Origin of the sequence: Desulfuromonas acetexigens, from assembly GCF_900111775.1 — a bacterium.
Classification (GTDB): domain Bacteria; phylum Desulfobacterota; class Desulfuromonadia; order Desulfuromonadales; family Trichloromonadaceae; genus Trichloromonas; species Trichloromonas acetexigens.
Genome location: NZ_FOJJ01000001.1, coordinates 56231 through 113509, shown reverse-complemented (window position 1 = coordinate 113509; position 57279 = coordinate 56231). Strand labels below are relative to the sequence as shown.

General features: G+C 59.8%; 54 protein-coding genes and 1 other annotated feature (2 of these 55 only partly in view). Of the genes, 20 read left to right on the top strand and 34 right to left on the bottom strand.

Going from position 1 to position 57279, the window contains the following annotated elements:
• The 7 genes in view from cas1c to BQ4888_RS00495 are tightly spaced (at most 13 nt apart) and all read right to left on the bottom strand, a layout consistent with a single transcriptional unit that may run on beyond the window.
• Window positions 1-933 carry the 5' portion of a type I-C CRISPR-associated endonuclease Cas1c gene (gene cas1c / locus BQ4888_RS00525; protein WP_092052311.1) on the bottom strand. The gene continues 99 nt to the left of window position 1, outside the view, so 933 of the gene's 1032 nt are visible here — the first part of the coding sequence; it begins with the start codon at window positions 931-933; its stop codon lies beyond the left edge, outside the window.
• The gene (locus tag BQ4888_RS00520) at window positions 930-1763 is read right to left on the bottom strand and encodes a BRO-N domain-containing protein (RefSeq protein WP_092052309.1); all 834 of its coding nucleotides are present in this window, start codon (window positions 1761-1763) and stop codon (window positions 930-932) included. Before BQ4888_RS00520 ends, cas1c begins: the two co-directional genes overlap by 4 nt.
• A complete protein-coding gene (gene cas4 / locus BQ4888_RS00515) occupies window positions 1763-2407 on the bottom strand; it encodes a CRISPR-associated protein Cas4 (RefSeq protein WP_176374236.1) in 645 nt (214 codons plus the stop codon). The genes BQ4888_RS00520 and cas4 overlap by 1 nt, the downstream gene beginning before the upstream one ends.
• The gene (gene cas7c, locus BQ4888_RS00510) at window positions 2404-3354 is read right to left on the bottom strand and encodes a type I-C CRISPR-associated protein Cas7/Csd2 (protein WP_092052307.1); all 951 of its coding nucleotides are present in this window, start codon (window positions 3352-3354) and stop codon (window positions 2404-2406) included. The genes cas4 and cas7c overlap by 4 nt, the downstream gene beginning before the upstream one ends.
• Window positions 3351-5123 carry a type I-C CRISPR-associated protein Cas8c/Csd1 gene (cas8c, locus tag BQ4888_RS00505; protein ID WP_092052304.1) on the bottom strand — a complete coding sequence of 591 codons (1773 nt, stop codon included), beginning with the start codon at window positions 5121-5123 and terminating at the stop codon, window positions 3351-3353. Before cas8c ends, cas7c begins: the two co-directional genes overlap by 4 nt.
• Window positions 5123-5890, bottom strand: coding sequence for a type I-C CRISPR-associated protein Cas5c (cas5c, locus tag BQ4888_RS00500; protein ID WP_092052302.1), 768 nt, complete (start codon window positions 5888-5890; stop codon window positions 5123-5125). Before cas5c ends, cas8c begins: the two co-directional genes overlap by 1 nt.
• Before the next feature lie 13 nt (window positions 5891-5903).
• On the bottom strand, window positions 5904-8207 hold the full coding sequence (locus BQ4888_RS00495) for a CRISPR-associated helicase/endonuclease Cas3 (RefSeq protein ID WP_092052300.1): 2304 nt from the start codon (window positions 8205-8207) through the stop codon (window positions 5904-5906).
• Window positions 8208-8607: 400 nt separating this feature from the next.
• Between BQ4888_RS00495 and purB the strand changes: the two genes are divergently transcribed.
• Window positions 8608-9963, top strand: a complete 1356-nt coding sequence (gene purB / locus BQ4888_RS00490; RefSeq protein ID WP_092052298.1) for an adenylosuccinate lyase — start codon at window positions 8608-8610, stop codon at window positions 9961-9963.
• 208 nt (window positions 9964-10171) lie between these two features.
• On the opposite strand, the gene BQ4888_RS00485 is transcribed toward purB, so the two are convergent.
• The 14 genes from BQ4888_RS00485 to ilvA all read right to left on the bottom strand — a co-directional run bounded on the left by BQ4888_RS00485 (window position 10172) and on the right by ilvA (window position 24192).
• A complete protein-coding gene (locus tag BQ4888_RS00485) occupies window positions 10172-10768 on the bottom strand; it encodes a hypothetical protein (protein WP_092052296.1) in 597 nt (198 codons plus the stop codon).
• Window positions 10765-11079, bottom strand: a complete 315-nt coding sequence (locus BQ4888_RS00480) for a peroxiredoxin family protein (RefSeq protein WP_092052294.1) — start codon at window positions 11077-11079, stop codon at window positions 10765-10767. Before BQ4888_RS00480 ends, BQ4888_RS00485 begins: the two co-directional genes overlap by 4 nt.
• Before the next feature lie 9 nt (window positions 11080-11088).
• Complete coding sequence (locus BQ4888_RS00475) at window positions 11089-11313, bottom strand: thioredoxin domain-containing protein (RefSeq protein WP_092052292.1); 225 nt, start codon at window positions 11311-11313, stop codon at window positions 11089-11091.
• A 76-nt stretch (window positions 11314-11389) separates the two neighbouring features.
• On the bottom strand, window positions 11390-11707 hold the full coding sequence (locus BQ4888_RS00470) for a hypothetical protein (protein WP_240746282.1): 318 nt from the start codon (window positions 11705-11707) through the stop codon (window positions 11390-11392).
• Window positions 11708-11740: 33 nt separating this feature from the next.
• On the bottom strand, window positions 11741-13183 hold the full coding sequence (locus BQ4888_RS00465; RefSeq protein ID WP_092052288.1) for a DUF294 nucleotidyltransferase-like domain-containing protein: 1443 nt from the start codon (window positions 13181-13183) through the stop codon (window positions 11741-11743).
• 171 nt (window positions 13184-13354) lie between these two features.
• Window positions 13355-13885, bottom strand: a complete 531-nt coding sequence (locus BQ4888_RS00460) for a 3-isopropylmalate dehydratase small subunit (RefSeq protein WP_092052286.1) — start codon at window positions 13883-13885, stop codon at window positions 13355-13357.
• A gap of 91 nt (window positions 13886-13976) precedes the next feature.
• Window positions 13977-15257 (bottom strand): 3-isopropylmalate dehydratase large subunit, encoded by a 1281-nt coding sequence (locus BQ4888_RS00455; protein WP_092052284.1) that lies wholly within the window; start codon window positions 15255-15257, stop codon window positions 13977-13979.
• Between the two features lie 152 nt (window positions 15258-15409).
• On the bottom strand, window positions 15410-16948 hold the full coding sequence (locus BQ4888_RS00450) for a 2-isopropylmalate synthase (RefSeq protein ID WP_092052282.1): 1539 nt from the start codon (window positions 16946-16948) through the stop codon (window positions 15410-15412).
• Between the two features lie 173 nt (window positions 16949-17121).
• Window positions 17122-17354: a binding site (T-box leader), on the bottom strand.
• A gap of 152 nt (window positions 17355-17506) precedes the next feature.
• Window positions 17507-17878 (bottom strand): Fe-S cluster assembly scaffold protein NifU, encoded by a 372-nt coding sequence (gene nifU / locus BQ4888_RS00445; RefSeq protein ID WP_092052280.1) that lies wholly within the window; start codon window positions 17876-17878, stop codon window positions 17507-17509.
• A gap of 60 nt (window positions 17879-17938) precedes the next feature.
• A complete protein-coding gene (nifS, locus tag BQ4888_RS00440; protein ID WP_092052277.1) occupies window positions 17939-19153 on the bottom strand; it encodes a cysteine desulfurase NifS in 1215 nt (404 codons plus the stop codon).
• Between the two features lie 59 nt (window positions 19154-19212).
• A complete protein-coding gene (locus tag BQ4888_RS00435) occupies window positions 19213-19656 on the bottom strand; it encodes an RrF2 family transcriptional regulator (RefSeq protein ID WP_092052276.1) in 444 nt (147 codons plus the stop codon).
• Entirely contained in the window at window positions 19653-20339 is a 687-nt protein-coding gene (gene cysE, locus BQ4888_RS00430) for a serine O-acetyltransferase (RefSeq protein WP_092052273.1), read from the bottom strand. Before cysE ends, BQ4888_RS00435 begins: the two co-directional genes overlap by 4 nt.
• A 133-nt stretch (window positions 20340-20472) precedes the next feature.
• Window positions 20473-22533 carry an ATP-binding protein gene (locus BQ4888_RS00425; protein ID WP_092052272.1) on the bottom strand — a complete coding sequence of 687 codons (2061 nt, stop codon included), beginning with the start codon at window positions 22531-22533 and terminating at the stop codon, window positions 20473-20475.
• A 150-nt stretch (window positions 22534-22683) separates the two neighbouring features.
• Window positions 22684-24192, bottom strand: coding sequence for a threonine ammonia-lyase, biosynthetic (gene ilvA, locus BQ4888_RS00420; RefSeq protein WP_092052270.1), 1509 nt, complete (start codon window positions 24190-24192; stop codon window positions 22684-22686).
• A gap of 232 nt (window positions 24193-24424) precedes the next feature.
• Here ilvA and BQ4888_RS00415 point away from each other — a divergent pair, with 232 nt between their 5' ends.
• Window positions 24425-26044 carry a fumarate hydratase gene (locus tag BQ4888_RS00415; RefSeq protein WP_092052267.1) on the top strand — a complete coding sequence of 540 codons (1620 nt, stop codon included), beginning with the start codon at window positions 24425-24427 and terminating at the stop codon, window positions 26042-26044.
• Window positions 26045-26150: 106 nt separating this feature from the next.
• On the opposite strand, the gene BQ4888_RS00410 is transcribed toward BQ4888_RS00415, so the two are convergent.
• The 4 genes from BQ4888_RS00410 to BQ4888_RS00395 form a co-directional block, all read right to left on the bottom strand.
• Entirely contained in the window at window positions 26151-28058 is a 1908-nt protein-coding gene (locus BQ4888_RS00410) for a S8 family serine peptidase (protein ID WP_092052266.1), read from the bottom strand.
• 31 nt (window positions 28059-28089) lie between these two features.
• Window positions 28090-28752 (bottom strand): cytochrome c biogenesis CcdA family protein, encoded by a 663-nt coding sequence (locus BQ4888_RS00405; RefSeq protein ID WP_092052264.1) that lies wholly within the window; start codon window positions 28750-28752, stop codon window positions 28090-28092.
• Window positions 28753-28763: 11 nt separating this feature from the next.
• Entirely contained in the window at window positions 28764-29141 is a 378-nt protein-coding gene (locus BQ4888_RS00400; RefSeq protein ID WP_092052263.1) for a thioredoxin family protein, read from the bottom strand.
• 88 nt (window positions 29142-29229) lie between these two features.
• Window positions 29230-30291 carry a carboxysome shell carbonic anhydrase domain-containg protein gene (locus BQ4888_RS00395; RefSeq protein WP_092052261.1) on the bottom strand — a complete coding sequence of 354 codons (1062 nt, stop codon included), beginning with the start codon at window positions 30289-30291 and terminating at the stop codon, window positions 29230-29232.
• Between the two features lie 248 nt (window positions 30292-30539).
• Between BQ4888_RS00395 and BQ4888_RS00390 the strand changes: the two genes are divergently transcribed.
• The gene (locus tag BQ4888_RS00390) at window positions 30540-32513 is read left to right on the top strand and encodes a monovalent cation:proton antiporter family protein (protein ID WP_092052260.1); all 1974 of its coding nucleotides are present in this window, start codon (window positions 30540-30542) and stop codon (window positions 32511-32513) included.
• Window positions 32514-32530: 17 nt separating this feature from the next.
• Window positions 32531-33952, top strand: a complete 1422-nt coding sequence (locus BQ4888_RS00385) for a hypothetical protein (protein ID WP_092052258.1) — start codon at window positions 32531-32533, stop codon at window positions 33950-33952.
• Window positions 33953-33978: 26 nt separating this feature from the next.
• On the opposite strand, the gene BQ4888_RS00380 is transcribed toward BQ4888_RS00385, so the two are convergent.
• On the bottom strand, window positions 33979-34686 hold the full coding sequence (locus BQ4888_RS00380) for an arginyltransferase (RefSeq protein ID WP_092052257.1): 708 nt from the start codon (window positions 34684-34686) through the stop codon (window positions 33979-33981).
• A 154-nt stretch (window positions 34687-34840) separates the two neighbouring features.
• Between BQ4888_RS00380 and BQ4888_RS00375 the strand changes: the two genes are divergently transcribed.
• From BQ4888_RS00375 to BQ4888_RS00320, 12 genes are all read left to right on the top strand, one after another.
• Window positions 34841-35284 (top strand): NfeD family protein, encoded by a 444-nt coding sequence (locus BQ4888_RS00375; protein ID WP_092052255.1) that lies wholly within the window; start codon window positions 34841-34843, stop codon window positions 35282-35284.
• Between the two features lie 214 nt (window positions 35285-35498).
• Window positions 35499-36353, top strand: coding sequence for an SPFH domain-containing protein (locus BQ4888_RS00370; protein ID WP_092052252.1), 855 nt, complete (start codon window positions 35499-35501; stop codon window positions 36351-36353).
• Window positions 36350-36646: a YkgJ family cysteine cluster protein gene (locus BQ4888_RS00365; protein ID WP_092052251.1), complete on the top strand. Its 297-nt coding sequence runs from the start codon at window positions 36350-36352 to the stop codon at window positions 36644-36646. Before BQ4888_RS00370 ends, BQ4888_RS00365 begins: the two co-directional genes overlap by 4 nt.
• A gap of 72 nt (window positions 36647-36718) precedes the next feature.
• Window positions 36719-37444, top strand: a complete 726-nt coding sequence (locus tag BQ4888_RS00360) for a DsbC family protein (RefSeq protein ID WP_170232754.1) — start codon at window positions 36719-36721, stop codon at window positions 37442-37444.
• Entirely contained in the window at window positions 37381-38742 is a 1362-nt protein-coding gene (locus BQ4888_RS00355) for an MFS transporter (RefSeq protein WP_092052247.1), read from the top strand. The genes BQ4888_RS00360 and BQ4888_RS00355 overlap by 64 nt, the downstream gene beginning before the upstream one ends.
• Window positions 38743-38781: 39 nt before the next feature.
• Window positions 38782-40722 (top strand): response regulator, encoded by a 1941-nt coding sequence (locus BQ4888_RS00350; RefSeq protein WP_092052244.1) that lies wholly within the window; start codon window positions 38782-38784, stop codon window positions 40720-40722.
• Window positions 40723-40975: 253 nt separating this feature from the next.
• Window positions 40976-41503, top strand: a complete 528-nt coding sequence (locus BQ4888_RS00345) for a hypothetical protein (protein ID WP_092052241.1) — start codon at window positions 40976-40978, stop codon at window positions 41501-41503.
• A gap of 191 nt (window positions 41504-41694) precedes the next feature.
• Window positions 41695-42324, top strand: a complete 630-nt coding sequence (locus BQ4888_RS00340; RefSeq protein WP_092052239.1) for a DUF2760 domain-containing protein — start codon at window positions 41695-41697, stop codon at window positions 42322-42324.
• Between the two features lie 18 nt (window positions 42325-42342).
• Window positions 42343-44190, top strand: a complete 1848-nt coding sequence (locus BQ4888_RS00335) for an Hsp70 family protein (RefSeq protein ID WP_092052237.1) — start codon at window positions 42343-42345, stop codon at window positions 44188-44190.
• The gene (locus tag BQ4888_RS00330; protein WP_170232752.1) at window positions 44174-46969 is read left to right on the top strand and encodes a hsp70 family protein; all 2796 of its coding nucleotides are present in this window, start codon (window positions 44174-44176) and stop codon (window positions 46967-46969) included. Before BQ4888_RS00335 ends, BQ4888_RS00330 begins: the two co-directional genes overlap by 17 nt.
• 210 nt (window positions 46970-47179) lie before the next feature.
• A complete protein-coding gene (locus BQ4888_RS00325; RefSeq protein WP_092052233.1) occupies window positions 47180-47428 on the top strand; it encodes a type II toxin-antitoxin system Phd/YefM family antitoxin in 249 nt (82 codons plus the stop codon).
• Complete coding sequence (locus BQ4888_RS00320; RefSeq protein WP_092052230.1) at window positions 47425-47811, top strand: type II toxin-antitoxin system VapC family toxin; 387 nt, start codon at window positions 47425-47427, stop codon at window positions 47809-47811. Before BQ4888_RS00325 ends, BQ4888_RS00320 begins: the two co-directional genes overlap by 4 nt.
• A 196-nt stretch (window positions 47812-48007) precedes the next feature.
• Here BQ4888_RS00320 and BQ4888_RS00315 read toward each other — a convergent pair whose 3' ends face one another.
• The 8 genes from BQ4888_RS00315 to BQ4888_RS00280 all read right to left on the bottom strand — a co-directional run bounded on the left by BQ4888_RS00315 (window position 48008) and on the right by BQ4888_RS00280 (window position 54356).
• The gene (locus BQ4888_RS00315) at window positions 48008-48424 is read right to left on the bottom strand and encodes a PIN domain-containing protein (protein ID WP_092052227.1); all 417 of its coding nucleotides are present in this window, start codon (window positions 48422-48424) and stop codon (window positions 48008-48010) included.
• Window positions 48424-48657, bottom strand: coding sequence for a hypothetical protein (locus tag BQ4888_RS00310; RefSeq protein ID WP_140396573.1), 234 nt, complete (start codon window positions 48655-48657; stop codon window positions 48424-48426). The genes BQ4888_RS00315 and BQ4888_RS00310 overlap by 1 nt, the downstream gene beginning before the upstream one ends.
• A gap of 331 nt (window positions 48658-48988) precedes the next feature.
• Entirely contained in the window at window positions 48989-49591 is a 603-nt protein-coding gene (locus BQ4888_RS17835) for a type IV pilin protein (protein ID WP_092052223.1), read from the bottom strand.
• Window positions 49592-49756: 165 nt separating this feature from the next.
• Window positions 49757-50569: a hypothetical protein gene (locus BQ4888_RS00300; RefSeq protein ID WP_092052221.1), complete on the bottom strand. Its 813-nt coding sequence runs from the start codon at window positions 50567-50569 to the stop codon at window positions 49757-49759.
• A complete protein-coding gene (locus tag BQ4888_RS00295; RefSeq protein ID WP_092052219.1) occupies window positions 50566-51375 on the bottom strand; it encodes a hypothetical protein in 810 nt (269 codons plus the stop codon). Before BQ4888_RS00295 ends, BQ4888_RS00300 begins: the two co-directional genes overlap by 4 nt.
• Window positions 51372-52118 carry an ABC transporter ATP-binding protein gene (locus BQ4888_RS00290; protein WP_092052217.1) on the bottom strand — a complete coding sequence of 249 codons (747 nt, stop codon included), beginning with the start codon at window positions 52116-52118 and terminating at the stop codon, window positions 51372-51374. Before BQ4888_RS00290 ends, BQ4888_RS00295 begins: the two co-directional genes overlap by 4 nt.
• Before the next feature lie 99 nt (window positions 52119-52217).
• On the bottom strand, window positions 52218-52838 hold the full coding sequence (locus tag BQ4888_RS17930; RefSeq protein WP_092052214.1) for a type IV pilin protein: 621 nt from the start codon (window positions 52836-52838) through the stop codon (window positions 52218-52220).
• A gap of 348 nt (window positions 52839-53186) precedes the next feature.
• The gene (locus BQ4888_RS00280; protein ID WP_092052212.1) at window positions 53187-54356 is read right to left on the bottom strand and encodes a Fic family protein; all 1170 of its coding nucleotides are present in this window, start codon (window positions 54354-54356) and stop codon (window positions 53187-53189) included.
• A gap of 498 nt (window positions 54357-54854) precedes the next feature.
• Between BQ4888_RS00280 and BQ4888_RS00275 the strand changes: the two genes are divergently transcribed.
• The 4 genes from BQ4888_RS00275 to BQ4888_RS00260 all read left to right on the top strand — a co-directional run.
• The gene (locus BQ4888_RS00275) at window positions 54855-55454 is read left to right on the top strand and encodes a paraquat-inducible protein A (RefSeq protein WP_205747970.1); all 600 of its coding nucleotides are present in this window, start codon (window positions 54855-54857) and stop codon (window positions 55452-55454) included.
• The gene (locus tag BQ4888_RS00270; RefSeq protein WP_092052208.1) at window positions 55454-56080 is read left to right on the top strand and encodes a paraquat-inducible protein A; all 627 of its coding nucleotides are present in this window, start codon (window positions 55454-55456) and stop codon (window positions 56078-56080) included. Before BQ4888_RS00275 ends, BQ4888_RS00270 begins: the two co-directional genes overlap by 1 nt.
• 533 nt (window positions 56081-56613) lie before the next feature.
• On the top strand, window positions 56614-56850 hold the full coding sequence (locus BQ4888_RS00265; RefSeq protein ID WP_170232751.1) for a DUF2281 domain-containing protein: 237 nt from the start codon (window positions 56614-56616) through the stop codon (window positions 56848-56850).
• A gap of 313 nt (window positions 56851-57163) precedes the next feature.
• Window positions 57164-57279: the beginning of a PqiB family protein gene (locus BQ4888_RS00260; RefSeq protein ID WP_092052203.1), read on the top strand. The gene runs 1531 nt beyond the window's last position; the window shows 116 of its 1647 coding nt (coding positions 1-116); it begins with the start codon at window positions 57164-57166; its stop codon lies beyond the right edge, outside the window.

The window sequence follows — 57279 nt, the reverse complement described above, 5'->3', positions numbered from 1 at the left end:
CTGGTCGAGGACCGGGTGACGGAGTTCATCCTGTTTGCGTTTCTGATAGGCGGTCACCACCGCCTTGCGCCCTTTTTCGTTGAGATAGACCGCGCCGCCCGGCCGCTCGTCGAAGTCGTCGGGATTGATCTGCCGCAGGTTGATGAGGGTCAGTGCCAGGCGATCGGCGAGAATCGGCCGCAACTCTTCCATCAGATCCAGGCCGAGGGAGGGCCGCCCCGGCCGCATGACGTGGAGAAAGCCCATCTGCGGATCGAGACCGACCCCTTCAACGGCGGAAACGCAGTCGTTGAGCAGCAGCACATAAAGGAAGGAGAGCAGCGCGTTGATGCGATCCCGAGGCGGGCGGCGGTTGCGGCCGTTCATGCGGAAATGCTCGCGGTTCTGGGTCAGCATCCGGTCGAGACAGTCGAAGTAAACCCGCGCCGATTCCCCTTCGAGGCCGCGCATGAAATCGATTTCGGTCGCCGGGGCAAGGCGTTCGACGGCGCGGCCGTGCAGATCGGCGGCACTCTGTAAGGCGGCGGCGGAGTCTTCGTCCTTCGCTTCCCGCTGGCCGCGCAACAGCACCTGCCGGGCATTCTGGATTTTGCCGGCGACCAGGTTGCGGACAATGGCCGCCTGCCGGGGCGCATCCTCGATGGCGAGATGCTGCTGATGGCGCAGCAACACGTTACCGCCGACCTTGCCGATCATCCGGCAGCGATAACGGCCGTTGCGGTCGAGCAACACCACGCCCCGTCCATCCTCGGCGCATTTGTGCAGCAGAAAAGGGGTGGTCATGACGTTGCCGAAGAGGACGATCCCGCCAAGATGATGGAGCGGCACCTGTAAGCGGTTTTCGCCATCGACCTTGACTTTGACCGTTTCGCCCTCGAGGTGCAGATAGCTGCCTTCGGTCATGACGAACAGAGTGTTGAGGAGATGTTTCATGGCTTTCTCCCTTTAAGCCGCTTGCGGCTTTCGGGTTCGTCCAGATAATTTTCCGCCGTGGATACTTTTTCGCCGGTTTCCACTTCCAGTTTTTCCCGCGCCTCGCCGGCGATCCGACCGCCTTTATGGGCCGCCACCCGGTTTTCCGGAAAGCCCTGGGCATCCTGCTTGCGGGCGATTTCCGTCGTCGCCGCCTCGCCCAGCATGGAGAAGATCAGCTCCAGATCGGTCATGTGATCCCGCAGGTTTTCCCGTTTCAACCCCTTGAACTGTTTGTATTCGCTCGGCGTCATGCCGAAGGCGGCCTTGGCGATTTCGGCGGTCAGGATCGCGTACTCCGGTTCTCCATTCACGCCCCGGTTCTTCCATTCTTCGGTCAGCTCCGCCCGCACCGCGATGCCGCGCATCCGCTTTTCGATCCACGCCTCCGAGTAGCCCTTGGCCCGGTACAGTTCGCGAGTGCGCTTCGTCGCCAGCTCGGGATCTTCGATTTCCTGCACCCGCTCGTAGCCGACCTTGGCCAGCCAGCGTTTGAACGGTTCGGCCTTGGGGGAGGGAATGGACTGGATGATGCGGAACAGGCCTTCGGTGTTGGCGCAGTCGGTCGCCCGCAGCTTCCCGTCAGGAGCGACCAGTTTCAACCCGTGACAAAATGTCACGACTTCACTCCCTTCTTGCCCAAGTCGCTGTTTCAGCTTGCGCCAGTATGCCCCGGCATCGGCACTCTCCGTCAACGCACCGCAGACATCCACAACCGAAAACCACCACTCGCCCTGGTGCAGCGTCCGCCGAATTTCCTTGCTCTGGAATACCGCCAGCTTCGTTTCCATCACATCCCTCCTTCGACAATGAACAACTCCCGCGCCGCCTTGCGTCCCCGCTCCTTCTCGGCGATCACGGCGGGCAGGCAAATATTCCTCAATGAACACTCCGGACAACGCTGATTATTGATCGGCGGCGGCAGGTTCCCGGATGCCAGCAGCTCATGAATTGCGTTCGCCATCGCCTCCACCTGTCGGCGCAATTCGGGAGTAAATTCGACCTCTCGGCGGCGCATTGAGCTTTTGTGAAAAACTGCTCCCCGCTCGATCCTTACACTCAGCATCTCCTCGAGGCAAAGGGCCTGCGCGGCCAGTTGCAGGTCGTCATTGAGCCATTTCCTCATTTTGCCGTGTTTGTATTCCACCGGGTAGACAGTACCGTCGGCGTGGAACTCCACCACGTCACACCGCCCCGAAAGCCCCAGGCGTTGGGACCAGATTGGCAGGGCGTACTCCAGACGAACGCCTTTGGCGTCACAGACATGAAAAGTCTGATCGGCCCGTTCGTGTTCGGCTGTGCCCCGCTGGGTATGGATGTTGTCTTCGAACTCGGCATCCATAAAGATCAATGCGCAGCGGCGGGGGCAATAGGCATACTGATTGAGCGCGGAAACGGCAATTGTCTCCGCGCCCTCTGTCAGTAGTTTGCTCATGGAGTCAACAATTCCACGCCGGCCGGTAGCCGGTCGCGGTGGACAGTGACCTCGTAATCCAAGAAACTGCGAGGTGAATTGGCCGATTTCCTGACGATCTCCACAATGGCCCCCTTGTCCAGCAGCTTGTGGGCCGGGGCGCAGCCGAGCATGGCCTGCTTGACCCGCTGGTTCTGGTCAGTGTCGGTGCCGACGTGCTTGAACACATAGAGCCCCCGGCAGGACATCATCCCCTTGCTGGCGGAGCGGTCATGGTCATACATGTTGAGAAGCGCCTCCCAAAAGTTGTTCAGGTCGGCATCGGAAAAGCCGGTCCCCTTGGCGAGATTGGCGCTGATGAAACCTTTGGCCACGTAGAGGCCGTAAGGGATGAGGGACTTGCGACCCATGGTGCGGAGTTTGTCCTCTTCCTGTGCGTTTTCCCATTTTTCGTAATCAGCCGCCGCCTTGGCCCCGCTCACTTTTTCTGCCACCGCCATGCGGGTAATGGAGGCATCCATCGGCAATATCGGGTCAACCGAACGGGCAAAGGAGAGCTGAACCGGCCCTCGTACCTGCCCGGCATTGGCGCCGGTACTCATCACCGCGCCGAAGGTACGGACATCGAAGAAGGTTTTGCACATCCAGTCGCAGGCGCTGCCAACCTGGTTACGGTTACCACCGCCTTCAGGTTTGCCGCCTGTTTCTTCATGGGCCTTGGTGATGTACTTGTTTAGATTGGTGGCATGTTGGACATAGACAGCATTCGGTGCTGCGGCAGCGATATCCGAGCCAAATTTTTCTAGGATGAAGTTCCGCACCCGTCTCTTGAGCGCCACATCCGAGACAAGACCGTGCATGTCCTCGGGGTCGATGCGAGGGCTGTTTCCGGCATCCGGATCACCGTTGGGGTTGCCATTTTCGCAGTCGAAAAGAAAGAGGAATTCGTAGCGGTTCTGGATACTCATAATTTATCTCCCTTGGTAATCTCGTTAGTGTCGGTATTTTTACCCGCCCTATTGGCGGCCATCTGTTGGTAATAGCCCAAGGCAAAAAGGCTTTGTTGATCCAGATTCAAGGTTGAAGGGATGCGATCTTGAATGCGACTCATAATCTCGGAAATCTGGTCTTCGTACCAATAGGCAAGGCCACCATCGAGTTTGTTCAGATGATTTTTGGCATTGTTGAACAGGCGACCAAGGGTAAGACCGGGCGTTTGGCTGGCCGCCACATAGTAACGCTGGACAACCCCCGCGCCGACGTCCCCCAAAGCCGATCGTTGCAACCCAGCCAGTGTTGCCAGCAAACGCCCACACTGATAGGCCGCCTCTGGGTGCTCCTTGTTGAGATAGGCACTCATTTGGTGATCTCCTCCCTTGCGAATGAAATACGCTTTAATTAGGCCCATGCGGGCATGATTGAACGATTTGTCGTCGATGAGGTCGGCGCGAAAACGGGCCAGGGCTTGAGCGATTAGAGGCTGAGGAATCGGCAAACCGGCTAGGGCGACTCGCCAGAGGGTTGTTGCCGTAGGGGCAGGAAGGTCTTTCAAGTCTCGCATTATAGAGCCGCACACCGCGAGAAACTTGGGGTCAGGCGCTATCTTGCCACCATCCCTGGCAACGATCTCCAGGTCAGAAAACCACTGATCGATCCTGGCAACTAAATCCTCGAAACTTCTATCCATCCAATCGCGCACCATGACCCGCCCCGCTGCGCCGGATAACGTCATAGCATAGTAACGATTGTTTCCAAGAACAGCCCGTTGACCGGTACGTAAGGAAGCAAGGAGTTGTCTAACCGAATTCTGGGCTGCCGCCTCGGTCAGTTCCGGTGGCTCAAACAAAAAAGCCAGCGGGTCGTCTTCCGGCCTCACAGCTTCCTTGAACCAATGGACAACGAGCGTGTTAGCCATCTTGCGCGAATGGTTTTTGATGAGATGGTTGAGCGCATCTACACATTCGCGAACCGGTTTCTCACCCATGGCAGCGTTACTTGCTTGCTCCAGACCGAATGAGCAAAACGCCGCCTTGTCAAAACCGGCCATGACGTCGCCGGTGCCAAGGCCACCGACACCGGACAGACCGGTAATTTTCGGCTGAGTGGCAACCGGCTCCAGTGCTTCGCCAGTCAAAAAACAGACCATCCCGGCCGGCGGCGAATCAAACAGAGGTTGCGCTGCCGCCTTGCCCCGTTTCGGTTTTTCATTTGTCTTTCCTTTTATCTGATCTGCCTCACGCCAGCTTCTCCACCAGTTGAGCACCTCGGTCTGCTGCAATGGATCAATACCGGCAACGCGCCAGCGTAGCCAGTCTGTTGGTTTAGCCTTTTCTGCAGCAAGGCGACCGCGCAATATCTCAACCTGCTCCGCATTCTCCAGGAAACTGGCCATTGGCTGAATAGCAGGCGCAACCACCGATGCCTGTCGAACCATCTCCGAGAAAAACGCCTGTTTCTCGCGAGAGCCGGCAACCTTTTTGGGATCTTCATTCGGTTTGCTGAGCAGGGCAACTGTCTGTAGTGTCTCCACCAGAAAATGGGCTCGCCCACCGGCATTCATGTTGTGCATCTCCGGGCATTTTGGAGTCTGCTCTCCTTTGTCGTCCCCCAACGGCAGGACATTGACGAGACAACCATCCGGGGTGAGCTCCACCAACCATCGTACCGTTCGAGTGGTGAAGCCGGGCTCTGAACCAGCGAGATTGGTTTGGGCGTAACGTACAAGTTCATTCAGCATCAGATACGCCCCCTTTCTGGTTTACGGACTTTTTCGCTGTCATAAGGTGGAACTTCCAGCACGCCTCCCTTTACTGTTGCATCAAAAAGGGAGATGAATGGCGTATCGTCTCGTACGACATCCCGCCGCAAATCAAAGACGTCGTACAGCATCCAGCCGAGATGCTGGTCGAATGGCGCAGCACAACTCCGTGCTTCGCCTGCTTGCAGATACTCGAAAAATGCCGGGAATTCGCTACAACCGAAGAACGGCTGCTGAAAACATTTCCCCTGTTTGGCCCGGCGCTCGAACATGCTGTCGAACTTGTTGATCTGATCTGGCGCCGTAAATTCCGGTTTTGGGATGATTCTAGCCGTCAACCGGTAACGGACGTTTTTTAGCGCCATGGTCTGACGCTGGGTGCGGCCTTTTTGGTCGGTGCCCAGGTCATCTTTGCCACCATCGGCCCAGAGCGGCTCAGGCTGTTCACGTCCTTCCATCCATGCCTTGATGGTTCTATCCGCGGGGGCTTTGTCCTTCACCTCGTTGCGCCGCAAGGCGATGTAACGGGGCATCTCCAGCACCTCGATCCGCTCCACCTGCCAATGAAAATAGGGACGCATCCCTTTGGCATCCCGAATCCCCTCCCAGTAGATGGCATCGAAGATTCCCCGCGCGGCGGACGGAGTAATGACCGGATAACTGAACCGCTCCACCTTCATTTCCGGGCGGGTGAAGCACGCCAGATCGCCCCAGACCTCAAGGGTGTGGGTTTTTTTGCTCACCATATTCCTCCTTTCCTCAACCAATCAAAATCTGCTGTGACTGCGGCAATCGCAGCCCGAACACATCATCGTACATATCTCCATGGCGATCCTCGAGAATGAACCATTCATCCGAAACCCCTTGGCCATAGCGCAGTTTCGCGGGGATCAGCACTCCCCAGGCTGGATGGTCATGCCTCGGACGAAAAACACTAACGGTCAATCCCTGAGCTCTCCTGATCCACTGAGCGTTTATCCCTTCCTCCTCCTGCTGACGACGTAGTTCATTGAACCTGTCCATACCAGCATCGTAAGGAACCAGTAACTGGATGGCCGATTGGTCAATAAGGCGATATTCCTTGGCAACGCGAACGAAATCAACGGCAGTCAGGGCCACCGTAAGCTCCCGGTTCTGGGTTTCCGGTTTCGTCAGGTCATAGAGGCGATGGTAATAATCGCGAAAAACTGCCGGTTCGTTTAGATCAAGGCCCGCCTTGCCCGCAATCGTGAGCATGCTGCGCGTAACTTCGGCAGCCTGGAAATATGGCCGCGTCGGGTAGCGTTTCCGGTAATCCCCTGCAACGTCGGGCTCAAAAACTCGCACCTCGCCCATTTTACGATTGCCGTCATCATCGGCGAGTCGTCCCTCCCGGTTGCAGCGCCCGGCAGCCTGGGCAATGGCGTCAAGCGGCGCGAGAGCGCGATAGACCACCGGAAAATCCACATCGACACCGGCCTCAATGCATTGGGTGGAGATCAGCCGACAAGACTGTCCGGATTTCAGCCTAGCGCGCACCTCATCCAGAACCGCCCGGCGGTGCAGAGCGCAGAGGTTGGTGGAAAGATGAAAAACGGCCTCGTCATGCTTCATTTCTTCAAGCAGCGCTGCCGCGTGACTCTTGAGGTTCACGACGCAGAGCACCTGTTCCTCTGCTCTGATCTCTGCCGCCAGAGTTGTCCACTTCTTTGATTCTCCCTGGTCCGGCCAATCTACCTCATAGCGGCGCAGCGCACCGTACAGGCGGGCATGGTCAGGCGCCGCCTCAACGGGGCGCCACCCTGTATAAACCAATTTCGCAACGGCGCCGTCCAAGGCATCGAAAGCCGGCTGGGTTGCCGTGGCAAAGAGTACCGTTGTCCGGTAGGTTCGGGACAGATGGGAAAGCGCCGCAAGCGTCGGCACGGCCAGGGACTGCGGCAAGGTCTGGGCCTCGTCGAACATGATGACCGATTCCATCAGATTGTGGAGCTTGCGGCAGGCGGACGGCCGGTTGGAAAAGAGCGATTCAAGAAGCTGGACGTTAGTGGTGATGATGATCGGTGCATCCCAGTTTTCAGCCAATAGTCGCCTGGCGCGCTCAGCGGCGGCTTCAGCATCGCCCGTTGCCTCTTCGCTTCCCAAGCCGGCCAGGCTGTGGTGTTCAAGGACAAAGTTGCCGGGAAAATTTTGAAACACCGACCGGTAGATTTCTGCTGTCTGCTCGATGATCGACAGAAACGGCACGACAAGAACGATCCGCTTGAGGCCGTTTCTGCGCACATGCTCAAGTGCAAATTTCAGCATGGCCAAGGTCTTGCCGCTTCCAGTCGGAGCCGTCAGCGTCAAGAGCCCCGGCACTGCCGCCGCCGCTGTCGTCACCATGTTCCAGAGGGCGTTACGGGCGTCCAGTACGGACTTGTCCGCCTTGTTCACACTGCGGATTTTGCCCGACATATAATGGTCAAGGGCGGTCAAGGCTTGTGCAGCGTTCAATTTCGGCCCTGCTTCACGATAACGCTTACCCTGTTCATCTCCCTCAAAATGGGCTTCGGTGTCCAGAAAGTCCGCATCGGTGAGACAAGAAAAGAGCATTCTGACATCAAGCATCGATGAAATCTGGGATTGAAATCCAACCTTTACAGAGATGACCGGATTTGTAGGCTTTTCAGCGAGCAAGCCATCGGCCACAAGTCTTGCCTTCAGCCGACTGAAATCCTCATCACTGAGCCTTGACGTATTGGGAGTTGCCTGTTTCATCATTCTTAGGGCACCGTTGCCGCCTTGCTGCAAACCAATGTGATGCCCCTGAATTGCCAGCGCTGCGGCAACAGCCTGAAATTCGCTGAGCGCCAACCAAGCCCCAGGCGACCAGTGATCAAGTCCCTTGGCTTCACCACGCAGTCGTGCCTGAAACAAATCCGCATACTTGCCGAGGTCGTGAAGCACTCCGGCAAGGTTGGCCTCCTCACCCCATTCGGCCCCTCCGGAAAATTCTACTGCGAGCCGTGCAACATCGGTCAGATGCTCCTTTGCCAAATGAGGCCGGTTGCAATCGTTTGCGCTATGAGCTAAAAAAACCACTTCAACCTCCGCTTATAAAAATTATTTTCACCCCAACACCCCATTGCGTCAAAATACGTCGCACAAACTCCTTCTCTCCTGAAAAAAACGAGTCCACACCGGGCAACGGAACGGAATCCATCGTAACGCGATGGCCTCAAGGAGGAAGGTCGAGGTATTGCGGAATGGTGTAACATGGCAGGCCCTCCCAGGCAGGATTCATCGCGACCGGGGAAACCGGCCTTCATTTCATAAAAAGACAGTAATCACCTTAGTCCGGTTCCGGACTTGTGACAACCCTTCACGGGAAGAAAAATGCCGGCAAGAGGCGCTCCCCTCCCCTATCCTTCCCTCAAGGCTTGCGCTCAGGTTCGGCCTGGGCTATATATTCCCGACGCATTAAATTCCAAGGAGAATCCCTATGATTACCGCCATCAGCCCGCTCGACGGGCGCTATGCATCGAAAGTTTCCGAACTGGGGGAGTGTTTTTCCGAATACGCGTTGCTGCGCAACCGGGTGAAGGTCGAGGTGCTGTGGCTGCTCGCCCTCTGCGCCGAGTCGGGGATTCCCCAGTGCCGCCCGGTCAGCGCCGAGGAGGAGGCCCGGCTGCGCGCCGTCGTCGCCGATTTCACTCCGGCCGAGGCCGAGAAGATCAAGGCCATCGAGGCGGTGACCAACCACGACGTCAAGGCGGTGGAATATTATCTGAAAGAGCAGATCGCCGGCACCAGCCTGGAGGAGCTTTCCGAATTTATCCACTTCGCCTGCACCTCGGAGGACATCAACAACCTCTCCCACGCCCTGATGCTCAAGGACGGCCTGGCGGCGCTGGTGCCGGCACAGAAGGAGATCATCGCCGGTATCGCCAAGCTGGCCGCCGACTTCAAGGATGTGCCGATGCTCGCCCGCACCCACGGCCAGACCGCCTCGCCGACGACCATCGGCAAGGAGTTGGCGGTCTTCGCCGCGCGGTTGCGCAAGCAGAGCGCCAACATCGGCCGGGTCGAGCTGCTCGGCAAGCTCAACGGCGCCGTCGGCAACTTCAACGCCCACCTCTCGGCCTATCCCGAGGTCGATTGGGTGAAACTGACCAAGGGGGTGATCGAGGGTGAGTTGGGGCTGAGCCAAAACCTCTTCACCACCCAGATCGAGCCCCACGACTACATGGCCGAGCTTTTCGACGCCCTCTGTCGCTGGAACACCATCCTCATCGACTTCAACCGCGACATCTGGACCTACATCTCCATGGCCTATTTCGGCCAGAAGACGGTCAAGGGGGAGGTCGGCTCTTCGACCATGCCGCACAAGGTCAATCCCATCGACTTCGAGAACTCGGAAGGCAACTGCGGCCTAGCCAACGCAATCTTCACCCACCTGTCGCAGAAGCTGCCGATCTCGCGCCTGCAACGGGATCTCACCGACTCGACGGTGCTGCGCAACATGGGGGTCGGTTTCGGTTACAGCCTGCTCGCCTATCGCTCGACCCTGAAGGGGATGGGCAAACTCAAGCTCAACGAACAGAAGCTGGCCCAGGATCTGGATCAGGCCTGGGAGGTGCTGGCCGAGCCGATCCAGACGGTGATGCGCAAGGCGGGGATCGACAAGCCCTACGAGAAGCTCAAGGAGCTGACCCGGGGCAACGTCATCGATCGCGACACCATCCGCGATTTCATTAACACCCTGGATCTGGCCGCCGAGGATAAAGAGCGGCTGCTAAAGATGACCCCGGCCAGCTACATCGGCCTGGCGCCGCAGATAGTCGACTGGCTGGAATAACCGCCGCCGATCCGCAAAAGGGTAGGATGCCGGTGAGCGCAGCGAACCGCATTAGTGCTCCGTCGTCAACCCCGATGCGGTTCCTTACGTCACCGCATCATACAATCCTCCAAAACGCAAAAAGGACCGCGATAATGCGGTCCTTTTTGCGTTTAAATCTGGCGGATCGGATTCTTCAGCCTGATGCGGTTCCTTGCCTCACCGCGTCCTACAACTGCTCGTAAAAAGAGGGTTTCACAAATTTGAAGGAGTCGACGAAGGCGTCGAAGGCCTGTTCGTCCACCGGATCATAGGCGACCTGTTCCGGTCGCCACTGGGTGTAATAAAAACCGACCACCCGCTCACCGCGCCGGGCGAAGACGACCTTGGCCGAAACCTTCTGGCCTTTGACCCGCTCCTTCCCTTCAACCCGGGCCACCAGCGCTGGTTTTCCGTTGAAGGTGGCGGGCTCCAGTTGGGGTTCGCCGAAAACCACCCGGCTGGCCCAGAGAAAGCGCTTGAAAAATTCCGGCGCCCGCTTGTCGAAATCATTGGAATAACCGAAAGGTTCCTCGGCATAGGCCATGGTCGACTGGCAGGGGAAGTAGTCGCTGCATTCCTTGGCGAAGGCGACGCTGTAGTCGTCTTCATCGAGGGAAACGAGCGACCAGGGGGCCGGGGGCGTCAGGAAGGCGTACTCTTCCTGCCAGACGACCGTGCCGTCGGCCCGACGCAGTGCGGCCAGGGGGTCGACCGTCGTCGGAGCTGGAGCGGCGCAGGCGCCCAGGAGCAGAACAACCATACCAAGCAGCAACAGGCGCATCATGATTTCACCTCCTCGGCGTTGAGTTTTTTCAGCGTTCGGAGGATGTCATGGAAATCCGGGGTGCCGTTGCGCATGTAGCGGATAACCCCCTGCCGGTCGATAATGACCGTTTTGCGGCTGAACATCGGATAAGCGGGAGGCTGAGAACCGAACCACATACCGATATGCCCCACCGGGTTGGAGAGGATGGGAAAGGTCAGTTCCAGCTCGTCGGACCAGAATTTGAGAGTATTGACATCGTTGCGGCTGACGCCCACCACGCGGGCGTTGAAGCGGTCATAAAGATCGAGATTCCTCTGATGACCCTCCATTTCCCCCGTTCAGATAGGGGTGTAGGCCGCCGGGAAAAAGGTCATGACCAGATGATGCTTGCCGTAATAGTCCAGGTCGTAATTGAACAGCTTGCCCTGACTGGTGGCGGCGGAAAAGATCGGCGCACGGTCTCCAACGGACTTCAGTATGACGTCCTGCTGAGCGACCGGGGCGCAGGCCAGGGCAAAAAAACAGACCAGCAACAGACTGAAAAGGGATCGACTTCGCTGCATAGAACCTCCTGAATGAGTGAAATTAAATGTGAGAGTTAGTTTACCGTACCACTCCCTAATTAACAAGCGCCCGGAACTACTCTTTTTTCTTGTCGGCGTTAAGGGGCAGCCCGCAGTGCAGACAACGGCGGAAATACATGGGGATCAGGCCGTTGACGTGAAAGAGATTGCCGCAGCGGGGGCATTTAACAAAAGCGGAAATACAACTGGCGATGCAGGCGAAGATGAACCAGACGGCGAAAACCTTGGCCGTGGCCCGGTCCGACTGGGTGATGGTCAGGGTCGTCCAGATGAGGGGGATGTAGATCAGAATCACCCCCCACAGGCACCAGCGGCGTCGGCGTACCTTGCTCAATCCTTCGGCATATTGACTGAAATCTTCGTTTTCGGACAAGACAACCTCCTGCGGAAAAGATGATTCACGGATCTAGTTACGGAGCATGTTCAAACGAAAATGGGTACTGAGGGTCGTTTGAAAAGACTTGACGACTTCGAGGGAAAGCCGCAGCCGCCCCAGTTCGAGGCGGTTGAGTTTGGCGGGGTTGATGTAGTTGTTCGGCTCCAATCCGGCTTGAATGGCATCGACCTGACCGCGCAGGCGGTAAAAAACCAGCAGGCTGAAGGCCGCGTCGAGATCGTCGGCCTGCTTGGCAGGAAGGATCGCCTGCTCTTTGAGCCACTGAATCTTATCGCGGGTGCAACCGCCGAGCCGCCCGCGCGCCAGACACATGACCTTAACCCCTTCGGTAATGGCGAAAATCCCGGCCTTTTTCAGGTCGATGAGCCCGCGGTACTGCCCTTTTTTTTCGACTTTCAGGGAACCGAACATGCCAAGAGGAGGAACGAAACGGACGACATTGGCCGCCATGCGCGAAAGGAAGAGGTCTTCTTCCATCGCCCGCCGGATCACAGCGCTCTTCAGGGAGTCGACCAGGGACATATCCCCCCAGACCCCCCGAATATCGGCGAACATGCTGAAGTTGAGGATATTTTCCGGGTTGGGAACGGAGATCCACTGATCGAGCGCGACGGACCAATCCTCCAGGCTCCGGCGCCAGAAGGTGTTTTTCGCCATGATCCCGCCAGGGCACTCAGGTACGCCGATCTGAATGAGGCCGTCGATCAAGGCCTGGGAAAAGGCTTCGATGCGTCCCAGCGTTTCCGCATTCAGACCATCGGCATAGATGATGGCATTGTCCTGATCGGTGCTGAGCGTTTGCTCCCCCCGCCCTTCGCTCCCCAAAACCATGAAGACGAAATTTTCGGGCAGGTCGGCAAAACGTTCGCGTTGCAGCAGATCGATAAGGCGCAGCACCAACCGGTCGTTGAGGGTGGCGATGAGTCGGACCAGATCTTTGGTGCGGACCCCGGAACGGCTCAGAAAGACGACCAGATCCTGGACGCCCTGATGAATCTTCTTCAACTCGTCGAAGGATTCGGCCCTTTCGAGGTCGCGCAAGAGGCGTTGCGGGGAATGGGTCTGCACCCGCAGAATGTCCGATTCATTGACGATGCCGCACAGCTTGCCCTCGCCGTTGACCACCCCAACCCGGTGGATATTGTGCCGCGACATTTTACAGACGACCTCAAGCAGGTACTCCTCTTCGGCGACGGTGATCAGCGGCTCGCTCATGATGGCGCGAGCGGTGAGCGCGGTGGGGTCGGCCCCCCGGGAAACTACCTTGTTGCGCAGGTCGCGATCAGTGATGATGCCGACCGGGCTCTCCCCCTCGCAAACGATGATACTGGAGACGTTCTTTTCCCGCATGGTCGTCGCCAACTCGACCACCGTCGCTTCCACCGGACAGGTAATCAGGTCGCGACGGCAGAAATCGCCGACCGGGAAAAAAAAGACATTCTCTTCACTCAACTCCGCACCTCCCGGAACTCCGGTATGGGGATGGACAAACTCAACCTGACTTTGTTGTTACAACAGTTTACCAGGAGAGTCAAACAGTACCATTAATCCCACCTTGAAATAACGAAGCCTGCCCCATCACGGGAGCAGGCTTCGCAGATTTTACGGACCTATCGGCTGAGATCAATAACGGGCGTCGGCGAACTCGACCCAGCCGCCGGCCTGAACCAGGGCCTTGTCGAAGGGGCTGATCTCGAAGCTGAAGGTTTCGGTCTTCTCCCCGGCTTTGGCGGTGACTTTCTGGCCGTCGAGATCGACGCTGATCGTGACCTCGCCCGCTTTGTCCAGGGCGAAGAGCCGGTCGAGATCGGCCTTGGGCAACTCGATGGCGAGCATGCCGCCATTGAAGGTGTTCTGGCGGAAGATGCGGGCGTAGCTCTGGGCAATGATGGTGTGCACACCGTTGACCTCGAAGACCCAGGGGGCGTGCTCGCGGGAGGAACCGCAGCCGAAGTTCTCACGGCTGACCACGACCCGGGCCTTTTTCAGTTTCTCCCCCTTGGGATCGAAGCTCTCAAGTTTGAGGTCTTCGAGCATGTAAGGCTGAAGGGCTTCCTTGGTCACCTCGGTCAGATACTTGGCCGGGATGATTTCGTCGGTATTGATGTCGGAACGGTCGAGAAAGATGGCCGGTCCGCCGAAGATTTTATTCATGGTCGATCTCTCCATGTGAAATTTCCATGTAGGGGCGTATGACATGCGCCCTGGGCGCACGCGGTGCGCCCCTACATCGGGTTACGACAAATTACAGCGTCCGCGCGTCGGTAATGACGCCCTTGAGGGCGGTGGCGGCGGCGGTGGCCGGGCTCATCAGGTGGACCATCCCCCCCTTGCCCATGCGTCCGTTGAAATTGCGGTTGCTGGTCGAGGCGCAGACTTCCCCCTCGGACAGCACTCCATTACTCATCCCCAGGCAGGCGCCGCAGGTCGGGTTGGTGACGCAGAAACCAGCATCCATGAAGATCTGGATGATCCCTTCGGCGAGGGCATCGCTGAAGATCTTCGGGGTCGCCGGCGAAACGATGCCGCGCACCGATTCGGCGATCTTCTTCCCCTTGAGAATCGCCGCGGCCTCGCGCAGATCTTCAATGCGGCCGTTGGTACAGGTTCCGATGTAGATCTGATCGACCCTGGTCCCGGCCATCTCTTTGGCCGACTTGACGCAGTCGGGCTTGTAACCGTAGGTGACCTGGGGTTCGAGCTTCGACAGATCGAAGTCGAGGACCTTGTCGTATTGAGCGTCGTCGTCGGAAACCCACTTGCGGTATTCGGCCAGGGCTGCATCCTTGCTCTTGAAATCCCCCTGGATGAAGGGCCAGAGATACTCGACGGTGGTCATGTCGGGGAGGCAGATGCCGCAGGTGCCGCCGGCCTCGATCGCCATGTTGCACAGGGTCATGCGCGCTTCCATGCTCATGGCGTCAATGATCGGGCCGCGGAATTCGATGACCCGGTCGGTGGCGCCATTGACGCCGAGTTGACCGATGACGAAGAGGATGACGTCCTTGGCATAAACCCCTTGCGGCAGGCTGCCGGTGAGGTTGACGCGGATGGTGGCCGGCTCGCGAAAGGCGCAGACCCCCTTCAAGATGCCGACTTCCAGATCGGTGGTGCCGACACCGGCGGCGAAGGCGCCGAAGGCGCCGTGGGTGCAGGTGTGGCTGTCGCCCATGATCACGGTGAAGCCGGGGCGAATGTAACCTTTTTCGGGAAAGATCGCGTGGCAGACGCCGTTATGGCCGACGTCGAAGAAATCCTTGATCTCATGGCGGCGCGCCCAGTCCCGCAGCATCTTCGCCTGCAGGGCGGTCTTGCTGTCCTTCGAGGGGGTGACGTGGTCGATGACCGCCTTGATCTTGTCGGGATCGAAAACCCGGTCCTTGCCCCGCGCCTCGAGATCGGCGATGGCAACCGGGGTGGTGATTTCATGGCAGAGAACCCGGTCGAGGTTGAGCACCTTGGTCCCGGGGAACGGCTCGTCGCGCAGATGGGCGGCGAAGATTTTTTCGGCGATGGTCTTTCCCATAATCTCTCCTTGACTGACTAATTCGATGGCGAAGCGCGGCGATTCTATCCCAAGGGCCAAAAACAGGCAAGCCTTGTCCGGGGCTTGCGCGCAAAGCGGGCGGGACAGCCAAACCGCCGCCCCGCCCGCAAGGCCCGATCAACCGAGAGCACTCAGACTGTGATGGTGTTGCGCTTGGGCGCGCTGACCAGTTTGTTCAGCGCATTGATATAGGCCTTGGCACTGGCGACGATAATGTCGGGATGGGCGCCCTGGCCAAGCACTTCGCGGCCGTCCTCTTCGAGACGCACGGTACATTCCCCCTGGGCGTCGGTGCCGCCGGTGATGGCGCCGATGGCGAAATGGAGGAGGCGGGCATTGCTGCCGGTGAGCTTTTTGATCGCCTTGAAAGTGGCATCCACTGGCCCGTCCCCGAGCTGGGCGGCCTTCTTCACCTTGCCTTCCACTTCCATCTCCACCGTGGCGGTCGGTGCGGTGAAGGAGCCGGAAGAAACGCTCATCTGCAGCAGCCTGTAGGTTTCGGGGATGCGGATGATCTCGTCGGCGACGATGGCGTCGATATCTTCATCGAAAATTTCTTTTTTCTGATCAGCCAAGGTCTTGAAACGAACGAAGGCCTTTTCGATATCCTCCTTGCTCAGCTCGTAGCCGAGTTGCTCCAGGCGCTGGATGAAGGCATGACGTCCGGAATGCTTACCAAGAACCAGCTTGTTCTGGTTAAGGCCGATCGACTCGGGGGTCATGATCTCGTAGGTCGATTTCTCCATCAGTACGCCGTGCTGATGAATCCCTGCCTCGTGGGCGAAGGCGTTGGCGCCGACGATCGCCTTGTTCGGCTGGACGACGATACCGGTGATGGTCGAGAGCAGTTTGCTCGCGGCGTAAATGTGCTCGGTCACCACATTGGTCTGGAAGGGCAGAATGTCCTGACGGGTGCGCAGGGTCATGACTACCTCTTCGAGGGAACAGTTGCCGGCGCGCTCGCCGATGCCGTTGATGGTGCACTCCACCTGCTCGGCCCCGGCCTGGATCGCCGCCAGGGAGTTGGCCACGGCCAGCCCCAGGTCGTTGTGACAGTGGACGGAAAGCACGGTTTTCTCGATATTTGGAACATTATCCTTGAGATACTTGATGATGTTAAAATATTCCGAGGGGATGGTGTAACCGACCGTATCGGGAATGTTCACCGTCCTGGCCCCGGCATCGATGACCGCCTCGACCACCTTGGCGAGAAAAGGCAACCGGGTGCGGACCGCGTCTTCGGCGGAAAACTCGACGTTGGGGGTGTAGCCGGCGGCCCGTTTGACCGCCTTGACGGCGGTTTCGATGACCTGCTCCTCGCTCATCTTCAGCTTGTACTTCATGTGGATATCGCTGGTGGCGATGAAGGTATGGATGCGCCCCCGCTCCCCGGCGTACTTGAGCGCCTCCCAGGCGCGGTCGATATCCATGTTGTTGGCGCGGGAGAGCCCGGCGATCTGCGGCCCCTTGATCGCTTTGGCGACGCGCCGCACCGCCTCGAAATCCCCTTCCGAGGCGATGGGGAAACCGGCTTCGATGACATCGACATTCATCTTTTCGAGCAGATGGGCGATGCGCAGTTTTTCCTCGATGTTCATACTGGCGCCGGGAGACTGCTCGCCGTCGCGCAAAGTGGTGTCGAAAATCTTGATCTTCTTGGCTTGACTCATCGTTTCCTCCAGATTAGGTTCCCCGCCCGCTATTTGTTGAGATTGGGGGTTTTCAGGTCGAACAGCTCGCTCATTTTCTCCTGTTCCTTCGCCGGCCGTTCAAGGGCCGGCTCGCCCAGGTCCGATTCCATCCGACCACCCCCTTTCGCTAAATAAAAAACTCCCGCCCCAAAAACAGGGGCGAGAGCGTATGCTTCGCGGTACCACCCTGATTCGTCCGCCTGCGCGAAACGCATTGGCGAACCTTCTTTGGCCCTTTACGCGGGCTCACGTCCCAAGCTAACCGGCTGGCGGCTTCACCTGGGCGACTCCGAGGCGAGTTCGGCGATTTCCGTACCGGCTCGCAGCGACCGCCGGCTCTCTGAAACGGAAAGGAGCGCCTACTACTCCTCATCAACGTCTTTAATCCATGTGCTTTACTATAAAACAGAGTCCGCCCCGGGATGTCAAGCCGCATTCCGCATTAAAGCGAGAAGAAACAGCTTTTTTCGACATCCCCATACCCGATTTGATAAAGCAAAATGCCTTACCGATGCGGGGTCCACAGGAGAAGAGGCCTCAAGCGGAATGGGTCTCCTTGTAATTCTTGATCGCCTCATGCAGGGCGTCGGCGGCCAGGTTGGAACAGTGCATCTTCTGCGCCGGCAAACCGTCGAGGGCCTCGGCGACGGCGGCGTTGGTCAACTCCAGGGCTTCGTCGAGGGTCTTGCCGATAGCCATTTCCGTCACCATCGACGAGGTGGCGATGGCCGCACCGCAACCGAAGGTCTTGAACTTGATGTCCTTGATGACATTGTCCTCGACCTTGAGAAAAATTTTCATGATATCGCCGCAGGAGGCGTTCCCGACCTCCCCGACCCCGTCGGCGTTTTCAATCTCCCCGACGTTACGGGGATTGGTAAAATGATCCATCACTTTTTCGGAATACATAAGATATCTCCTTTATCGCGCCTCAGAAGACGCTTGAGCTTTTAAGACGAACAGCTTGTTTTAGTGAACCTTTCTAATGACCTGACACTCCTTGCAGGAGAGCGGTTCGGCGCGGTTGTACAAGGGGCTCATCTCCCGTAGGCGCTGAACGATGGGGGGAAGCACCTCCAGCACGTAATCGACATCTTCCTCGGTATTGTCCGCTCCCAGGCTGAAACGGGTGCTCGAATGAGCCAGCACCACGTCGACGCACATGGCGCCCATGACATGGGACGGCTCCAGCGACCCCGAGGTGCAAGCCGATCCGGAGGAAGCGGCAATGCCTTTCATATCGAAGTTGAGCAGCAGCGACTCCCCTTCGATATAGGCGAAACTCACGTTGAGGGTATTGGGCAGCCGCAGATTGGGATCGGGATGGCCGTTGAGCTTGATCTCGGGAACCCGCTCCAAAATCCCCTGCTCAAGCCTATCGCGCAGGGCGCGAATGCGGGTAGCCTCGGCCTCGAGATGCGCACCCGCCAGTTCGCAGGCGACGCCGAGACCAACGATACCGGCGACGTTATGGGTACCGGCCCGGCGACCGCGTTCCTGATGGCCACCATGCATAAAGGGGGTCAGGCGGGTGCCACGGCGAATGTAGATCGCTCCCACCCCCTTGGCCGCGCCAAGTTTGTGGCCGGAAAGAACGAGTAGATCGACATTGGCCTTCTGGACGTCGACGGGAACCTTCCCCACCGCCTGCACCGCATCGGTGTGGAAACGCACCTTGTACTTGCGGGCGATGGCACCGATTTCCTCGATGGGATAGAGATTGCCCGTTTCGTTGTTCGCCCACATCACCGAAATGAGGATGGTTTTGTCGGTGATCGCCGCTTCCAGCTCGGCCAGGTTGAGCATGCCGTTGTGGTCGACAGGCAGATAGGTCACTCGCACCCCCTGTTTTTCCAGAGCCTTACAGGTTTCGAGCACGGCCGGATGTTCCACGGTGGTGGTGATGATGTGGTCTCCTTTGTCGCGCAGGGCGTCGACCGTCCCCTTCAGAGCCATATTGTCCCCTTCGCTCCCGCAGGAGACAAAGACGATCTCGGCCGGCGAGCAGTTGATCAGCTGCGCCACCTGCTCACGGGCCTTTTCGACCGCACCGCTCACCGCCCGCCCGGCCCAATGGACGCTGGAGGGGTTGCCGAACTGCTCACGGTAAAACGGGAGCATAGCGTCGAGAACTTCGGGACGAACCGCCGTGGTGGCGTTGTTATCCATGTAAATGCGTTTCACGATCTCTCCTCCAAAATCATTCATATCTGTCCAGCGCAAAAGCCAGGCGCCAGGGTTGTTTAACGACTGTCGGTCGTTTCCGTCGCTTCGTGTTTCCGCCGCGCTTCTCGGGTCAGATCCTCCAGGGTCATGGAGGCGAGAAAGCCACGGATTTTTTCCGCTAAGCCCTGCCAGACACTGTGGGTCACACACTGGGAATCGCAGGAGCAGCGACCGTCCTCATCCATACAGGCAACGGGAACGAGGGATTCCTCGACACTTTCGATAATTTCATCGACCCGGATGAGCGAAGCGGGCCGGGCTAGCAGATAGCCGCCGCCCGGGCCGCGTACACTGTCTACCAGCCCTCGTCGGCGGAGCTTGACGAAAAGTTGCTCCAGATAGGTCTGGGAGATATCCTCCCGGGTCGAAATATCCTTGAGACTGACAGGAGCATCCCGACCGTGAAGATGGAGGCTGACCATGGCGCGCACCGCATACTGAGCCTTGGTCGACAGCCTCATGACGCCTTCCCCGCAGAGGGGTCGTCAGCCTTGCCGGAGGCGTCGCCAGAGAGGCGATTGACCTTCTCTTCGAGGGCGCGCAGCTGGTCGAAAAGGCAGGAGATCGCCTTGGCTTCCGGGTCCGGCAGCCGCCCATGCTCCAAGTCGGCTCGACTTTCCGGCTTGGCGCCGTCGGAGAGGACGATCCGCCCAGGCACGCCGACAACGGTGGAATTGGGCGGCACTTCCTTGACCACCACCGAGTTGGAGCCGATCTTGCTGTTGTCGCCGACAGTAAAAGGTCCGAGAATCTTCGCTCCCGAGCCAATCACCACGTTATTACCCAGGGTCGGGTGGCGCTTCTCCTTGGCCCAGGAGGTACCGCCGAGGGTGACGCCGTGGTAGAGGGTGCAGTTGTCACCAATCTCCGCCGTTTCGCCGATCACCACCCCCATGCCGTGGTCGATAAAGAAACCCTTGCCGATTTTCGCCCCGGGATGAATCTCGATACCGGTCAAAAAACGACTGACATGGGAAATCAAGCGCCCGAAAAAATAGAACTTGCGCCGCCACAGAGCATGCGCCGCGCGGTGCATGAGCAGGGCATGAAAGCCAGGATAGCAGAAGCAGATTTCCAACTTGCTGCGCACGGCCGGGTCGCGTTCGAAGACGACTTTGAAATCTTCTTTCAGGGTGGAAAACACCAGACAAGTCTCCTCTCTAGTACGTCATCATTTTGATCCATCGATAACATACCTGATTGAAACTGTCAACTATTTCAAAGCGGCTTTTCGCAAGAAAAATTGCCGGAGCGCGGGGTCGAATGAAGAGAATTTTTTAGGAGAGTGGTCCTGGTTTAGGCAGGGTGAAGGAGAAGCGGCTCCCTATGCCGAGCCGACTTTCTACCCAGATTTCACCATGATGGGACTGGATGATCTTTTTGCAGATATAAAGCCCCAAGCCACTGCCCTGGCGGGAATCGCCCCGGCCGACCTGATAGAACTGTTCAAAAAGACGGGGGAGCGCCTCCTCGGGAATGCCCTTACCCGTATCCTCGATGGAAAAGAGCACGGCATCGGCGGTTTCTTCGAGGCTGAGATGGATGTTGCCGCCGATCGGGGTGAATTTGACGGCATTACCAAAAAGGTTGGCCAGCACCCGGTAAATGCGCTCCTCGTCGTAGAGGGCTACGGCGCTTTCGGGCAAGGTGGTCTGCAGGGTCAGTTGGCTCTTCTCAAGCAGGGGCTGATGATCGTGCAAAAAATCACGCATGGTCGCGACCAGATCGCAGCGTTCCAGTGCCAGCGGCATACTCCCCGATTCCAGCCGGGAGAGGTCGAGCAGGTTGGTGATCAGATCGGCCAGTCGATCCGCCGCCGCCACCGCCTCTTCAATATAAACCCGCTGCTCGTCGGAAAGCTGGGCCTGATCCGTTTCGGCCAGCAGCGAACAATAGCCGCTGACGATGGTGACCGGGGTGCGTAATTCATGAACGGCGGTATCGAGAAACTCGTTCCGGGCCTGGTCGGCCTTGACCAGGGCGGCGTTGGTTTCTTCGAGGAGCTCCTTGACCCGCAGCAGATCCTCTGCGATGCGGCGCTTGTCGGTGACGTCGCGCAGCGCCGCGACGCGCAGGCCGTTCAGGACCGGACGGCCGCCGATACTCACGGAAAAAGTACGCGGCTCGCCAACCCTGGGGACGAAGCCGATATCGAAGCGCCCATCCACCCCGGCCGAATCATCGTTAGCGACACTGAAAGTGAGAAACCGCTCCTGCACCTCGGCGCCGAAAAGCTCTGCCAGCGATACGCCGCTCAGGCCGGAAGGAAATTCTCCGACCATCTCGACCAGGCAGCGGTTGGCATAGGCGATCTCGCCGGCGGCGGAAAAGGCGATCAGCCCTTCCGAGGCGTTCTCGAAGAGCTCCTCATAGGCCTGTTTGATACGTAGATCCGCTTCCAGACGCTCTTTGGCGACGCGCAACACCTCTGCCTCTTCCCAGACCAACTGGAAGAAGTCGCTGGTCTTGAGCGCCGTAACCACCACGCTGGAAACCAGTCGGCAAAAATCGACCTCATCCCGATCCACCCCTTCGCCGGGACGGGCGATGCGAATGATCATAGCGCCGATGACGCGCCGGGCATCGACCACCGGGAAGACCAGAATGGCGCTGATGTCCCGCCCTTCGAAGGCGGGCAGGATTTCGGCGATGAGAGGATTTTCCACCAGATTTTCGATCAGCAGCGGCCGACCGGTGGCCATGGCCTGGCGGATCTCCGGGTAGTTCTTCAAGTCGATGCGAAAGGTCGGGCGCTGGATGTCCGCCGTCGTCGCCATGACATAAGCGCAGCCCTCCGCTTCTCGCACCAGGGCGATGGAACAACGGTCGACCGACTCCAGATGGGAGGAAATCTGCCGGACAATCTCCTTGAGAGCGGCGGCGGCATCGCCATTCTCGCTGAGGGTTTCGGAAATCTTCAGCAGCGCATCGTAATGACGGGCCTTATTGTCGCGGCGGTCGATGGCTTGTTTTTTCAGGAGATTGCCCTGAACGCGGGCGAGCAGTTCGTCGAAGTCGAAGGGTTTGGCGATGTAATCGTCGGCGCCAACACGGAAGGGGTTGACCAGACCTTCCCGATCGGTGTGCGCGGTCATGAGCAGGATCGGGATCTGTTTCAACGCCGGTTGCGCGCGCAAAAAGCGGCAAACCTCTAAACCGCCCCAGCCGGGCATGAAAAGATCGACGAGCACCACGTCGGGAGGATTTTCACAGGCAAGGCGGCAGCCCTCCTCCCCCCCGCTCGCCAGAACCACGTTCAAACCGGCATCCCAGAGCAGTTCGGAGAGAATTTCACGGGTCACGCGGTCGTCATCGATGACCAAAACCGTCGGGCGCATAAACCTCCGAATAAAATCGGCTCATAATCATTACAATGGCAGCGACGTACCCCATCGATGGCCGGCCGCTCCATGCTTAAAAACGGGCCTATTCTCTCGTGGAACCTTGACCTTGTCAATCCGTAGAAACCCCTAAAGTATACAAGTTTTTCAGAGAAAAAGGCGATAGGCCGCGTTGTCGCTCTCCTCATTATAGCGGTAACCAAGTTCCTGTAAAAAGGAACGAAACGCCCCCTCTTCCCCCTTCGGGATCTCTAGCCCGATCAGCACCCGACCGTAATCGCCCCCCTGCATACGGTAGTGGAAGAGGGAAATATTCCAGTTCTCCCCCATGGAGGCGAGGAAGCGGGTCAGGGCGCCCGGGCGTTCGGGAAACCAGAAACGATAAAGCACTTCGCGCCCGACTTCGGCCGATTTGCCGCCGACCATGTACCGCACATGGGTCTTGGCGAGGTCGTTGTCGGTGAGATCGAGATTGACGAAGCCCTTGCCTGCAAGTTGGCGGCTGAAGTCGGCGCGCTCCTGCTCGTCCCGAATCGACAGACCGACGAAGATATGCGCCCGATCCCGGCCGGAGAGGCGATAGTTGAACTCGGTGATGCTGCGCTCCTCGCCGATTTCCCCACAGAAACGCTTGAGGGCTCCCGGTTCTTCGGGGATGGTGACGGCAAAGAGCGCCTCCTGCTTCTCGCCGATCTGGGTGCGCTCGGCGACGTAGCGCAACCGCTCGAAATTCATGTTCGCCCCGGAATTGATGGCGACCAAGGTCTGTCCGGTCACCTTGCGCTCGCGGATATACTTCTTCAGCCCGGCCATCCCCAGAGCGCCGGCCGGCTCGACGATGGACCGGGTACTCTGGTAGATACTCTTGATGGCGCCGCAGAGCTCGTCCGTATCGACCCGGATGATTTCGTCGACGCAGCGCCGGCAATAATCGAAGGTCAGCTTGCCGACCTCCCTCACCGCCACGCCGTCAGCGAAAATCCCCACCGAATCGAGGCGCACCCGCCGTCCGGCCTGCAAGGAGCGGTACATGGCATCACTGTCCTCGGGCTCAACGCCGATCACCTTGACCTCGGGGCACAGGGCCTTCAGATAGCCGCCGATGCCGGCAATGAGCCCGCCGCCGCCGACCGGCACGAAGACTGCGTCCATACTCCCGGCGCTCTGGCGCAGGAGTTCGACCGCCACCGTCCCCTGACCGGCAATGACCAATTCATCATCGAAGGGATGGATGAAGACCATGCCCGTTTCATCGATCAGGCGATCGCAGTAATCCTGGGCTTCCGAATAGCTGTCACCATGGAGAATGACCTCGCCGCCCAGGCGTCGTACCGCCTCGACCTTGATCAGCGGGGTCGTGCGGGGCATGACGATGACTGCGCGGATGCCCAGTTTCCGGGCGGAAAAAGCCACCCCCTGGGCATGATTGCCGGCCGAGGCGGCGATCACGCCACGGCGACGGTCTTCTTCGGAAAGATGGGCGATGCGGTTGTAGGCGCCGCGCAACTTGAAGGAAAAGACCGTCTGTAAATCCTCCCGTTTGAGCAGGATGCGGTTGTTGAACTGGGCCGAGAGGACCGGCGCCTCGTCGAGGGGCGTTTCCACCGCGGCTTCATAAACCCTTGAGGTCAATATCTGTTTCAGCAGTTTCTGCATGGAACTCCTCCTGTCGAACCGGTCGCCGGGCAGAGCGACACGGCAAATGAGCGGAAAGGTTTAACTACACCTGCGGGGCGGCAAAATCCACAGGAAAATCCCCTGCAAGGCGAACAAAACACATCTTAGTGTCGACAAATTAGCAGGGCTTCTATATACTTTCGGATCGATTGTTTACGGGCGCGGCGAAAGTGGGTTCGCCGCCATTCAATACCGAAAAGGAGAGAAAACCATGCCGGAGTTCAAGTACCAGGATCCCTTCCCGCTGGCCAAGGACGAAACCAAATACTACAAGATCCCCGGATCGGAGAAGTATGTCTCGGTCGTCAAGTTCGAGGGGAAGGATGTCGTCAAGGTCGATCCCGAAGCTCTCACCGTCCTCGCCAACCAGGCATTCCGTGACGTCTCTTTCCTGCTGCGCCCCGGACATAACGAGCAGGTCGCCAAGATCCTGAGCGATCCCGAAGCCTCCCCCAACGATCGCGGCGTCGCCATGGCCTTTTTGCGCAACGCCGAAATCTCCGCCAATTTCGAACTCCCTCTCTGCCAGGATACCGGCACTGCCACCATCGTTGCCAAAAAAGGGCAGCAGGTCTGGACCGGCGTGAAGGATGAGGAATACCTCTCCAAGGGCGTTTACAAGACCTACACCGAGGAAAACCTCCGCTACAGCCAGACCGTCGCCCTCGACATGTACGAAGAGAAGAATACCGGCACCAATCTACCGGCGCAGATCGACATCATGGCGACCGATAGCGACTACTACAAGTTCCTCTTCATCACCAAAGGCGGCGGCAGCGCCAACAAAACGATGCTCTATCAGGAGACCAAAGCGCTGCTCACCCCCGCCAACCTGGAAAAATTCCTGGTCGACAAGATGAAGTACCTCGGCACCGCCGCCTGCCCCCCCTACCATGTCGCTTTCGCCATCGGCGGCACCTCGGCCGACGCCTGCATGAAAACCGTCAAGCTGGCCTCCGCCAAAGATCTCGATGAACTGCCGACGGTCGGCAACGAACATGGTCAGGCCTTCCGCGATCTGGAAATGGAAGAGAAACTGCTCAAGGCCGCCCAGAAGCTCGGCATCGGCGCCCAGTTCGGCGGCAAGTACTTCGCCCACGACGTGCGCGTCATCCGCCTCCCCCGCCACGGCGCCTCCTGCCCCGTCGGCATGGCCGTTTCCTGTTCCGCCGACCGTAATATCCGCGCCAAAATTACCAAAGACGGCCTCTTCATCGAAGAGTTGGACCGCAACCCCGGCCGCCTGATTCCCGAGAAATATCGCGGCAAGCACGAGCGCGGCACCCGCATCAACCTCAACCGGCCCATGAAGGAAGTCCTGGCCGATCTGACCAAGCTCAAGGTCGGTGACGCCCTGCTCCTCGACGGCACCATCGTCGTCGGTCGCGACATCGCCCACGCCAAGTTCAAAGAGATTCTCGACAGCGGCAAGCCGCTCCCCGATTACCTCAAAAATCACCCCATCTACTACGCCGGTCCGGCCAAGACCCCGAAAGGCAAGCCCTCCGGCTCCTTCGGCCCCACCACCGCCGGGCGCATGGACTCCTACGTCGACCTGCTCCAGGCCAACGGCGGCTCGATGGTCATGATCGCCAAAGGCAACCGCAGCCAGCAGGTCACCGACGCCTGCAAGAAACACGGCGGCTTCTATCTCGGCTCCATCGGCGGCCCGGCAGCCGTCCTCGCCGAGGAGAACATCAAGAAGGTCGAGTGCATCGACTTCCCCGAACTCGGCATGGAAGCGGTCTGGAAGATCGAAGTCGTCGACTTCCCGGCCTTTATCCTGGTCGATGACAAAGGCAACGACTTCTTCAAGCAACTGGGCCTGTAAGCGCCGGTTGAACACTCGTTAAGATGAAAAAACCGCCCCGGCCTTCTCGGCCCGGGGCGGTTTTTTTTATGCACAGATCTCTTGGAAACGAAAAAAGATCGAAAACTCAGGGAGCGGTGGTGAAACTCCGTACCGGCCCCTCGGTCCGTTCCCCCCGTTCATCCACGGCCGTCACCTGCCAGTAATAGGTGGTCTGCGGGGTCAGCCCGGACAGGCTCAGGCTTCGTTCCGTCTCAGGCGGCGCCGGGGCCGGGGCTGGAGCCGATCCACCACCCCCGCCTCCACCACCACAGGAAAGCAGCAGCAACAGAGCGAAAGCGAGAAGCGCGGCACCGAGCCAACGGCGGCTATTGCGGCGGCGCGCAGCGAAAAAGAGGGGGATGAAGATTCCGCCCGCGCCGGCGAAAAGCATTCCACTTGCGGGCATCCCGGAAAACGCGACGGTGATCGGCGTGCTGTCGCGGAAGTCGGCATAGGTGGAGATGCGCACTTCGCTGGTGACCGCATCCCCGTCGGCATCGGGCAGGATATCCCAGCTCAGGGTAACCGGGAGGACGACGCCGTCGGCGCCGTCGGCCGGAAACAGGGGTTGTGGCGCCGGCGGGGGGGTGTTGACGTTCAGCAGATCGTAGGCGCTGCGCACATTCAACAACCCATAGCCGTAGCTGTTGTCGGCGCCCACCGGCCCCAAGTCGGTCGCCGAACTTTTCAAGGCCGCTTCCAGCTCGTCGATCCGGGTATCGGGAAAAGCGCTCAGGAGTAACGCCATGGCCCCCGCCGCATGGGGAACGGCAATGGAGGTTCCCGTAACGTACTGGTAGGGTGCTGCGGCAGTCAGACCCGTCGTCTTGATAGCCTCACCCGGCGCGACCATCTCAGGATAGATCGTCCCGTCGCAAGCCGAAGGGCCGCGTAGGCTGAAATTGGAAATGATCGTCGGCGAAGTTATGGTCCAGACCGAACCGACAGCGAAGGATTCAGGATAACTGGCGGGAGCGATGCTGCTGTAAAAGGGGGCCTCTTCACTAAGAGAATCAGACTCAAGGTTGCCGGCGGGGAAGAGCACAGCGATGCCCGCCGTCTTGAGCATCGCTACCGACTGGCGCAGAAACGTTACCGACTCGTCGCAAATGTTAGGAGCCTCCTCGAAGCCCCAGGAATTATTGACCACGTGCGGCGCGTCGTCGGTGGCCGGGTCGCCGTCGGGATCGAGCAGCCAATTGAAGCCATCCAAAATGGAAGAAGTCGGCGCTTCGCCGGCGTCGTTGAAAATCTTGACAGCGATCCAGCGGGCTTCCGGCGCCACGCCGATATAGGCACCGTCGGCGTTGCCGCCGAGAATCACCCCCATCACACTGGTGCCATGGCCTTGTTCGTCCGTATCGATGGGCGTGGGATGCTCTTCGTTGGGATCGAACCAGCTGTTGTTTCCTCCCCGCCAGCGGGAGCCAAGGTCGGGATGGGTGGCATCGACGCCGGTGTCCATGGTGGCGACGACAATCCCCTGACCGGCATAACCCAGGCTCCAGAGTTCGGGAGCCTTGATCAGGGAGATGTTCGATTCGGCTGGACCGGCGGTGAGAGCGGGGACGATTTCCGGGGGATAGATCACCTCGTCGTAGCTCATGACGACGACGTCGGCCCGGGCGGACAGCTCACGCAGGGTGTCGACACCGGCGGTGAAGGCCAGGCCGTTGATGATGTTGAGATTCTTGATGTCGCGGATATTTCGCGAACGCAGGAAATCCCGAGCCGCCTTTTGCGAAGAGGCGGCCCGCTCCTTGAGCAGGCTCGCCAGTCGCGGCTGCCGCTTTCCTGCTTCGTCGCGCAGGGACATGGGTTCGACCCCGCCCCGGAAGGTGACGATGACGGGAATCTCCCCATCCGGCGCCGGGGCATTGATCAGCGATTGGAGTCGAGGGTCGAGGGTCGCCCCCGTGGCCGGAAGCGAAAATCCCAGCAAAGAAACGCAAACGGCCGTCAACAACAGCCGAACAAGTCGAAAGCGCCCCATAATACCCCCTTGTGCCGGTTTGCGGGTTGAATCAGGATGACATGCCGATCACCAGCATGCCGGAGTTGAGAATGGCGATACCGAAAGCCACCAGCACCAGACCGCTGACGATGCGCACCGCCAGAGGATAGGCATTGACCAGGCGCATCTTCTGGCGCACGGTCTGCGAGGCGTAACCGGCCAGCAGCATGGGAATAGCAAAGCCCAGGGAATAGAAGCCGAGCAGCACCAGCCCCGTGACTATTTGACCCTGAGTCGCCACCAGTGTCAAGACACCGGAAAGCATCGGGCCGACACAGGGAATCCAGACCAGCCCCAAGGTCAGGCCGAGAACCAGTCCCGACCAGCGTCCGCGGCTGCCCGACTGAATCCGGTTGAAGATGTGAATATTTTTGAACAGGTTCACGCCAAAGAGGAGAAGCACCCCGAAGAGGATGATCACAATGCCGGAGATCTTCTCGAAGAGGGGCATGACCGACGCCATGGCGCCGCCGAATAAGGCGGTCAACGCGCCCATGGCCATGAAGCCGGCGCTCAGGCCGAGAACGATGAGTAGCGGACGATGGCGATGGTCCTCGGCGGTGCCGGCCACCAGAATGGGGACGACCGGCAGCACACAGGGGGAAGCGACACTGGCCAGTCCGGCCACCACCGCCAGCGAGACGGAAGCTAGGGACAAGTCAAGTACAGGCATGAGCAATCTCCCTACTTCAGTTCTTTAAGCAAAAAGCGGATTTCCTCGGCACTCTTGACCCCCGGCGGCAGGCGACGGATCTCCTTGCCGCCGCCGTCGACGAGAATCAGCGAAGGCAGGCCGCGAATACCGAATTGCCCGAAGAGCGGGCGATCCTCGGGAATCGTCGTGCGAATCTCACGAATGCTGGCTTGACCGCGTAAATCCTCTTCCATACTCGCCAGAATACGCCCCTGCATCATGCAGGGTCCGCCGTTGGGATCAAGGAAAAAAAGGAGCTGGGGAGTGCCGCCAGGACTCGAAAGGGCAGCGGTAGCGGGCACTTTCTCCCCTTCGGAGCAGCCGAGGAGAAAAAGCAGTAAAAGAACCGAAGAGATTTTTTTAAACATGACATCCTCCAAAAAAAATTTTATTGAATATATAAATAACCATATTGTCTGTCAAGGTGCATAGCCCGCCAAGTTGAAGATGCTCCGGTCAGGTCGCCGCCAACACTTCCAACTCCCGGGAATGCCAGGAAAGAACCGCCACTTGCCGGTGCATCCGTGCGGCCAGGTCGGGGAATTCGGCGCTAATTACCCCAGCGGCGAAATCGGCGAGAAAGCGTGATTTGAGCTCGGCCCGCGCCCGATCCATGCCGATTTCATCAAAGGGGACCGAGGCGTAAAGGAGAAAACCGTCGTCGGGGATCCGTCCAGCGCGCATGTTGTTTTCGATGATCCCGGCGGCCTTGCGGATCGGATCGGCCAAGTCGGGGCTGTAAGGCCCGATGATCAGCGCCAGATTGGGGGTGTGCAGAAAGTCGAAGCCGCGCCCCAGGCAGATCATCCACTCCCGATGCTCGATATCGAGAGCGCGGGGAGTTTGACGCACCTGGGCGATCCAGCGCAGATTTCCCTTGAGCAAACGGGCCAGATCGACCTGCATCTGTTCGGCCATATCCGGAAAAAGCTGGCTCAGACGCGGCGGCAGTTCCGCTTCCCGCTCCGGGGCAAACTCCGCGAGGTCGAGAATTTCGCCGTCCCGGCCGTGAATCAGCAGGGCGTCCTCGTCCGTCTCGAAGCCACAGATCAGGGGATAAACGGTGTCGTGTCCGCTCCCGAAAATATGCTCGGCCTGCCGCCGGATGTCCCGGCAATGGGCCAGGGCCGCTGCCTGGTCATAACCGAAGCCGGCGCACCCCCGGTGCACATCCCCCCGGGAAAAATGATAGGTGATGAGAATCAGCACCCGGCGCCCGGCTTGCACCATACGCAGGACATCGGCGGCCAGCACTTCACCCAAATGGGGCCAGCCGAGGTCGAACATGCCGCCAAGATTGCGGAACGGCTGGATCAGCCCGGGCGGGGTGTGGGTGGCGACGGGAATATTGATGCGGCCGTCCATGCATTTGAGAACCATCACCGCCGTGGGATGCAAGGCCCGGTAGCGCTCCCGCGCCAGGCAGGCCTCGGGGCTGCGAAATTCAGCCGTATGCCGTCGCGCCAGGTCATGCAGCCAGACGATACGTTCGGTGATTGGTCGGTGGTGAATATCCATAGATCCTCCAACTGGAGTTCGTTATAGTTTCAAATCATACCCGATTTCGACAAATTAATCCTCTCTTCCTCACCCTTGCCCTACGGTTATAAGGACACCCAAAATGGCGGCCGCAGCCGTTCACAATGGGAAAGAAAGCAAATCCCGAGGTGCACCCAAGATGAAAAAATGTTAGGATCATTGAGTTATTTGTCGTCAAACCGTTCTTCGCCCTGAACCTTTCCTTTTTCTAGAGATCCTTTGAACTTATGGGTATTGCTGCGGATATTGTCGTCATTGTCGTCGCTGCCTTGGTCGGCGGGCTGATCGCCCAACGGCTCAAACAGCCGCTGATTCTCGGCTACATCCTGGCCGGCGTGCTGGTCGGTCCGCATACGGGTGGCATCTCCATCTCCGATTCCCACGACATCGAACTGCTTGCCGAAATCGGCGTGGCGTTGCTCCTCTTTGCCCTCGGCCTGGAATTTTCCCTGAAAGAATTGCAGCCGGTGCGCAAGGTCGCGCTGATCGGCACGCCGATCCAGATTCTGCTGACGATGGCCTTCGGCTATGCCATCGGCCGCTTTTTCGGTTGGGAGCGGGATGCGGCCCTCTGGTTCGGCGGACTGATTTCCCTGTCGAGCACCATGGTCGTGCTCAAGACCCTGATGAACCAGGGGATTCTCGGGACCCTGTCGAGCCGGGTGATGATCGGCATGCTCATCGTCCAGGACTTGGCCATCGTACCAATGATGATCGTGCTGCCGCAGCTGAAGAACCCGGCGGCGGGCCTGCCGATTCTCGGGGTCGCCGCGGTCAAGGCGACGATCTTTCTGGTGCTGATGGTTGTCGTCGGCACCCGCCTGATTCCTTGGGTGATGAAACGGGTCGCCGGTTGGAACTCCCGAGAACTTTTTACCCTGGCAATCACCGCCATGGGGCTGGGTATCGGCTATGGCACCTTCCTCTTCGGCCTGTCCTTCGCCTTCGGGGCCTTCGTCGCCGGCATGATCCTGAGCGAATCGGACTACGGCCATCAGGCCCTGAGCGACATCATCCCCCTGCGCGATATCTTTGGACTGCTCTTCTTTACCTCGGTGGGGATGTTGCTTGATCCCGCCTTTCTCCTCTCCCACTTCGGCCAGGTGCTCGCCATCGTCGCCCTGGTAATTGTCGCCAAGGCGACGATCTTCGCCACCATCACCCGCGCCTTCGGCTATGTCAACGTCGTCCCCCTGGCTGCCGGCCTCGGTCTCTTCCAGGTCGGGGAGTTCTCCTTCGTCCTCGCGCGGGTCGGGGTCGCCACCGACTCCATTTCCCAGGAACTCTACTCCCTGACCTTGACGGTCGCGGTCGTCACCATGCTCCTGACCCCCCTGCTCTCGTCTCTTACCGCCCCGCTCTACGCCCTGCGCAAGAACCGCTTCAAGCATGAGCCTCTGGAAACGATGAATATTCCCGACCAGGGCCTGCGTGACCATGTGGTGCTGGCCGGCGGCGGCCGGGTCGGACGCTACCTCGCCAACGTTCTGCAACGTCTGGATGTCCCCTTCGTGATCATCGAAATCAACCATTGGCGTGTTGAACAAGCCAAAGATGACGGCTTTCCCACCGTTTTCGGCGACGCCACCCATTCGGTGGTACTGGAGGCGGCGGAAATCAACCGGGCCAAGCTGCTGCTCATCACCACCCCGGTGGCGGTAACCGCTTCGGCGGTCGCCTCTCAGGTGCATACGCTGAACCCGGACCTGCGCGTCATCGCCCGCGCCTCCAGCATCGAAGAAATGCAACTGCTGCACGAAGAGGGGGTCTATCAGGTTGTTCTGCCGGAATTCGAAGCCAGCCTCGAATTCACCCGCCAGGCCATGCTCTACCTGAACATGCCGGTCAACAAAATCCAGTGGTACACCGACGCCGTTCGGCGGGAACTCTACTCCCCCCTCTACGAAGGAGAACTGGGCTATCAGGCGATCACCCAATTGCAGGATGCCACCCGCCTGCTCGAACTTTCCTGGGTCGCCCTCAGCGGCGAAAGCCCTCTGCTCGGGAAAAACATCGGCGAATTGCGCGTTCGCAGCCACACCGGCGCCTCCATTGTCGGCGTCTTGCGCCGGGGGGAAATGCAGACCAATCCCCCGCCTGACTTCCAGTTCGCCGCCAGCGACCTGGTCGGGGTCATGGGCGAGCCGGAGCAACTGACCGCATTTCAGAATTTAGCTGAGGGAAGACCCGTAAACCCTTGACCCACCGGAGCTAATCGATGAACAGCCACAACAAAGCACCAGATCGGGACCAGGCACCGGCCCTCATTCGCCGGCTGTTGACCACCGCCAAAGCCGACACCGTCTACTGGGATCTTTATCTCGAACGGGCCCGCCAACTGTTGACCCCTCTGCTCTCTCTTGCCGACTACCGCGCCCTGGAGAAAGAGCGGGCCGGCGCCGCCCGGTTGCCGGAACAGATCCGCGAAGCCATGGAAAAAGCGGACTGGGATCTGACCCAGCAATTGAGCGGCCGCTTGGAGGCCCTGCGGCAAAAGGTCGACAGTCGGCGTTCGTTGATTGAGCTGGGGCAGATGCTTTACGACAACCCGCTCGTCCCCGTCGATCCCTTCTCCCCGGGGTTGCAGGGCTTTGCCGGCGTCACCGGCACCGGCCTGGGAGATCTTCAAGAAAAAACCCTCAACGGACTGCGTCTGCTGCTCGAAGAAGATCCGGAATGGCAGGGCTTTTATCAGGCCCGGCTCGCCGCCTTCGACGCCCTGCCCTTGTCCGATGACGACGAAGCGCAGCCGGAAAGCGGACATTTGGCCGGCGTCCAGTTGCAGCACGAAGCCCTCGACGCCTTCAACCGGGGGGATTTCCAGCGTTTGCGGATACTCTCGGAGCAGCTCGCCGAACTGGGCGAAGAGACCGCCGGTCCGTCGGAAGCACTCGGCGGAGAGTCGCCCAGCCAAAAGGTCGAAGATTTTTCCCTGGACTTCCCCGGTGAAACCCTCGCAGCGGCCGCCGCGCTCGGTCTGGTGCCGATGCACGCCGACTCCTGGCGCGACCGCTACGGCCATCTCTGCCGACTGGCCTGGCATCCCGCCATCGGCGGGGAGATAGGACCCTCGGGGGAGACGCAACGGGTCGGGCAGGCCGCCTTTCCCGCCGACACCCCCGAAGCGATGAAGGAACGGATCCGCATGTTCATGATCCACCCCTTCATCAGCTCCGGCGGCAGCCGTTATCTGCCCAATCTGGCGGCGGAGGATTTTCTCGCCGAGAACTTTCCCGACCCGCAGCCGGGACAGGCACCGCCGACAACGCCCTTGCTCGAAGCCCTGGGCCTGCCCCGCCGCACCCAACTCAGCCGGCTGGCCATCGAGCAAGCCCTGAGCGCCCATGGGGTCACCATCATCGAAAGGCTCGGCCTCTCACCGACCAACTTCCGGCTGGTCTGCATCCCCCCCGATCTGCACCTGCGGGTGGGTGAGGCGCAAGGCTGGGGGCAACAGCCGATCTGGACCCACTTCGACGGCTACATGCTGCAACGGGACGGACATCGCATGGCCCTGGCCGGCGGCGACATACGTTTCGGCGGTATCTTCGACATGGTAAGCGTCGGCATGTCCTACGAATCGGAACGGGTCTTTGCGCGCTTCGCCGTAGTCCAGCGCAAACGGATGGCGGCCTGGTAAGATCGGGATGAATTGAAGAAAATGAATCAGGGATGGGGAGACGCGTCGACCGTGCGCCACTCCCCCGTGCGCCAGTCCCGGTGTTGGCGGGGGTGGAAGCGGTCCTTGTAGGCCAGGGAACGGCAGCCGGGAACAAAATAGCCGAGGTAGTACCAGCTCAGTCCCATCGCCCGGGCCTGCTCGATCTCTTTGAGAATGCTGAAGGTGCCCGGATTGAACGGGGCATAGGCGGGATCGAAAGCGAAATAGACGCTGCTCAGGCAGTCGGCGCCGATGTCGAGAAAACCGATTCCGGCCGTCTCTTCCTCCACGACGATCTCCGACTGCATGGCGGGACAGGAAGGGAGATAGAAATTGAGCAGGAACTCCTCGGGATTAGCCTCCAGTCCAAAACGCTCTCGGGCATGCTCCCGATAGATGGCGTAGGCGCGATCCGACAACCGCAGGGGCCCGAAGTTCACGCCGAGGGACGCGGCTTTTTTCAAGACTCGGCGCTGTTCCCGGGTGGGAGTGAATTCCGCGACGGGGATCCTCAACGGGGTACAGGCGCGGCAATCGGGGCAGGCGGGACGAAAATAATAGAGACCGAACTTGCGCCAACCCTCGGCCAGATAACGGGAAAGTTCGACCCCGTCGAGTTGGCCGGCGAGAAAAAATTCGTAGCGTTTTTTCCGCCCGGGAAGATAGGGGCAGTCGCCCGGCTCTTCGAACTGCAGAGGTTGGATTAAGCGCATCGACGGCCGCCTTGACAGAATCGGAAAGATTAGTCATTTTGATGAGGGCGGTCAGCATCGCACAAGACCCGGGCGGTCGTCAACCACGCCCGTCGCGCCCAAACCGCCGCCGCTGCGGCAGGGGTTCATTTTCATAACAAGGAGGGATGATACGATGCTCTACTGGCACTGGCTGACCCTGGGATTGCTGCTGATCCTGGCCGAGCTCTTCATCCCCAGCTTCACCATCTTCTGGTTCGGCCTCGGCGCCCTGCTCGTTGGTGGGCTGGTCCTGCTCCTTGGCGAGATGGCCTTGAGCTGGCAGATTTTCATCTGGGCCATCGCCTCCTGCCTCTTCACTTTCCTCTGGTTCCGTTTTTTCAAACCGCGCATGACCGACCGCACCAAAGCCGGCCTCTCCCGCGAAGCCATTGTCGGCGAAAGCGGCCAGGTCATCTACCCCCCGGAAGAAGGACGACGGGGCACGGTCCGTTTCGCCAAACCCCTGCTCGGTTCCGACGAATGGTCCTTCATCTGCGAACAACCGGTCGCCATCGGCGATCGGGTCTTCGTCAAGGACGTTTCGGGGAATACGTTGATAGTTGAGAGGCGAGGCTAAAAAGGCTGAAGGCTGAAGGCTGAAGTGAAGGATAAAGGATAAAGGATAAAGGAATGACGGCAGGCTCTCGTTGAGACTGCAACATCTTTTTTTCAAATCTTAATGGTAGATCCTCGTTCCTGGTTCCTCGTTCCTGGTTCCTCGTTCCTGGTTCCTCGTTCCTGGTTCCTCGTTCCTGGTTCCTCGTTCCTGCCCCCACAAGGAGATCGAAAGCATGGAAGGATTGGTCGTTGTCGTTGTTTTTCTGGTACTGGTGGCCGTTACCATCTCGCTCGGCGTGCGCATCGTTCCTCAGGGCTACAAGCATGTGGTCCAGCGGCTTGGCAAATATCACAGCACCTTGGGTCCGGGCCTGAACATCATCATCCCCTACATCGACATGGTCGCCCACAAGGTCACGACCAAGGACATCGTCCTCGACATCCCCTCCCAGGAAGTCATCACCAAGGACAACGCGGTGATCGTCGCCAACGCCGTCGCCTACATCAATATCGTTTCGCCGGAAAAGGCGGTCTACGGCATCGAGGATTACCGCATCGCCATCCGCACCCTGGTTCAGACCTCGCTGCGCTCCATCGTCGGCGAAATGGACCTCGATGACGCCCTTTCCTCCCGGGACATGATCAAAGCCAAACTCAAGGAAGCCATCTCCGACGACATCGCCGATTGGGGGATCACCTTGAAGACCGTGGAGATTCAGGATATCAACCCCTCCCCGACCATGCAGAAGGCGATGGAAGAACAGGCCGCCGCCGAGCGGGGTCGGCGCGCCACCGTCACCCGCGCCGAAGGGGAAAAATCCGCCGCCATCCTCCAGGCCGACGGCCGCCTCGAAGCCTCCAGGCGTGACGCCCAGGCCCAGGTGGTGCTGGCCGAGGCGAGCCAGCGGGCGATCACCAAGGTGACGGAAGCGATTCAGGCGAATGAGCTGCCGGTCATGTACCTGCTCGGCGAAAAATATATCGACGCGGTAAAAAACATCTCCAGCGCCCCCAACGCCAAGATCGTCCTCTTGCCGGCCGATATTCCGGCGGCGGTACGCGGGCTGATGGGCCACCTGAACAAATGAGGCGAAAAAAATCGGGGGCATCGCCGAAACAGCTTTCCCTTGAAGAATGGGAAAACCTCTGCAAGCGCTGCGGTCTATGCTGCTTCGAGAAGTGGGTGGAAGAAGACGGCACCATCCGGCCGACGGATATCCCCTGCCGCTTTCTCGATATCGTCACCCGCGAGTGCAAGGTTTATCACAAGCGGTTCGAGGTCGATGAGGGATGTGTCAAGCTGACTCCGGATGTGGTCGAAACCGTGCAGTGGCTTCCCCCCGACTGCGCTTATGTCAAGCGGATTCATGGACACCGATGATTGTCGCGGTCTCAAGTTTCAAGTTTCAGGCTTTAAGTCTTTTTTACCGAATTGAACATGGAGGAAGGATTCATGCAGATGCGCAAAATCTCTAAACTTATCCGTTTCTTTCTGGGCTGTTGTCTGCTGACGCTCGCCACCGTCAGTCCGGTCGCCGCCGACTCCGACGAGGCGCCCGCCAAGATTGCCGAAGCGCTGGAAAAGGCCTATCCCAAACTTGAATTCCAGAAGATTTTCACCAGCCCCGTCGCCGGACTCTACGAAGTGGCGGCCGGTGGGAAAATCCTCTATTTCGCCCCGGAAACCGGACACATGCTCGCCGGGGAACTGTGGACCAAGGACGGCGTCAACCTGAGCAAGGAACGCCTCGGCAAACTCATGGGTGAGAAGCTCAAGCTGCTGCCCCTGGATAAAGCGGTCAAGATCGGTACCGGCAAGAACACCGTCATCGAAGTCACCGACCCCGATTGCACCTTCTGCCGCAAAGGCTCGGAGTTCTTCGCCCAGCGCAAGGACACGACCCGCTACATCTTCTTTCTGCCGCTGAGAATGCACCCCAACGCCGAGCAGAAGGCGCGCTACATCCTTTCCGCCAACGACCCGGCCGTCGCCTATGAGGAAATCATGTCCGGCCGTTACGACGAAGGCCCCGTCCCTCCCTTCACCGACAATGGCGTCATGGAAAGCCACAAGCAGGCAACGGAGCTGCTCGGCCTGACCGGAACGCCCAACTACTGGATCAACGGTACCTTCGTCGCCGGCGCCAATATCAAGGCGATCGAACAGCTGCTCAAGTGACGAGCAAAAAACAGGCCTGGTTCGGCTGGTGCCTGTACGATTGGGCCAATTCCGCCTTCGCCACGGTGATCTTGGCGGCGGTCTTGCCCGTTTACTTCGTCAGCCTGGTGCCGGAAGGGGGAGCGCCGCTCTCCCTCTTCGGGCAGAGCCGAACCATGCCGGCTTCGGCCCTGTGGGGCTACGCCGTCTCCCTGTCGATGGTGCTGGTCGCCGTCACCGCCCCCTGGCTCGGCGTCCTCGCCGACCGTCAGGGGCGACGGCGTCAGCTGCTGATCTTTTTCGCCCTGCTTGGGGCGACGGCGACCACCCTCCTGGCCCTGGCCGGACCGGGCCGTTATCTGCTCGCGGCGGCCCTTTTCATCGTCGCCAACGTCGGTTTCGCCGCCGGCAACATCTTCTACAACGCCTTTTTACCGGCCCTGGCCGAAAGTCATGAAATCGACCGGCTTTCGGCCCGGGGCTTCGCCTTCGGCTACATCGGCGGCGGCCTCATGCTGCTCATCGCCTTCGCCATGATCCAGGGCTACGAATTTTTCGGCTTCCCTGATCGCGGCGCCGCAACCCGCGCCGGTTTTCTGCTCACCGGGCTGTGGTGGGTGGTCTTCGCCATCCCCACCTTCCGCCATGTGCGGGACAGCGCCTTCCTGCATCCCCCCGCCCCGTTGCCGACCGGTTTCCGGGGCTACCTGCGCACTTTCGGCGAACTGCGCCATTATCCCGATCTGCTGCGTTTTCTCGTCGCCTACCTTTTCTACAACGACGGCATCCAGACGATCATCGTTGTCTCGGCCATCTTCGCCCGGGAAGAACTTGGCCTCTCCCAGGTGAGCATCCTCGGCTGCTTTCTCATGATCCAGTTCGTTGCCATGCCCGGCTCCCTCCTTTTCGGGCGCCTGGCGGAAAAACAGGGGGCCAAGGGCGCGGTCATGCTCAGCCTGATCCTCTTCATCGCCGTCAGCGCCTATGCCTTCACCATGCAGCACGACTGGGAATTCTGGATTCTCGGGCTGGTCGTGGCTCTGATCCTCGGCGGCAGCCAGGCCATCAGCCGTTCGCTCTTCGCCAGTCTCGTCCCCGTCACCAAAACCGCCGAATTTTTCTCCTTCTACGCCATCAGCGGCAAATTCGCCTCGATCTTCGGACCGCTCCTCTTCGCCCTGATCGCCGACCTCACCGGCTCCTCCCGCCACGCCATCCTCGCGCTCGCCGGCTTTTTCCTCATCGGCATCATTCTCCTCACCGGCGTCGACATGAGGCGCGGAAAAGCCGTCGCTTGCGGCCAGGTTGCCGAATCCTGAGAACAAAATCACCCCCTCTCCCTTTACCTGGGACTTAAAATGACGACCCGAGTACTCCTGATCGAAAAAAATGAAAAAGCCGCCGCGACTCTGATCAACTATTTCCGCCTCGTCGGCGTGGCCACGGAACGGGTCAACGAACCGGACGATGCCCTCGCGCGTCTGTCACCCCGCCCCCCCGACCTGATCCTGCTGAGTCTGCGGCCGCCGGCGCGGGACGCCGTCGATTTTCTCAAAACATTGCGCCGCTCCCCGCAAAACCGTCAGATTCCCATTCTGACCCTCTCCTCCGTCTATCGCGGCGAGCCCTATGTCGAGATCTTGCGCAAGCTCGGCTCCGTCCGCCATCTCGAAACCCCTTTTCCCATGAGCCAACTGCTCGCCGCCGTGCGCTTCGTCCTGCCGCAGCTGACCACCGTCGCCATGCCCATTCACCGCCATCTGCGGCGGGCTTTTCTCACCCGCTTCACCGGTACCCACCGCCTGCACGGACTCAGCGGTGAGCGCACGCTGGTCTATTTCGACGGGGTCCCCATCCATCTTGCCCCCGGTTTTTTTCATGACGACCTGGGCCGTTTCCTGCGCCACCGCAACCTGATTTCCAGCGAAGAAAACGGCTGCCTGCGCGCCGCCTCGGGTCGCGGCCATGATCTTCTGGTTCAGATGGGCTGTCTCGACCACGCCGAGCTGTTGCAGGAAAAACTCCTCTACCTGAGCGAAGAACTGATCGCCGGCTTCTCCCAGCCGCCAACGGCCGTGACCGAGCAGGCCTTCCCCTGCCCTCCCGGCTTTCAGCCGCTGGCGGTGAACCTGCCGGAAATCTTCTACCAGGGCTACCACCGCCACGGCGATCTCCCCGCCTTTCGCCGACAACTGGCGAACTGGGGCTACCGCTACCCCGCCGTGACTGGCAACTACTACCGCTTCATCAATTTCCTCACCCTCTCCGAAGGGGAAAAACGCTTCCTTGCCGGGCTGGATGGAAAACGCCCCCTGCGTGAGCTGCTGATCGGGGAGAACGGCCTCGAACCGCTGTTGCTGACCCTCTCGGCCCTCGGCATGCTGTGCCTTTCGGAAGAGCCGACATCCGCAGCCCCGCCCCCGGCTTTGCCCCTGCGCCGGTTCTTCAACGCGCCGCCGACGGGAGAGGATGACCGTCCCCTCGAAAATTTTGCCGATCTGCTCGACGCCGTGCCCGATGTCGCCGGTCTTCCTTCCGCCGCCGGAAGTCCGGGGGAGGAACTGCCCGAACCGGCGGAGATCGCCGCGCTTCTCGACGGCATCCGGCAAAAGAATTATTACGAGATCTTCGGCATGACTCCCGCAACCTTCAGGTCGGCCTCGTTGCGCGACCGCTATTTCCACTTCACCCGGCGTCTGGCTCCCACGGTGTTGATGCGTCTGTCCGGCGAAACCGCGCTTCAAGCCCAGGAGATCCTCGCCAACGTCACCACCGCTTACAACACCCTGGCCGATCCCGTGAAAAAAGAGGCCTACGACGAACTTCTCGGACAAAGCCCCCTCCCCGTCGCGCCCGACCGCCTGCACGCCCAGGTTCAGGCCCAAGCCGGACTGGCCTATCTCGAGCGACGGGAGTGGGGAGCGGCGGAACAGGCTCTGCGCGAGGCCTGCAATCTCGAACCCTTCAACGGCGCATGGCTGGCCCATCTCGCCTGGGCCCTTTACTGCGATTCCCGGGGCGGCGCTGGCCAGACGCGTCGCGACAAGGCCCGGCAGACTGTCAACCGCGCCCTCGGCCTGGAACGGAGTGCGCACGGCCATGCCTACAAAGGCTGTATGATGTTCGACTCCCGCCAGATTCTCGAGGCGCTGGACGAGTTCCGCGAAGCCCTGCGCCTCGACCCCGGTCTCACTTTGGCGCGCGAGGGATTGAAGCAGGCCTCGGTTCCAAAAGATGGGGGATTTTTCCGCCGACTCTTTCCCCGGCGAGAAGACACCGGAAGGGGCATTTTCCCATAAGGTTCTGGACTTGCGCGCCTTGTTGCGGTAATTTAACAGACTCTCAATCGCGTGCTACGCGACCGTTTCCCACTTGATGCTTTCACAAAAAGCATCAAGTTGAATGGCTAAGCAAAAAGCGCCAAATGCAAGGCGCGCCATCGTCGAGCAATGAGGCGTACTGACGTACGTCGAAGCCGCGAGATGATGGCAGCAACGCAGCAGTTGGTGAGTTTTTGCGACGCCATCATCTCTTACGCCACAGGGAATCTTCATGCGCAAAACGATTATCTCTACCGTCTCGATCATGGTCTTTGGCATGGCCCTGGTCTTTTTCGTCCATTCCTCCAACAACCGCTTCGCCCTGGTGGTTAATGAAGATGGGGTGACCTACCAGCTCGACAAACGCAGCGGCAAAACCTGGCTGATCGAGGGGAATAAAAAGACCCCGTTGGATGACCCCGCCGCCCCCCGGCCGAAGCTGGAAAAGTTCGAGATGGCGTCGGAAGAACTGAAAAAGCTCCAGGTCGAAGGGCGCATCAACAAGGGCACCTTTTTCGGCAAGCTCTACAACGGCACCGATCAGCCCCTCACCCGGGTGACCTTCAAGGTCAACGCCCGGGAAGCGGATGGCCGCCTGCGCTGGAGCCGGGATTTTACCGAAGGGATGTTCGTCAAGCCGCAGACCACGGGACGTTTCGCCATCACCGTGACCGACGGCGACGATGTCGGTGAAGTCAGCTGGACCATCATAAAAGCCTTCACCCGCCCCCTGACCAACGGCTCCCCGGCGGGACGGTAAAATTCAAACTGGTAATAATCAGTGAACACTCCCCCCTTTAACAAAGGGGGGTGGGGGGGGATTTCCCCTGAGACTTCCGCAAGCAAATCCCCCTCGTTCCCCCTTTTTCAAAGGGGGAGGTTTCCGTGACCTCGTTACCTCTTATAGTCTTGAATCGTATCCCATTGCATTCCATTTTCCGGAGAGAACCCATGAGTATCCTCTTTACCCTGGCCGGACTGGCCCTGGTCGCCGTCCTTTTCTTTTTTCCCGAACTGCTTCCTCCGCAGCCTGAACTCCTTCCGCAACTGCACATCGCCGCCGTCGCCCTCCTCGGCATCGCCGCGCTGCTGCAGTTGGTCGCCCTCTTCCGGCGGAAACCGGCGGTCGAGCCGGCTGCGCCGGTGAAGGCTGCCGCCGCTCCGGCGGAACCGGTCGTGCCCCGTCCCGCCCCGGAAAAACTCGCCCAGGCCCAGGTGGTACAGTTTCTCGGCCGCCTGCAGGAGAAAGGCCGGCTGGTCGACTTCGTCATGGATGACATCACCCCCTATAGCAACGAAGAGATCGGCGCCGCCGCGCGCGTGGTGCACCAGGGCTGCAAAGAGGTTCTGGCCGAAAGTTTCGACATCCGCGCCCTCCATCCCGGCAGCGAAGGGGAAGACCTGACCCTGGCCGCCGACTTCGACGCCCGCGCCTACCGGCTGGTGGGCAAGGTCCCCGAGCATCCCCCCTTTACCGGCCGGGTGCTCCATCGCGGCTGGAAGACCGCCCGCGTGAACCTGCCCCAACTCACCGACGAGGCCCGCGAAGTGATCGCCCCGGCCGAAGTGGAAATTGCCTAGACAGCGGAGGCCGGAACCATGACTAAACGCTTCGCCCTGGGCATCGACCTCGGCACTTCCAACTCGGCCCTGGCCTACCGCCCCCTCGACGGCGACGAAACCCCCCAGGTGCTGCCCGTTCCCCAGCTGCTCTCCTTCCAGTCCCTCGGCGAGCGGGATACCCTGCCCTCGGCCATCTATCTCCCCCTCGAGCAGGAAGCGGCCGCCACCGGCGCCCGCCTTCCCTGGGAGGAAGGTTCGCCCCTGACCGCCGTCGTCGGTGAATTCGCCCGCGCCCACGGCGCTTTGTCCCCCGAGCGGCTGGTGACTTCGGCCAAATCCTGGCTGTGCAATCCGAACATCGACCCGGAACAGCCCCTGCTCCCCTGGCAATCCGATCTCGGGGAACGGAAAATCTCCCCCCTGACCGCCTCCCGCTGTTATCTGGAGCATCTGCGTCAAGCCTTTTTCCGGCACCTGGAAGCCGCCGGGGAAACGCCCGATCTGGCCGACTGCGAGATCGTCCTCACCGTCCCCGCCTCCTTCGACGAGGTGGCGCGTCTGCACACCCATCTGGCCGCTGAAGCCGCCGGCTGGGGGGAAGTGACCCTGCTCGAAGAGCAACAGGCCGCTTTCTACCACTGGATCGACAGCCACGGCGATCAGTGGCGCGAACAGGTGAGTCCCGGCGATCTGGTGCTGATCTGCGACGTCGGCGGCGGCACCGCCGACTTCAGCCTGGTGGCGGTGGCCGAACGGAATGGCGAGCTGCACCTGGAGCGGGTCAGCGTCGGCGACCACCTGCTTCTCGGCGGCGACAACATGGACCTGGCCCTGGCCCACCACCTCAAGGCCGAGCTTGAAGGACAGGGGCAGAAGATCGACAACTGGCAGTTCCACTCCCTCGTCCACGCCTGTCGTCTCGGCAAGGAAAAACTCTTTGCCGACGGCGATCTCGAACAGTACCCCATCAGTCTCGCCAGCCGCGGTTCCAGCCTCTTCGCCCGCACCCTGACCACGCAGCTGCGCCGGGAGCTGCTCACCCGGGTGCTCCTCGACGGCTTCTTCCCCGCCGTCACCATCGACCAGCATCCCCAACGCCGCCGCCATTTCGGCCTGCGTGAATTCGGCCTCGACTACGCCGCCGAACCGGCCCTGAGCAAGCATCTGGCCGAGTTCCTCGCCCGTAGCTGGCAAAATGTCCAATCCCGCGATGAGCTGCGCGCCCTCGTCGGCGACCGTTTCGGCGAGCACCAGGGGCTGCGCTTCCTGCGCCCGAACGCGGTCCTCTTCAACGGCGGCGTCTTCAAGGCCGCCCCCCTGCGGCAACGGATGCTCGACATCCTCGCCGCCTGGAACGACGGCGCCCCGGTGCGAGAGCTCGCCGGCGCCCATTTCGATCTGGCCGTGGCCAAAGGCGCCGCCGCTTTCGCCGGCATCCGCGCCACCGGCCAGGGGATCCGCATCAAGGCCGGTACCGCCCGCTCCTACTACATCGGCCTCGAATCGACCATGCCCGCCGTTCCCGGCTTCACCCCGCCGCTCAAGGCGATCTGCGTCGTTCCTCAGGGGATGGAGGAAGGGAGCGACATGGCCCTCCCCGACCAGGAATTCGGCCTGATCACCGGGGAGCCGGTGGAGTTCCGCTTCTTCTCGTCAAGCATCCGCGCCGGCGACCAAGTGGGAGATGTGGTCGAAGGGGAGGATGATCTGGAGGAGACCGCGCAACTCGAAGTCACCCTCCCCCCGGCCTCGGGGCAGATCGGCGAGTTTCTTCCCGTGACCCTGCATTCGGTCGTTACCGAACTGGGCACCCTCGAACTCTGGATGCGTCATGCCGCCAGCGGCAAAGAATGGAAAGTGGAGTTCAATGTCCGTCCCCAGTAAACCCCGTTACAGCATCGGCATCGACCTCGGCACCACCAACTGCGTCCTCGCCTATCTCGATCAAAAGGAACCGCGCCGGGGCATCCGCGTCTTTGCCCTGCCCCAGTGGGAATCGGCGGAGAGCCACGGGCGTTTCGAGCTGCTCCCCTCTTTCCTCTGCGCCCTGACGGCGGCGGAGCGGGAGACGGGCTTCGATCCCGCGAGCGGCCCCCATCCCGGCCCCTTCCCCGGCTGGATTCCCGGCCTCTTCGCCCGCGCCCAGACCGCCCTGCGCCCAGGGCGGGTGGTCAGTTCGGCCAAGTCCTGGCTCTGCCACGGCGATATCGACCGCGACGCCCCCATCCTCCCCTGGAAATCGGAGGAGATCCCGGCCGAGCAGCGCCTGTCGCCGATCCAGGTGAGCAGCGCCTATCTCGCCTGCTTCAAGGAAAACTGGAACCGGCTGATGGCCGCCGACGATCCCCGGGCGGCCTTCGAGCATCAGGATGTGGTCATCACCGTCCCCGCCTCCTTCGACGAGGTCGCCCAGCGCCTGACCCTCGAAGCGGCCCGGCTGGCCGGCTATCCCGAAAGCCTGCGCCTGATCGAGGAGCCGCAGGCGGCCTTTTACGCCTGGCTCGACGAGGGGCGCAACCTCACCCAGCTGGCGGAACTCCTCGACCGCCTGCCGGAAAAGCAGGCGCGGGTGCTGGTCTGCGACATCGGCGGCGGCACCACCGACCTCAGCCTCTTCGAGGTGCGCGCGGCCGCCGACTCCCCCATCGGCCTCGCCCTCACCCGCCTGGCGGTCAGCGACCATATCCTCCTCGGCGGCGACAATATCGACCTGACCCTGGCGCATCTGCTTGAACAGAAGCTGTTGCGCGGCCAGGGCAAGCTCTCGGGGCGGCAATGGAACCAGCTCCTCGCCCAGGCCCGCGATCTCAAAGAGCGCCTGCTTGGGGATGAGGCGCCGGAAGACGGCCGCGAATTCCCCATCACCGTCGCCGGCAGCGGCTCCGGCCTCTTCGGCTCGACCCTGAGCGCGAAAATCAGCGCCCGCGAGGTGCGCGACTGCATTGTCGAAGGCTTCTTCCCGTTGTGCACGGCCACCGACCGGCCACGCAAGAGCAGCGGTGGGCTGCGCGAATGGGGCCTGCCCTTCGCCGCCGACAGCGCCGTCACCCGCCATCTCGCCGCCTTCCTCGATGGCCAGCGGATCGACGCGGTCCTCTACAACGGCGGCTCCGTCACCCCCGAGGCCCTGCGCGCGCGCCTTACCGATCTTTTCGGCGCCTGGCAGGAGGGCGAGCGGCCGACGGTCCTCGCCAGCGACTCCCTGGCCATGGCGGTGGCCAAGGGCGCGGCCAAATACGGCTTCCTGCTGCGCCAACCCAAGGGCGGTGAACGCATCGCCGGCGGCCATGCCCACGCCCTCTACCTGGAAGTGAAGCAGAAAAAAAAGGGACACAGCCTGATCTGTGTCCTCCCCCGGGGGATGGAGGCGCACGAAACCATCGTCCTTTCCGAGCAGGCCTTCGATCTGCTGGTCAACCAGCCGGTGCGCTTCCAGTGCTACTACTCGGCCCGCCGCCGGGGGGATCGGCCCGGGGATGTGGTCGCGTGGAACGAGGAGGAATTCCATCCCCTGCCCCCCTTGCAGACCGCCATCCACCTCCCCCTCGACCGCCCGAAACCGGCCAACAACCGCCTGCGGGTCAATCTCGAATGCACCCTCAACGAGCTCGGGCTGTTGCAGCTCCATTGTCTGGAAGAAGGCGGCCCCGGCCGCTGGCGTTTGGATTTCAACCTGCGCAAAAGTCTGCTCGAAGAAGCCCCGCTTACCCTCCCCGCCGCACCGCTGGCTGCCGAAGGCAAAGCTGCCGAGGCCCAGCGACTGATTCAGGCCTTGTACGGCAAGAAACTCGACCCCGATTTCCCCGAACTCAAGCCGAACCAGCTTCTGCGCCGCCTCGAAGAGACCCTCGGCAGCACCCGCGAGAACTGGGACATCCTCACCCTGCGCGGCCTCTGGCCGACTCTGGCCGCGGGCATGACCCGGCGCAACCGCGGCCTCGCCCATGAGCTGGCCTGGCTCCAGCTCGCCGGTTACGCCCTGCGCCCCGGCTACGGCGTCGCCCTCGACGAAACCCGCATCGAAGAAGCCTGGCGGCTCTTCAGCCTCGGCCTGGCCTTCCCCGACGACAAACCCGCCCTCGACCATTGGCACATCTTTTGGCGCCGCATCACCGGAGGGCTCAACGCCCAGCGCCAGGAAAAAATCTACCAAAAGCTGCAGGGGCAGATGCAGGGGGGACGGGAACTCCCCCAGGAACTGGTGCGTCTGCTCGGCTCCCTCGAACGCCTGCCGCTGACGGTGAAACAGTCGCTGGTCAAGAAGCTGCTCGCCGGCTTCACCCGCTTCAAGCACCGCGAACCTTACGCCTGGGCGCTGGGACGCCTCCTCGCCCGCGTCCCCCTCTACGCCGGGCCGGACAGCATCCTGCCGCCGAGCGAGGTAGAAAAGGCCTACCGCGAACTGGCCGCGCTCGACTGGCGCCAGAGCGACTACAGCTCCCTCATCCCCCTCTTCGTCCAGACGGCGCGGCGCACCGATCTGCGCGACGTGGATATTTCCCCCCAGCTGCGCGAAACCCTCCTCGCCAAACTCAAGGAATCAGGCGCCCGCCCCGAGCAGCTGCGCGTCGTACGCGACTGCATCCCCATCGAAGAAGCCGACCGCGTCGCCCAATTCGGCGAATCCCTTCCCGTCGGGTTGTTCTTGGTTACGGGGGGGTAGGAATCCGACGAATCAGGCGCACATCGGTGCGGTCCAGGGATGTAAGGGCGCAGCATGCTGCGCCCCTACCTCGATCAACCACCGCCAAAACAAAACGGCCCGGCCTCTCGGAAGATGAGAGCCGGGCGGACATTCTGTCCTGGCCCCGCAACTTGACGGAAACCACCGGGTAGCTTAAGATTCTCATCAAGACCTGCAAAGGGGGCATAAATGCTGAAACTTTCCATTGATGAAGCAAACAACAAGCTCGGACGGTATCTCGACAAACTGGAAAAGGGGGAAAAAATTCTCCTCTGCCGCAGGAACCGTCCGATCGCGGAAATCCGTTCGTTGCATTCCCCCGCTCTACACAAACCCAGGCCGATTGGACTCGCCAAAGGTCTGTTCAGCGTACCGGAAAGTTTTTTCGAGGAACTTCCCGACGAAATGTTGCGCTCTTTCGCGGGTGAAAACCCTTGAACCTGCTGATCGACACCTGCGCCTTCTTGTGGCTCATCAGCGATGCCCCCGAATTGTCGCAAAACGCCCGCCAGCTTTTCACCAACACGGAGAATCAGGTTTACCTCAGCGTGGCCTCTGCCTGGGAAATCATCGTCAAGAACAAGTTAGGCAAGCTCCCCCTGCCCGAACCGGCCCACGATTTTGTCCATAACTGGCGAAAACGCCATCAGATTGAAACCCTGCCCCTGGATGAACCCGCCGTACTACAGCTTTCCCGCCTGCCGGAATATCACAAAGACCCGTTCGACCGCATTCTCATTTGCCAGGCCATCGCCAACAGCCTGATTATTCTGACACCGGACAGCCAGATCACGCGCTACCCGGTTCGCACCGAATGGTAAACGATCACTCTCCGTAAAAAACAACCGGCCCGGCCTCTCGGAAAACGAGAGCCGGGCCGGTTTCATGACAACCAGCTGAAAAATTGTAGGATGCGGTGACGCAGGAACCGCATCGTTAAGCGTTTTGGAAAAACTTCAAGATTTTCAGGGATGAAGGGGATGAAGGGGATAAAGTCGCTACATCAAGTTCACGCCATCAAAGAAAAGGATTTTCAATCCGCAAGCCATCGAATCGACAACCGTGTTGCAAATCCTCCGTCAACAGGCGGGTAGCGCCGACCGACAACGCGGCTTCAATAATCAATGCATCCCAAAAAGATATTTGCATGGTGCGGGAACGCCCAATGGCCGCCAGGACTTGCGGAACATCCACCGGCGTCACGGACAGTTCGGCAAAGCCGCGCACCGCTTCCTCGGCATCGACAACCGATAGAGGAACGGCAAGTTTGCGCGTTACGGTCACGAAAAACTCCTGTAATACCTGGGTGCTGATGACAAAACGCCCCTCTTCGACCGCCTCCCCAAACACGGCTCTGGCGCGGTTGGCTTTTTCCGGGGAATCGGTATCGAACAGATAGACGAGGACGTTGGTATCGAAAAAGGTCAGCATCATCAACCCCTTTCGTGCAGCTCATCCCGCGACCACCGCGCTTCCCCGCGCCGCGACCGGCAGCGATCAGCGAGGTGCAGTACCCTTCTCGCCGCCTCTTTGTGCCGATTGTGAACCCCCGCATAGGCCGCGAGATAATCCCCCAGCAGAGCATTGACCGAAGTTCCTTGCGCCAGCGCCTTGATCCTTGCCGCCTTCAAGGCTTCATCATCCACGGTGATCGTCAAATTCGCCATCGTCAAACTCCTTTCGTGGTACACGAAAATAGTGTAGCACGACAAGAGAACTATCGCCATTCCGGTTTCCGCCGTAGGGGCGCGTGGCATGCGCCCTGTCCCACCCCGCCACAATCGTACGGTCGGAGATTGTAAGGGCGCAGCATGCTGCGCCCCTGCCCCGCCAAAATAGAACCGGCCCGGTCTCTCGCAAGATGAGAGCCGGGCCGTTTTCATTACAACCTGTCAAAAAATCGTAGGATGCGGTGACGCAGGAACCGCATCGTTATGCATTTCGGAGTGGTGGACTTCAAGCTCTAGATGGATGTAGGGGATGAAAGAAATGAAACAGCTAACGCACACGCCAAGCGTTACCGCTCGGACCGATGACCCCGGTAAAGTCGTCACCATTCGTGGCCGGCGGTTCAATCCCTGCCGCAAGCGGAATGCTTTCAGAACCCAAAACCCGGTCAAAAAAGGTGGTGGTCGTATTGCTATCCACACCGAAATAAGTATCGCCATTGAGATGCTTTGCCACCCCGGTAAAAACGGAGAGGTTGCCGACCGCCGTAGTGGCAACCATAGATACATTATTGCTGAGCCGAAGGGGCATTGCACAGACGTTTCCACCCAAATTCGTAGCGGTAATCCCTGGAATTGCCCCCAAGACAGCCGGCCCTGTGACCCGTGCGCCGGGGCCGCCGGTGGACCCAGCGAAGGCAGCCAGATTCGCCGCTTGCGCACTGACGCCATAGACCTGGAAATCGATAAAAAAAGCAGTCTGTGTCATCAAGAGGTGACGCACATCGGTATGCGTCATGGCATTGAAACTACGAACCCGATAGCTGGCAAGTTGCGGAATGGCAATCGACGCCAGAATGCCGATGATCGCGACCACAATCAGCAATTCAACAAGCGTGAACCCTGCTTCGGATTTACTGAATTTTACCCGCATGTGGAAACTCCAGGTCGGTAAAGGAGGCATTCAGATTCTGGGTGATCAGGTCGGGCAGTCAAAATGTCGTTGAATGCGGTGACGCAAGGAACCACAGCTGGGCTTTTCGAAGGGGTGAATTTGAAGCACTACAGAGATGCAGGGGATGAAAGGGACTCAAACCGCTCACTTGTCCAGCGCGTTTTTAAGACGGAGCATCGGAGGTTCCCATACCAGAATGTAATCGTCTTCGAGGCTCGGCAAGATGGGAAGATATTCCGGAACCAGTTCCTCAAGGGTAGCGGCATCCTGGCCTTGGTGTTCCCGGTAGCGGTCCAGTGATTTCTGGACCTCAATGGCTCGGTTGAAATTATCGATGCCACGCCGGTAGCGGTCTTTGACGAACTCATCCTGCTCGGTCACAAACATGGCTTGCAGCATATCCCGACCGGCGAGAAGGTTGCCGCCGCGCCCCATCAGTTTTCCGGCCAGAGTGCCGAACCAGGACGGGGCTTCGGGCAACTTGGCCATTTTATAAAACAGTTCGGCGGCCTTCACCGGTTCATTCAAATAATAAAAGTAGTTGAAGGCCTGAAAAAACGGATAATACATTTCATTCGGATGTTCCTTGACCGCACGTTCGTGGATATCGTTGGCCCGCTGGGCGTACTCGGGAGAAATAGTAGCCAAAAAAGACTGGCAATAGTGATAGGGATCGATGAATTTCGGGTACAGCTCAGTCATGACCTCGAAATTTTGCGCCAGATTCTCGGCGTAACTCAGCTCATCGACGTCTTTCAGGGGTCCACCGGCGAAGATGGCCACCTTGACGAACAAAGCGAAGCCCGTCAAATGGCTGCCATAGCCGCTGGCGATTTTCAGCACGGGGGCCGGGGCGGCGGGCGACAGATAAAAATCGTTCCAGTTGGATTTGCCTTCCTGCAACCCCCAGACCGCCAGATAGAGGACTAGGCAAAGGATAAATACGAACTTTTTCATTTGAGATCCCGACGGCCGTAGATCCCCGCCGCGAGCGTCAGGGTCAACACGCAATAGAGCACGACATACGCCAGGTTGAGCAGCAGGGAAGAGGCGGCGGGCCACTGATTGGCGACCACCACCAGCCCTTTGTAATCGAAGCGGGAAAAGTTGGGGAAGACCAGAGTCATGCCCACGAGGGCTTTTTGAACCAACTCGGAGCCGCCCTTGAAAAATTCCAGGGCGACCGGCAGGCCGTTACAGATGAGGTAGTAGGAAAGGGTCACCAGCAGCACCGTGAAGCCGCCACGAATCATCCCCGAAAAGAGTACGATCACGGCGAGGATCATCGCCTCGATGCTCAGCACCCCCCACCAGGAGAGCAGATATTCCCAGACGCCCAGGCGGGCGAAAAACGCCACCCCCACCCAGGATTTGATCAGGTAGAGAACGCCGAAACCGGCGATCCCCAAGATAACGTTGAGCAACACCAGCAAGCCGGCAAGCCCGGCGAAGACGCCGAGAACGTAATCGGTACGCGACAGGGGATGAGCCAGCAGGGTATGAATCACCCGCCGATCTTCCCCCCAACTCATCACCTGCACGGCGTGAAAAAGCAGAAAGACCATCCCGGCGCACCAGCCAATAGTCACCACGAAATCGACCGAAACCCGGCCGATGTCGCGAGGGACAAAGGCGAAAAAGAAAAGGCCGCTGACGATGATCGCCAAGGCCAGAAGCACCAGCCCCATCAGGGCATGACGGCGCATGCCGTCGACCAGCACCAGCCGGGCCAGCGCCGAAATTCTTCCCAGGGCATTATTCATGGCGCGTTCACCTCGATGGCTTTCAGGAACCCCTCGACAATGCTAGGAACATTGAAGGTCGCGGCCAGTTCCGCCGACGTTCCCTCGAAACGTTTTTCCCCCTTGTGCAGAATCAACAGGCGATCCGCCAGCCGATCCACGTCTTCGAGAATGTGGGTGCAAAAAAGTATTGTCTTGCCCTGGCCCTTGAGATCGTGGATCAAGTTACCGATGCTCGCCCGGCCGATGGGGTCGAGGCCGCTCATCGGTTCGTCGAGGATGAGCAAGGAGGGATCATGCACCAGCGCCAGCACGAAACTGGCCCGCTGCTGCATCCCCTTGGAGAAGGTCCGGATCGGGCGTTTGCGGGCTTCCCACAAGTCAAGAGTGCGCAGCCAGCGTTCGGACTGTTCGGCGATGGTCGCTTTCGGCAACCGGTGGGTCGCGCCGACGAAGCGCAGCATGTCGAGAATGGTCAGGCTGGAAGGGAAACTGGCGATCTCGGGGAGATAGCCGATGTCGTGACGCAACGCACTTTCCGCTGGACTCCGCCCGTCCAGGGTGATGCTTCCTCGATCGGGTCGGATGAAGTCCATGAGCAGACGGATGCAGGTACTCTTCCCCGCCCCGTTCGCCCCGATCAGGCCCAACGTTTCACCATGCCGGACCGAGAAAGATACCCCGCGCAAGGCTGGTTGCGAAACCGTGCCCAGTTCACGTTCGTAGGTCTTCCAGACCTCGGAAAAGACAACACCTTCGGACATAGAATCGGACCATCCTATAAGAAAAATCGTGCGGTCGAAATAAACAGGGCGCAAGCCTTATGGCCAGCGCCCTGTTTACTAAAAGATAAAGACAAACAATTACCGGATGTTCCAGTTGATATTGCCAGGCCCGGCTACACCCGAAAAATCGTCATTACCTTGGGTACATGGTGCGTCGGCAGCAACCACGGGCGTCCCTTCACTACCTGGATTTTCTACAAAGAAAATAGCCGAAGAGTCACTATCAACAGCGTAGTAAGTATTGCCATTAAGGTGCTTGGAAGCACCCGAATAAGCTGTTAGATCAGCAGCTGCAGGGGTATTGCTAACAAGCGTGACGTTGTTCCCCAGGGGAATCTGAATACCACGATTACCACCTTGCACCGTTGCGATTATAGTAGGCACAAGGTTAGGTGTGTTGAGAGTACCCGTAGGTCCTGTCAAAGGGGTCCCGTTGCCACCACCAAAAGCGGCAAAAACCAGGGGGTTTGCAACCGCAGTAGCGATAGTGCCGCCAAATGCCTGCCAGTCAGAAAAGAAGGCAGCTTGCGAAGTGGAAAGGTTGCGCACGTCGCTTTGCGCCGAGGAGTTGAAACCCCGGACTCGGTAGGCGGCGAACTGCGGAATAGCAATCGCCGCCAGGATGCCGATGATCGCGACGACGATCAGCAGCTCGATCAGGGTGAAACCTTTTTCAGACTTTCTGAATTTACTCAACATGTGTTTTTCTCCTTTTACGGGTTGAAGTACGGGAGCGCCGCCAAAGGGTGACCGGTCAGTCCACTTGCCGGGTCGCTCATCTCGAATTGGTTTGCATGACTTGTCTGTATACAATCGCCGTGCCAAATGCGACGTTGCCTTTTGATATAGCATTAACCTACGGAATTTCAACGCTTAAGAAAAATATATCCGCCCCTGTCAGATAAAAGTAAGAAACTCTCAACATTTTGCGGCAGGGGGTTTGACAATAATTGTCACCGGAACGGGAACCGATGCGGTTCCTTCGTCACCGCATCCTACCAGCTTCCGGATCGCACCGATGTGCGCCCGATTGGGGCGAGAGACGATCTATCCGCCCGGAAGCTCCGTGCCACGATTCATGATTTCGATATAGGCCGCGTAACTGAACAGGCGGTTGCGTTTCTGGGCGGTCAGTTCCTTGACGATGCCAAGCTGCTCCAGATGGCCGAGGGCCTTATTGACCGTGGCCGGGGTGATGCCGGTCTTCTCCACCAGCGAGTTGGATGTGGCGATGGGGTGTTCCATCAGCGCCCGGTGGACCTGCAGGGTGGATGCCGCCGCCCGGCCGAGGCCGCTGATCTTGTCGCGATCCCGGTTCGACAGGTCGAGAAGCTGCTGGGCCGTTTCCACCGCTTGGCCGGCGGTGACGATCACCGCCTCGGCGAAGAAATCGAGCCAGGCTTCCCAGTCGCCGGTCAGCCGCACGTTGCCCAACAACTCGTAATAATACTGACGATGGGTCTTGAAGTAGAGGCTGAGGTAGAGCATCGGCTTCCGTAAAACCCGCTGCTCGCACAGCAGCAACGTGATCAGCAGCCGACCCAGACGGCCGTTACCATCGAGAAACGGGTGGATCGTCTCGAACTGCACATGGGCCAGCGCCGCTTTGAGCAACACCGGCGTCGGCTCCGGCTGGTCATGGAGGAAAAGCTCGAGCTTGCTCATGCACTCCGGAACCTCTTCGGCGGGGGGCGGAACGAAGGCCGCGTTGCCCGGGCGGGTGCCGCCGATCCAGTTCTGACTACGCCGGAACTCACCCGGAGTCTGGTTGCTCCCCCGGCCCTTGGTCAGCAGTACGCCATGAATCTCGCGGAAGAGCCGCAGGGACAGCGGCAGCCCTTCTTTCAGCAGGCGCAGACCCTGGTCAAGGGCGGCGACATAGTTGCTAACCTCCCGCACGTCATCCAGCGGCACGCCGGGCACCTGATCCAACTCAAACAGCAGCAGATCGGACAGGGACGATTGCGTCCCCTCGATCATCGAGGAGAGCACCGCCTCCTTGCGGACATACATGTAGAGAAAGAGCGAGGTGTCCGGCAGCAGGGTCGAGACGCTGTCCAGCCGCCCAAGGGCGAGCAGCGCCTGATCGAACTTGCCGCGCAGCTCCGGCGTCCAGTCAATGGGCGGACGCGGCGGCAGCGGCGCCGGCACAAAGGCCCGGGCCTTCTCCCCCACCGTCGAGATGGTCACGTATCTGCCTTGGAGTTCTCGCTTCATCCTGAATGCCTCGAACCTAAAATAAGATTCAGCTTTATTTTAACTTTGACGCATATCCTAAAATAAAGAAACAGGGTGGATTAATCAAGGGGATTAGCGGTAAGGGCGCAGCATGCTGCGCCCCTACGTCCTTATCCCCTTCATCCTTTTTATCCCTGTTAAAGAGCTTTCTCGGTGTCCTCTGTGCCCCTGTGGTGATAAACACGCCCCATTGATGCGGTTCCTGCGTCACCGCATCCTACCATTCGAACCCGATGAAACACCGTCCGCACGGTAGGGGCGCACCGATGTGCGCCCGATTGGAACGGGGTACGCAGACGGAACAGGGCGCATGCCATGCGCCCCTACGTCCAAAATCCCATCATTTCGCGGTAAGGGCGCAGCATGCTGCGCCCCTACGTCTGCCGGAACATTGACACCCCGCATCCTCCCGCCACATGCCGTTGACTACCCCCCAGCGAAAGAGTATAAAGCAACGGACTTTCGCTGGAGTTTCCTTTGGATAAACGCATTGCCTGCCATTGTTGCGACCTGCTGCACGAGGTCCGTCCCCTGCCCCCCGGCGGGGTCGCGCTTTGCGCCCGTTGCGGGGCGATTTTGTACCGCTACAAGCGCAATCCCCTCGACCGCACCCTGGCCCTCGCCCTCACCGGCCTGATCCTCTTCATCGTCGCCAACACCTTCCCTTTTCTCGCCATCGAAAAAGCCGGGCTGACCCGACAGATGACCCTGGCGACGGGGATTTTCGAGCTCTACCGGGAAGAGGTCTATCTGGTCGCGGCGCTGGTGGCGCTGACCACCCTACTGCTGCCGCTGGTGGAGCTGTGCGCCCTGCTCTATGTTTTCGCCCCCCTGCGCCTGGGCCGCCGCCCGCGCCTGCTGGCGCCGGTCTGGCGGGTGATGGCGCGGGTGCGGGCCTGGAGCATGATGGAGGTCTTCATGCTCGGCATTCTCGTGTCGCTGGTGAAACTGGCGAGCATGGCGACCATCGTCCCGGGGGTGGCGGTCTATGCCTTCGGCGCACTGATCGTCGTCCTCACCGCCGCCTTCGCCGCCATCGATCCGCACCTGGTCTGGGAAGCGCTGGAGAAACATTGATGGCGCTGACCGCGAAAGAGGCCGGATTAGCCGCCTGCCATGTCTGCAACCGGCTGATCCCCGTCGCCGAACTTGCCGCCACCGGGCACCGCTGCCCGCGCTGCGGCGCCGGCGTGCATGGGCGCAAGACCGACAGCCTGGCGCGCTGCTGGGCGCTGGTATTGGCGGCGGTAATCTTCTACTTTCCCGCCAATCTGCTGCCGATGACCCATACCGGATTTCTCGGCAAGGTGCAGAGTGACACCATCATGAGCGGGGTACTCTATTTCTTCGCCTCGGGCAGTTGGCCCATCGCCCTGATCATTTTCATCGCCAGCGTCTTCGTCCCCCTGCTCAAGCTGCTGGTGCTCGCCTACCTGCTGATTTCGGTGCAACGGCGCAGCCATTGGCGGCCCGCGGAACGCACCCGCCTCTACCGCATGACCGAAATCATCGGCCGCTGGTCGATGGTCGACATCTACGTGGTGACGATCCTCGTCGCCCTGGTCAAACTCGGAGCGCTGGCCAACATCGAAGCCGGCCCCGCCGCCCCCCATTTCGCCCTGGTAGTGGTCCTGACCATGTTCGCCGCCATGGCCTTCGATCCGCGCCTGATCTGGGATCGGATGGGGGAAGAAACGGATTAACCGGTAGGGGCGCAGCATGCTGCGCCAGATTGCTGCGGGATATGTAAATGGATCGGTTGTCGGCTTTCCCCTCCCCCCAGCGGGGGGAGGTCGGGAGGGGGGGACACGAAGCAAAGGCATTTCAACAGGGATAAAGGGGATGAAGGGGATAAGTCTTTCCGGATTTTATCCCTTGCATCCCCTTCATCCCTGTAATAATTAAAGTTTTTCCGTGCCCTGAGCGGAGCCGAAGGGCCTGTCTACGTTCCCCCGGACCACGGTAGGGGCGCAGCATGCTGCGCCCGATTGGTGCGGGGTACGTATGCGAAACAGGGCGCATGCCATGCGCCCCTACTATTATATTCGATGATTTGACCGGTAAGGGCGCAGCATGCTGCGCCCCTACGTTCGCCGGTTCGCGGATCCCGACAACCGGCTTTCCGGATTTTATCCCATTCATCCCTGTAATTATTAGAGATGTGCCTCTCCGTCTGTTTTGACAGGTGTTCGGACAAATGCTAGATTTTGTCTACAAATCGAGCAAGGGGGTTCTCATGGCCAGACAATCTGCTGAAGAAAAAAAAATCCTTGAATCTCTGCGCGCCCTTCCACCCGAAAAAAAATCTGAGATTATTGATTTTATTGAATTTCTAAAAACAAAAACGGTGAAGAGCGAACGCCGCAGCTTGAAAAATCTCTGGAGTCGATTTTCCGTTCAGATCTCAGAACAGGAAATCTCGGATCTCCGTAAAGAACTGTGGGAGAACTTCACCAGCGGCAACGAAAAATGAGCGATATTTACCTTGATACCCATACCCTGATCTGGCTTCTGTCCGAACCTGAAAAGCTATCGTCAATCACCTCGGCACTTCATCACGACATCCCCCTTATCACAAAAGACGAAAAAATCCGGCGATCCCCGGTTCAAACCCTTTGGTGAAATTCGCACCCTGCCCGAATCGAGGCGGAGGAAGCGGACGGAACAGGGCGACCCATGGGTCGCCCCTACAATAATATTCATTGATTCGGCAGGTAGGGGCGCAGCATGCTGCGCCCTTACGTTCGCCGCCTCGCACAAATAGCTTTTCAAGGATAAAACACCCCATGACCGAAACGACCGAACAACAGCAAGCGGCCGAGGTGGTGGTGAAGCACCGCCGGATGCCGTCGCTGATCTGGATCATCCCCATCGTCGCCGCCGTCATCGCCGCCTGGCTGGC

Coding starts and splice junctions, on each gene's coding strand:
- cas5c (WP_092052302.1), bottom strand. CDS start 5,890: ATGGTGAGCAAAAAAACCCACACCCTTGAGGTCTGGGGCGATCTGGCG.
- BQ4888_RS00390 (WP_092052260.1), top strand. CDS start 30,540: ATGGGTATTGCTGCGGATATTGTCGTCATTGTCGTCGCTGCCTTGGTC.
- BQ4888_RS00350 (WP_092052244.1), top strand. CDS start 38,782: ATGACGACCCGAGTACTCCTGATCGAAAAAAATGAAAAAGCCGCCGCG.
- BQ4888_RS00480 (WP_092052294.1), bottom strand. CDS start 11,079: ATGGAGGGTCATCAGAGGAATCTCGATCTTTATGACCGCTTCAACGCC.
- cas4 (WP_176374236.1), bottom strand. CDS start 2,407: ATGAGCAAACTACTGACAGAGGGCGCGGAGACAATTGCCGTTTCCGCG.
- BQ4888_RS00360 (WP_170232754.1), top strand. CDS start 36,719: ATGCAGATGCGCAAAATCTCTAAACTTATCCGTTTCTTTCTGGGCTGT.
- BQ4888_RS00435 (WP_092052276.1), bottom strand. CDS start 19,656: ATGAGGCTGTCGACCAAGGCTCAGTATGCGGTGCGCGCCATGGTCAGC.
- BQ4888_RS00370 (WP_092052252.1), top strand. CDS start 35,499: ATGGAAGGATTGGTCGTTGTCGTTGTTTTTCTGGTACTGGTGGCCGTT.
- purB (WP_092052298.1), top strand. CDS start 8,608: ATGATTACCGCCATCAGCCCGCTCGACGGGCGCTATGCATCGAAAGTT.
- BQ4888_RS00310 (WP_140396573.1), bottom strand. CDS start 48,657: ATGGCGAATTTGACGATCACCGTGGATGATGAAGCCTTGAAGGCGGCA.
- BQ4888_RS00345 (WP_092052241.1), top strand. CDS start 40,976: ATGCGCAAAACGATTATCTCTACCGTCTCGATCATGGTCTTTGGCATG.
- BQ4888_RS00295 (WP_092052219.1), bottom strand. CDS start 51,375: ATGAATAATGCCCTGGGAAGAATTTCGGCGCTGGCCCGGCTGGTGCTG.
- BQ4888_RS00485 (WP_092052296.1), bottom strand. CDS start 10,768: ATGATGCGCCTGTTGCTGCTTGGTATGGTTGTTCTGCTCCTGGGCGCC.
- BQ4888_RS00280 (WP_092052212.1), bottom strand. CDS start 54,356: ATGAAGCGAGAACTCCAAGGCAGATACGTGACCATCTCGACGGTGGGG.
- BQ4888_RS00400 (WP_092052263.1), bottom strand. CDS start 29,141: ATGTTTAAAAAAATCTCTTCGGTTCTTTTACTGCTTTTTCTCCTCGGC.
- BQ4888_RS00385 (WP_092052258.1), top strand. CDS start 32,531: ATGAACAGCCACAACAAAGCACCAGATCGGGACCAGGCACCGGCCCTC.
- BQ4888_RS00460 (WP_092052286.1), bottom strand. CDS start 13,885: ATGAATAAAATCTTCGGCGGACCGGCCATCTTTCTCGACCGTTCCGAC.
- BQ4888_RS17835 (WP_092052223.1), bottom strand. CDS start 49,591: ATGCGGGTAAAATTCAGTAAATCCGAAGCAGGGTTCACGCTTGTTGAA.
- BQ4888_RS00405 (WP_092052264.1), bottom strand. CDS start 28,752: ATGCCTGTACTTGACTTGTCCCTAGCTTCCGTCTCGCTGGCGGTGGTG.
- cas7c (WP_092052307.1), bottom strand. CDS start 3,354: ATGAGTATCCAGAACCGCTACGAATTCCTCTTTCTTTTCGACTGCGAA.
- BQ4888_RS00340 (WP_092052239.1), top strand. CDS start 41,695: ATGAGTATCCTCTTTACCCTGGCCGGACTGGCCCTGGTCGCCGTCCTT.
- BQ4888_RS00380 (WP_092052257.1), bottom strand. CDS start 34,686: ATGCGCTTAATCCAACCTCTGCAGTTCGAAGAGCCGGGCGACTGCCCC.
- BQ4888_RS00330 (WP_170232752.1), top strand. CDS start 44,174: ATGTCCGTCCCCAGTAAACCCCGTTACAGCATCGGCATCGACCTCGGC.
- ilvA (WP_092052270.1), bottom strand. CDS start 24,192: ATGCAGAAACTGCTGAAACAGATATTGACCTCAAGGGTTTATGAAGCC.
- BQ4888_RS00290 (WP_092052217.1), bottom strand. CDS start 52,118: ATGTCCGAAGGTGTTGTCTTTTCCGAGGTCTGGAAGACCTACGAACGT.
- BQ4888_RS00455 (WP_092052284.1), bottom strand. CDS start 15,257: ATGGGAAAGACCATCGCCGAAAAAATCTTCGCCGCCCATCTGCGCGAC.
- nifU (WP_092052280.1), bottom strand. CDS start 17,878: ATGTATTCCGAAAAAGTGATGGATCATTTTACCAATCCCCGTAACGTC.
- BQ4888_RS00520 (WP_092052309.1), bottom strand. CDS start 1,763: ATGGAAACGAAGCTGGCGGTATTCCAGAGCAAGGAAATTCGGCGGACG.
- BQ4888_RS00415 (WP_092052267.1), top strand. CDS start 24,425: ATGCCGGAGTTCAAGTACCAGGATCCCTTCCCGCTGGCCAAGGACGAA.
- BQ4888_RS00315 (WP_092052227.1), bottom strand. CDS start 48,424: ATGATGCTGACCTTTTTCGATACCAACGTCCTCGTCTATCTGTTCGAT.
- BQ4888_RS00475 (WP_092052292.1), bottom strand. CDS start 11,313: ATGCAGCGAAGTCGATCCCTTTTCAGTCTGTTGCTGGTCTGTTTTTTT.
- BQ4888_RS00335 (WP_092052237.1), top strand. CDS start 42,343: ATGACTAAACGCTTCGCCCTGGGCATCGACCTCGGCACTTCCAACTCG.
- BQ4888_RS00365 (WP_092052251.1), top strand. CDS start 36,350: ATGAGGCGAAAAAAATCGGGGGCATCGCCGAAACAGCTTTCCCTTGAA.
- cas8c (WP_092052304.1), bottom strand. CDS start 5,123: ATGCTGAATGAACTTGTACGTTACGCCCAAACCAATCTCGCTGGTTCA.
- BQ4888_RS00410 (WP_092052266.1), bottom strand. CDS start 28,058: ATGGGGCGCTTTCGACTTGTTCGGCTGTTGTTGACGGCCGTTTGCGTT.
- BQ4888_RS00270 (WP_092052208.1), top strand. CDS start 55,454: ATGGCGCTGACCGCGAAAGAGGCCGGATTAGCCGCCTGCCATGTCTGC.
- BQ4888_RS00265 (WP_170232751.1), top strand. CDS start 56,614: ATGGCCAGACAATCTGCTGAAGAAAAAAAAATCCTTGAATCTCTGCGC.
- BQ4888_RS00395 (WP_092052261.1), bottom strand. CDS start 30,291: ATGGATATTCACCACCGACCAATCACCGAACGTATCGTCTGGCTGCAT.
- BQ4888_RS00375 (WP_092052255.1), top strand. CDS start 34,841: ATGCTCTACTGGCACTGGCTGACCCTGGGATTGCTGCTGATCCTGGCC.
- BQ4888_RS00450 (WP_092052282.1), bottom strand. CDS start 16,948: ATGAGTCAAGCCAAGAAGATCAAGATTTTCGACACCACTTTGCGCGAC.
- BQ4888_RS17930 (WP_092052214.1), bottom strand. CDS start 52,838: ATGTTGAGTAAATTCAGAAAGTCTGAAAAAGGTTTCACCCTGATCGAG.
- BQ4888_RS00425 (WP_092052272.1), bottom strand. CDS start 22,533: ATGCGCCCGACGGTTTTGGTCATCGATGACGACCGCGTGACCCGTGAA.
- BQ4888_RS00325 (WP_092052233.1), top strand. CDS start 47,180: ATGCTGAAACTTTCCATTGATGAAGCAAACAACAAGCTCGGACGGTAT.
- BQ4888_RS00300 (WP_092052221.1), bottom strand. CDS start 50,569: ATGAAAAAGTTCGTATTTATCCTTTGCCTAGTCCTCTATCTGGCGGTC.